General features: G+C 62.7%; 49 protein-coding genes (1 of these 49 running past the window's edge). 12 read left to right on the forward strand and 37 right to left on the reverse strand.

The window, feature by feature from the left end; translation table 11 throughout:
* Positions 1 to 178: 178 nt before the first annotated feature.
* The 19 genes from JBO08_RS22210 to gspG form a co-directional block, all read right to left on the reverse strand.
* The gene (locus tag JBO08_RS22210; protein ID WP_065889415.1) at positions 179 to 1,156 is read right to left on the reverse strand and encodes a LysR family transcriptional regulator; all 978 of its coding nucleotides are present in this window, start codon (positions 1,154 to 1,156) and stop codon (positions 179 to 181) included.
* 51 nt (positions 1,157 to 1,207) lie between these two features.
* Positions 1,208 to 2,149, reverse strand: a complete 942-nt coding sequence (locus JBO08_RS22215; RefSeq protein WP_065876186.1) for a peptidylprolyl isomerase — start codon at positions 2,147 to 2,149, stop codon at positions 1,208 to 1,210.
* A complete protein-coding gene (locus tag JBO08_RS22220) occupies positions 2,146 to 2,604 on the reverse strand; it encodes a YbjN domain-containing protein (RefSeq protein ID WP_065881380.1) in 459 nt (152 codons plus the stop codon). The genes JBO08_RS22215 and JBO08_RS22220 overlap by 4 nt, the downstream gene beginning before the upstream one ends.
* Positions 2,605 to 2,624: 20 nt before the next feature.
* Positions 2,625 to 3,251 (reverse strand): DNA repair protein, encoded by a 627-nt coding sequence (locus tag JBO08_RS22225; RefSeq protein WP_065910646.1) that lies wholly within the window; start codon positions 3,249 to 3,251, stop codon positions 2,625 to 2,627.
* 18 nt (positions 3,252 to 3,269) lie between these two features.
* The gene (locus JBO08_RS22230) at positions 3,270 to 4,970 is read right to left on the reverse strand and encodes a putative porin (RefSeq protein ID WP_065910647.1); all 1,701 of its coding nucleotides are present in this window, start codon (positions 4,968 to 4,970) and stop codon (positions 3,270 to 3,272) included.
* A 43-nt stretch (positions 4,971 to 5,013) separates the two neighbouring features.
* Entirely contained in the window at positions 5,014 to 5,721 is a 708-nt protein-coding gene (locus tag JBO08_RS22235; protein WP_065910648.1) for an energy transducer TonB, read from the reverse strand.
* Positions 5,722 to 5,724: 3 nt separating this feature from the next.
* Positions 5,725 to 6,150 (reverse strand): biopolymer transporter ExbD, encoded by a 426-nt coding sequence (locus JBO08_RS22240; RefSeq protein ID WP_010211136.1) that lies wholly within the window; start codon positions 6,148 to 6,150, stop codon positions 5,725 to 5,727.
* 11 nt (positions 6,151 to 6,161) lie between these two features.
* A complete protein-coding gene (locus JBO08_RS22245; protein ID WP_065946368.1) occupies positions 6,162 to 7,961 on the reverse strand; it encodes a DUF2341 domain-containing protein in 1,800 nt (599 codons plus the stop codon).
* Between the two features lie 24 nt (positions 7,962 to 7,985).
* A complete protein-coding gene (locus JBO08_RS22250) occupies positions 7,986 to 9,569 on the reverse strand; it encodes a ShlB/FhaC/HecB family hemolysin secretion/activation protein (protein ID WP_220075269.1) in 1,584 nt (527 codons plus the stop codon).
* Positions 9,570 to 9,628: 59 nt separating this feature from the next.
* Positions 9,629 to 10,222: a transposase gene (locus JBO08_RS22255; RefSeq protein ID WP_065876192.1), complete on the reverse strand. Its 594-nt coding sequence runs from the start codon at positions 10,220 to 10,222 to the stop codon at positions 9,629 to 9,631.
* A gap of 443 nt (positions 10,223 to 10,665) precedes the next feature.
* On the reverse strand, positions 10,666 to 22,716 hold the full coding sequence (locus JBO08_RS22260) for a filamentous haemagglutinin family protein (RefSeq protein ID WP_220075270.1): 12,051 nt from the start codon (positions 22,714 to 22,716) through the stop codon (positions 10,666 to 10,668).
* A 186-nt stretch (positions 22,717 to 22,902) separates the two neighbouring features.
* Positions 22,903 to 24,087 carry a substrate-binding domain-containing protein gene (locus JBO08_RS22265; protein WP_065876194.1) on the reverse strand — a complete coding sequence of 395 codons (1,185 nt, stop codon included), beginning with the start codon at positions 24,085 to 24,087 and terminating at the stop codon, positions 22,903 to 22,905.
* 379 nt (positions 24,088 to 24,466) lie between these two features.
* On the reverse strand, positions 24,467 to 25,678 hold the full coding sequence (gspF, locus tag JBO08_RS22270) for a type II secretion system inner membrane protein GspF (protein ID WP_012723647.1): 1,212 nt from the start codon (positions 25,676 to 25,678) through the stop codon (positions 24,467 to 24,469).
* Positions 25,678 to 27,096 (reverse strand): type II secretion system ATPase GspE, encoded by a 1,419-nt coding sequence (gene gspE / locus JBO08_RS22275; protein WP_065946287.1) that lies wholly within the window; start codon positions 27,094 to 27,096, stop codon positions 25,678 to 25,680. Before gspE ends, gspF begins: the two co-directional genes overlap by 1 nt.
* 727 nt (positions 27,097 to 27,823) lie before the next feature.
* Positions 27,824 to 30,124: a type II secretion system secretin GspD gene (gspD, locus tag JBO08_RS22280; protein WP_065946286.1), complete on the reverse strand. Its 2,301-nt coding sequence runs from the start codon at positions 30,122 to 30,124 to the stop codon at positions 27,824 to 27,826.
* Complete coding sequence (gene gspM, locus JBO08_RS22285; protein WP_049708802.1) at positions 30,121 to 30,633, reverse strand: type II secretion system protein GspM; 513 nt, start codon at positions 30,631 to 30,633, stop codon at positions 30,121 to 30,123. The genes gspD and gspM overlap by 4 nt, the downstream gene beginning before the upstream one ends.
* On the reverse strand, positions 30,626 to 31,684 hold the full coding sequence (gspL, locus tag JBO08_RS22290) for a type II secretion system protein GspL (RefSeq protein WP_065876198.1): 1,059 nt from the start codon (positions 31,682 to 31,684) through the stop codon (positions 30,626 to 30,628). Before gspL ends, gspM begins: the two co-directional genes overlap by 8 nt.
* Positions 31,681 to 32,550 carry a type II secretion system minor pseudopilin GspK gene (gene gspK, locus JBO08_RS22295; protein ID WP_186753029.1) on the reverse strand — a complete coding sequence of 290 codons (870 nt, stop codon included), beginning with the start codon at positions 32,548 to 32,550 and terminating at the stop codon, positions 31,681 to 31,683. The genes gspL and gspK overlap by 4 nt, the downstream gene beginning before the upstream one ends.
* A gap of 8 nt (positions 32,551 to 32,558) precedes the next feature.
* Positions 32,559 to 33,008, reverse strand: coding sequence for a type II secretion system major pseudopilin GspG (gspG, locus tag JBO08_RS22300; protein ID WP_049708805.1), 450 nt, complete (start codon positions 33,006 to 33,008; stop codon positions 32,559 to 32,561).
* A gap of 148 nt (positions 33,009 to 33,156) precedes the next feature.
* Here gspG and gspI point away from each other — a divergent pair, with 148 nt between their 5' ends.
* Complete coding sequence (gene gspI / locus JBO08_RS22305; RefSeq protein WP_065876199.1) at positions 33,157 to 33,522, forward strand: type II secretion system minor pseudopilin GspI; 366 nt, start codon at positions 33,157 to 33,159, stop codon at positions 33,520 to 33,522.
* Here gspI and JBO08_RS22310 read toward each other — a convergent pair.
* A complete protein-coding gene (locus JBO08_RS22310; RefSeq protein ID WP_065881392.1) occupies positions 33,509 to 33,940 on the reverse strand; it encodes a type II secretion system protein N in 432 nt (143 codons plus the stop codon). The genes gspI and JBO08_RS22310 overlap by 14 nt on opposite strands.
* Before the next feature lie 93 nt (positions 33,941 to 34,033).
* Here JBO08_RS22310 and gspH point away from each other — a divergent pair, with 93 nt between their 5' ends.
* Positions 34,034 to 34,486, forward strand: a complete 453-nt coding sequence (gene gspH / locus JBO08_RS22315; RefSeq protein ID WP_049708808.1) for a type II secretion system minor pseudopilin GspH — start codon at positions 34,034 to 34,036, stop codon at positions 34,484 to 34,486.
* Positions 34,483 to 35,103, forward strand: coding sequence for a type II secretion system protein GspJ (locus JBO08_RS22320; RefSeq protein ID WP_065876200.1), 621 nt, complete (start codon positions 34,483 to 34,485; stop codon positions 35,101 to 35,103). The genes gspH and JBO08_RS22320 overlap by 4 nt, the downstream gene beginning before the upstream one ends.
* On the opposite strand, the gene JBO08_RS22325 is transcribed toward JBO08_RS22320, so the two are convergent.
* From JBO08_RS22325 to JBO08_RS22335, 3 genes are read right to left on the reverse strand one after another with little or no spacing between them, the layout of a single operon-like run.
* A complete protein-coding gene (locus JBO08_RS22325) occupies positions 35,100 to 36,026 on the reverse strand; it encodes a FecR domain-containing protein (protein ID WP_065910653.1) in 927 nt (308 codons plus the stop codon). The two genes, JBO08_RS22320 and JBO08_RS22325, sit on opposite strands and share 4 nt — an antisense overlap.
* A 37-nt stretch (positions 36,027 to 36,063) precedes the next feature.
* On the reverse strand, positions 36,064 to 36,609 hold the full coding sequence (locus JBO08_RS22330; protein WP_065876202.1) for an RNA polymerase sigma factor: 546 nt from the start codon (positions 36,607 to 36,609) through the stop codon (positions 36,064 to 36,066).
* Positions 36,606 to 37,265, reverse strand: coding sequence for a TonB family protein (locus JBO08_RS22335; protein WP_220075002.1), 660 nt, complete (start codon positions 37,263 to 37,265; stop codon positions 36,606 to 36,608). The genes JBO08_RS22330 and JBO08_RS22335 overlap by 4 nt, the downstream gene beginning before the upstream one ends.
* A gap of 202 nt (positions 37,266 to 37,467) precedes the next feature.
* Here JBO08_RS22335 and JBO08_RS22340 point away from each other — a divergent pair, with 202 nt between their 5' ends.
* A complete protein-coding gene (locus JBO08_RS22340; RefSeq protein ID WP_220075001.1) occupies positions 37,468 to 37,767 on the forward strand; it encodes a hypothetical protein in 300 nt (99 codons plus the stop codon).
* A 159-nt stretch (positions 37,768 to 37,926) separates the two neighbouring features.
* On the opposite strand, the gene JBO08_RS22345 is transcribed toward JBO08_RS22340, so the two are convergent.
* Positions 37,927 to 38,994 carry an NAD(P)-dependent alcohol dehydrogenase gene (locus tag JBO08_RS22345; protein ID WP_065876204.1) on the reverse strand — a complete coding sequence of 356 codons (1,068 nt, stop codon included), beginning with the start codon at positions 38,992 to 38,994 and terminating at the stop codon, positions 37,927 to 37,929.
* A gap of 140 nt (positions 38,995 to 39,134) precedes the next feature.
* On the opposite strand from JBO08_RS22345, the gene JBO08_RS22350 reads away from it, so the two are divergent.
* From JBO08_RS22350 to JBO08_RS22360, 3 genes are all read left to right on the forward strand, one after another.
* A complete protein-coding gene (locus tag JBO08_RS22350; protein WP_220075000.1) occupies positions 39,135 to 40,031 on the forward strand; it encodes a VOC family protein in 897 nt (298 codons plus the stop codon).
* A complete protein-coding gene (locus JBO08_RS22355) occupies positions 40,028 to 41,419 on the forward strand; it encodes an alginate export family protein (RefSeq protein WP_220074999.1) in 1,392 nt (463 codons plus the stop codon). Before JBO08_RS22350 ends, JBO08_RS22355 begins: the two co-directional genes overlap by 4 nt.
* Positions 41,420 to 41,509: 90 nt before the next feature.
* Complete coding sequence (locus JBO08_RS22360) at positions 41,510 to 42,328, forward strand: alpha/beta fold hydrolase (protein WP_049708817.1); 819 nt, start codon at positions 41,510 to 41,512, stop codon at positions 42,326 to 42,328.
* Positions 42,329 to 42,383: 55 nt separating this feature from the next.
* On the opposite strand, the gene JBO08_RS22365 is transcribed toward JBO08_RS22360, so the two are convergent.
* Both JBO08_RS22365 and JBO08_RS22370 read right to left on the reverse strand, forming a co-directional pair.
* Positions 42,384 to 42,770, reverse strand: a complete 387-nt coding sequence (locus JBO08_RS22365; protein WP_065876207.1) for a DoxX family protein — start codon at positions 42,768 to 42,770, stop codon at positions 42,384 to 42,386.
* A 77-nt stretch (positions 42,771 to 42,847) separates the two neighbouring features.
* Entirely contained in the window at positions 42,848 to 43,723 is an 876-nt protein-coding gene (locus tag JBO08_RS22370; protein ID WP_065876208.1) for a LysR family transcriptional regulator, read from the reverse strand.
* 112 nt (positions 43,724 to 43,835) lie between these two features.
* Between JBO08_RS22370 and JBO08_RS22375 the strand changes: the two genes are divergently transcribed.
* Positions 43,836 to 45,068, forward strand: coding sequence for a YbfB/YjiJ family MFS transporter (locus tag JBO08_RS22375; RefSeq protein WP_065876209.1), 1,233 nt, complete (start codon positions 43,836 to 43,838; stop codon positions 45,066 to 45,068).
* Positions 45,065 to 46,063 carry an NAD(P)H-quinone oxidoreductase gene (locus JBO08_RS22380; RefSeq protein ID WP_065876210.1) on the forward strand — a complete coding sequence of 333 codons (999 nt, stop codon included), beginning with the start codon at positions 45,065 to 45,067 and terminating at the stop codon, positions 46,061 to 46,063. Before JBO08_RS22375 ends, JBO08_RS22380 begins: the two co-directional genes overlap by 4 nt.
* 133 nt (positions 46,064 to 46,196) lie before the next feature.
* Here the strand turns inward: JBO08_RS22380 and JBO08_RS22385 are convergent, their stop codons facing one another.
* The 3 genes from JBO08_RS22385 to JBO08_RS22395 form a co-directional block, all read right to left on the reverse strand.
* Positions 46,197 to 47,321, reverse strand: a complete 1,125-nt coding sequence (locus JBO08_RS22385; protein ID WP_186753034.1) for an alkene reductase — start codon at positions 47,319 to 47,321, stop codon at positions 46,197 to 46,199.
* A 79-nt stretch (positions 47,322 to 47,400) separates the two neighbouring features.
* Positions 47,401 to 48,078 (reverse strand): type 1 glutamine amidotransferase domain-containing protein, encoded by a 678-nt coding sequence (locus JBO08_RS22390; protein WP_065876212.1) that lies wholly within the window; start codon positions 48,076 to 48,078, stop codon positions 47,401 to 47,403.
* Complete coding sequence (locus JBO08_RS22395) at positions 48,075 to 48,704, reverse strand: TetR/AcrR family transcriptional regulator (protein ID WP_065881410.1); 630 nt, start codon at positions 48,702 to 48,704, stop codon at positions 48,075 to 48,077. The genes JBO08_RS22390 and JBO08_RS22395 overlap by 4 nt, the downstream gene beginning before the upstream one ends.
* A gap of 173 nt (positions 48,705 to 48,877) precedes the next feature.
* Here JBO08_RS22395 and JBO08_RS22400 point away from each other — a divergent pair, with 173 nt between their 5' ends.
* The gene (locus JBO08_RS22400; RefSeq protein WP_220074998.1) at positions 48,878 to 49,813 is read left to right on the forward strand and encodes a GlxA family transcriptional regulator; all 936 of its coding nucleotides are present in this window, start codon (positions 48,878 to 48,880) and stop codon (positions 49,811 to 49,813) included.
* Positions 49,814 to 49,818: 5 nt separating this feature from the next.
* Here the strand turns inward: JBO08_RS22400 and JBO08_RS22405 are convergent, their stop codons facing one another.
* Positions 49,819 to 50,085 (reverse strand): hypothetical protein, encoded by a 267-nt coding sequence (locus JBO08_RS22405; RefSeq protein ID WP_220074997.1) that lies wholly within the window; start codon positions 50,083 to 50,085, stop codon positions 49,819 to 49,821.
* A gap of 80 nt (positions 50,086 to 50,165) precedes the next feature.
* On the reverse strand, positions 50,166 to 50,672 hold the full coding sequence (locus JBO08_RS22410; protein WP_065881414.1) for a GNAT family N-acetyltransferase: 507 nt from the start codon (positions 50,670 to 50,672) through the stop codon (positions 50,166 to 50,168).
* A 180-nt stretch (positions 50,673 to 50,852) separates the two neighbouring features.
* On the opposite strand from JBO08_RS22410, the gene JBO08_RS22415 reads away from it, so the two are divergent.
* Positions 50,853 to 51,725, forward strand: a complete 873-nt coding sequence (locus JBO08_RS22415; protein WP_065881416.1) for an undecaprenyl-diphosphate phosphatase — start codon at positions 50,853 to 50,855, stop codon at positions 51,723 to 51,725.
* Positions 51,726 to 51,798: 73 nt separating this feature from the next.
* Here the strand turns inward: JBO08_RS22415 and JBO08_RS22420 are convergent, their stop codons facing one another.
* The 4 genes from JBO08_RS22420 to JBO08_RS22435 are packed head-to-tail and all read right to left on the reverse strand — an operon-like array spanning position 51,799 to position 55,261.
* A complete protein-coding gene (locus tag JBO08_RS22420; RefSeq protein WP_065881418.1) occupies positions 51,799 to 52,614 on the reverse strand; it encodes a sugar phosphate isomerase/epimerase in 816 nt (271 codons plus the stop codon).
* A 1-nt stretch (position 52,615) separates the two neighbouring features.
* Positions 52,616 to 53,815 carry an NAD(P)/FAD-dependent oxidoreductase gene (locus JBO08_RS22425; protein WP_220074996.1) on the reverse strand — a complete coding sequence of 400 codons (1,200 nt, stop codon included), beginning with the start codon at positions 53,813 to 53,815 and terminating at the stop codon, positions 52,616 to 52,618.
* A 2-nt stretch (positions 53,816 to 53,817) separates the two neighbouring features.
* Positions 53,818 to 54,138, reverse strand: coding sequence for a MocE family 2Fe-2S type ferredoxin (locus JBO08_RS22430; RefSeq protein WP_032888397.1), 321 nt, complete (start codon positions 54,136 to 54,138; stop codon positions 53,818 to 53,820).
* A 28-nt stretch (positions 54,139 to 54,166) separates the two neighbouring features.
* Entirely contained in the window at positions 54,167 to 55,261 is a 1,095-nt protein-coding gene (locus tag JBO08_RS22435; RefSeq protein ID WP_220074995.1) for a fatty acid desaturase family protein, read from the reverse strand.
* A gap of 162 nt (positions 55,262 to 55,423) precedes the next feature.
* On the opposite strand from JBO08_RS22435, the gene JBO08_RS22440 reads away from it, so the two are divergent.
* Positions 55,424 to 56,467: a LacI family DNA-binding transcriptional regulator gene (locus JBO08_RS22440; protein WP_220074994.1), complete on the forward strand. Its 1,044-nt coding sequence runs from the start codon at positions 55,424 to 55,426 to the stop codon at positions 56,465 to 56,467.
* On the opposite strand, the gene rtcA is transcribed toward JBO08_RS22440, so the two are convergent.
* Together rtcA and JBO08_RS22450 are read right to left on the reverse strand one after the other, a co-directional pair.
* The gene (gene rtcA / locus JBO08_RS22445; protein WP_220074993.1) at positions 56,464 to 57,489 is read right to left on the reverse strand and encodes an RNA 3'-terminal phosphate cyclase; all 1,026 of its coding nucleotides are present in this window, start codon (positions 57,487 to 57,489) and stop codon (positions 56,464 to 56,466) included. The two genes, JBO08_RS22440 and rtcA, sit on opposite strands and share 4 nt — an antisense overlap.
* Before the next feature lie 8 nt (positions 57,490 to 57,497).
* Positions 57,498 to 57,671, reverse strand: partial view of a nucleotidyltransferase domain-containing protein gene (locus tag JBO08_RS22450; RefSeq protein ID WP_065876223.1) — the 3' portion only. 615 nt of this gene lie beyond the right edge of the window; only the last 174 of its 789 coding nucleotides appear in the window; its start codon lies beyond the right edge, outside the window; its stop codon occupies positions 57,498 to 57,500.

Raw genomic sequence — 57,671 nt, forward strand, 5'->3', positions numbered from 1 at the left:
TGTAGTGAGCGGGCTTGCCCCGCGCTGGGTGGCGAAGCCGCCCCAAACCAGGCGACTTGGTTTTATCTGGCACTCGGCGGTGTCTTTATTGGGGCGGCTTCGCCACCCAGCGCGGGGCAAGCCCGCTCACTACAGGTTGCTTCTGTGCTCTCAAAAGATGTGTGGCGACATGACATCGTCAATCAAACCACTCACGGCGGCCTTCGAAGGTGCTGATGATCAACGCCACAATCATCCGCACCGCCTCCGCATCCCCCACTTGCGCATTCACTGCCAGCCACACGTGGCGCTGCATGCTCTCGGCCAACAACCCCGGCAACGCCACAAGCCCCCGGTCAAAACTGCTCATGTAGTGCGGCAGCAACCCAATACAGGCGCCACAACGAATCATCTCCAGCATCAGCGAATACGCATGCACCTGCACCACCGCCGCCAAACGCTGCTCCACCACCCGATTCCACGGCTGCAGCGCGCCAACCTGCGCATCCGGCTGCCACTGCACCAGCATGTAGTCATTCAGGTCTTCCACGCTGTCCGGCCGTGTCGTCAGCCGTGAATAACGCTTGGCGATATGCGGCAAATATTGCAGCCGCGCCAGGGCCCGTGGCGGCTCAGTGACAAAGCTCGGGCCCGGCACCGGGCCGTCGGCGTCCGACAACCACAGCACCACGTCTACCTCCACTGCTTGCAGCGACAACTGGCTGTCGATGGAGATGATCTCCAGGCGCACGCTGGCGTTGCGTCGCAGCAAGGCAATCAGGTCGCGCCCAAGGATGTCGTGCAGGATCGGCTCAGCCACCGCTAGCCGAATCAGCGGTTGCTCCGTGACCGGCAGGCGCCGCTCATGGGCCAGGGCAATCAACTGAGCCTGCAACTGCTGACCATCGCGGCTAAGTACCAAGCCATTGCCCTGATAGGTGAACAGCGAATGGCGCAGATGCTCTTCCAACTGCGCCAAGCGCTTGCGCAACAGCGTCGCCTTGATATTCAAACTGCGCGCCGCCTGCATGAAACAGCCGCAACGCGCACTCACCAGAAAGTAGCGCGCCACCTCCGGGTCAATCTCATTGGCCAGGACCAGCCAGGTACTACGCCCCTCGCCAGGTGCGCGATAAGCGGACGGCCCCTGAAGGCCAGACGGTTCTAGAAATGCCATGGGAGACTCCCTGTCTTGTCTGTCTGTGCATCCAATGCGGGTTGAAACGCGTTACTCCAGCACCTTGTTCAGCTCTGCGCCGTCGATACTCAGGGTCGCGGTGTTAAGCATGCCTTCGAGGTAAGCCTTGGCGATCTGCTCCTGGCGCTGGGTGCGCAGGGCCTGGGTCAGGCGTTCGCGCAGCTCGTCCAGGGTCGCCGTGCGCGCCGGTTGCTGGCCGGTGAGCTTGAGCACATGGAACCCTGCCGCACTCTGCACCACATCCGATACGGCACCGACCTTGAGGCGCGACACCGCAGTGCGCACTTCCGGCACCAGTTGCTGCAATGGCTGCATCCCCGAGTCCCCACCTCGCGCGGCAGAGTCGGTGTCCTGGGAAAATTGCGTGGCCAGGGCGGCGAAATCACCCGGTGCCGCCTGGGCGCGGCGGCTCAATTCCTGGGCCTGGCGGCGTACTGTGTCGAGGGTTTGCGGGTCATTCACCGCGAGGAAAATCTGACTCACCCGATACAACGGCGGCGTCATCCATTGCGACTTGCCGCTGTCGTAGGCCTGTTGCAATTCAGCCGCGCTGGGGTAGTCGGCCGGCACCTGGCTGACCGAGAGCATGTAGTCGCGAAACACGATTTGCTCAGTGGCAGCTCGCGTTTGCTGTTCCACTTCCGGGCGCTGGCGCCAGCCTTGCGCGTCGGCCTGTTCGAGCACCGCCTTTTGTGCCAGACGTGAACGGATCCAGGTCTCCAACGCACCTCGGTTGCCGCGTAATTGCTCGCGAGACTCGGCCGGCAGGCTGGCAAGCACGCTTTTCAGTTCCGTCAGGTCGATCTGCTGATTACCCAGGCGAGCCACCGCTGGACCGCTCGGCGCAAGGTTGAGCACCGGTGCCGGTTGCTGAGCCGCCACCGGGTCGCTGCCCGGTCGCACGCTCAAACCCACCGCCACCACCAGCAGGGCCAGCGCACCCGCGCCCACCATCAAGGTTGGCTTTTTCACAATACGGGCGCCTCGACGTCGGCCTGGGCCTGCAACTGCGCCGCCTGCTGGCTGTATTCACGCAGGTAGACGATAAACTCCTGCAACAGGCGATCCCACAGTTCCAGCTGGCTGCGCAGGTGCGTGGCGCCAACACCGGCCACCACCACGTCCATTTCCATCAGCAGGAATTCGCCCTGCACCGATAACCGCGCAAAGCGCCGCGAGGCGTTCCACACCTGGGCCAGGCCTTCAGGCAACTCGCCCTGGATACGCAGCGCGCAGCTGTAGGTGAAATCCACGTAGTTGCCCTGCTCCGCCGCCGGGTTGCCGAAGCGCACGGCAAAGCCGATGCCCTGGCTGGCGCTGAGCAATTGCACGATACCGTTCTGCTCGGTCTGATTGACCCGGTAGCCGGATTCCTGCAACAGCTCGGTGAGGCTCTGGGTGGTGACGCTGGTGATCAATTCGCTCATGGAGATCTCTTCCCTGTCTATCAATGATTGGCAGTTGCCTGAGGCGCGTCGAAACGGCTCTTGTACAAATCATCGCCAAAGCCCTGGGCCAGTTCCTCGAACTTGACCCGCGCGCTGCTGGCGAACGGCTGGCGAATACTCATCACCTCGGCCACGTCGATTTTTTCGTAGGCCGCGAGCAGTTGCTGGGCCACGCCGTACATCTGTTGATTCTTGACTGAACATTGCTGCACTTGTGTGTCACGTTCGCTCAGTTGTGCCTGCAAGCGAGCGCGCTCGGCTTCTTTACCCTTGGCGAGCACCAGCAGTTCGTCATAAGCCTTCTTGAACTTGCCGATCTGCTCATTGCTCGCCGCGACCTGGGCTTGCGCCTGACTGTGCAGGCTCTGTTGCTGGCCGGCCATTTGCTCGGCCACGCCACGGGTCTTCTCCAGCTCAGCGGTCAGTTGCTTGATTTGCGCCTGGGCCTGCTTGGCCTGGGTTTCAGCGGCGATACGCGCCGCACTGGCCTGAGCCTGTTCGCTTTGCAGCGCCTGCAATTGCTGGGTGGTGCTGCGCAATTGCGTACGCAAGCGCTCCTCCATGCCTTCAGCCGAGGCCGCCGTGGCAACGAATACCAAGAGCAGCCCGCAGATTCGCGTGTTCATGTGGCATCTCCCTGCGCATCAAAAGCGCGTGTTGAGTTCCAGTTGCATCACATCGACTTCGAACGGCTGGCCATACACTTCGGACGCGCTCAACCAACGCGCACTGGCGTAGATGTTCTTTTCGATGCCGTAGTTGGCGCCGATGAAGTACCCCTTGGCGTTGGTGCCGCCCAGGTGGAACGAGGAATCGTTGAAGCCGTCGGGCAAGGCGTCGGGCTGGATGTATTTGTAACCGGCCAGCACATTCCAATCGCCGCGCTTGCGCATCTCCAACGCGCTGCCGAGGGTGAACGAGACCATCAGCGCATTGCCGCCACTTTCAAACTGGCCTTTGCTGTTGATGTTGTTGACGATCTCGCCCTCGCTGCGCTTGAGCATCTCGCCCTTGTCGTAAGCCAGGTTGTGGATGAAGTTAGCTTGGCTGCGCAGCTTGAAATCGCTCGGCAGCTCGCTGTCCCAGACCAGGTTGAGGTCCAGCACATCGAACTTGGACGCCAGGCCTACGAACTGCGGGTCGGGTGTTCTGGCAGGATCAGCCGGGTTGGTGGTGTTGTTACGCAAGTTGAACACGGTGTTGCCTTTTTGCATGAAGGCCACGCGCGTGCCGTCGGTGTCGCAACCCGCCGCGCCCGCCCATGGCGCGCAAGGGCTGGAGCGCTCGCCTTCGATGTCCTGGAACTGGTAGTAGGCAGCCGCCAGCTTGAGACGGTTGCTGCGATTGATCTTCCAGTCAGCGCCAATCTGCCCACCGAACAGCCATTTGGTCTCGCTGTCTTCCTTGTCGATACCGTTGGCGCTGGCAGTGTCGGAGGTGTATTCGACCGGGAAGGCGCCGAGCGTGCCGAACAGGCCCCATTCACTATTGAGGGCGTGGTTGAAGACTGCGGCCACACCGTCGAAGTTGAGGTCGTTGGAATACATCATGTCGGTGGAGTAGAAAGGGTTGCCGATGCGGCCGGCGGTCAACTTCATGTAGTCGGTGGTTGCCCAGGTGAGGTAACCCTGGTCAAGCCAGACGTCTTTTTTGCCGAAACCGCCGCCCAGGGTTTGGGTGGTGGACACCGGGTTATTGTCAGAGCCGGTGGCGATGCGTATGCCGGCTGTCCAATCCGGAGAGATCACCGCCTTCATGCCCAGGCGTGCGCGCAGGCGGAACAGGTTCTCACGGTCCTCGCGGGTGTTGAGCAAGGGTGGGAACTTGGTATTGGAGTTTTTGTTGACGTCGTAGGGGCCGGTGTCATTGAGCTTCGCGAAGTCAGTGATGTTGTTGCTGTTGTTACCCGAAAAATAGCGCGACTCGTCGCGCAAACGGATATCGCCATCAAAGCTGATGCGCGAGATCCAGTCCGGGAACGTATTGGGCTGCGCCCAGTTTTCCTGCTTGGCGGTGGCCATGACCTCGGCCTTGACCTGATCGCGGATCTGATCCTTGACCGCCTGCGGCACATATTGCACACGCACGTCGCCGGGCGCGGCGACCGGGCCTGCGGCAACCACCGACGCGGCATTGGCCTGGCGTGCCTGCTGGGCTTCCTTTTCGGCCTGGGCGATCAGCCCATTGGCGGTTTCCTGCTTGAGCACGCCTTGCTGCACCAACAGGCGGATCAGGTTGATAGTGACGTTTTCCGAGGGCGCGACCGGGGCTGCAGTCGCCTGGCCGACCAGGGTCGCGATGACCATGCCGACCGCCAGGGTCAGTCGATTCACGGGGGAAATCATGTGTACGCAACTCCTGTAAAAAACCGTTGAAAAAAGCATTCAATTAATCCGGGCGCCGGCCCTTCAGGGACAGGCGCATGGGCAGCGTCAGCGAGGCCGGCGGCTTCTGTGTGGAACGCGGTGCACGTATCAGCGCGAGCATCTGGGCATCGGTCTCGGCATCCCCGCTGGACTTGGCCACCAGCGCTTTAGTGACCTGGCCATCGGTGCCCAACCACAGGTCTATCTGTATCGAGAAAGCCTTCTTGCGTAATTCCGGGTCTTCGCGCATCAGCCGTTGATAGGTGCCGGCCAGGTACTGCTTGTACGTGCCGGTACCCAACCCGCCGCCGCCACCGCTGCCGGCCATGCCGCCGCCCTTACCAGCGCCGATGTTGAAACCGTCATTGCCGGACTGAGCGTCGCCATCGATCTGCATCGGGTTGGCCAGGTCTTCGTTGGGCGAAGGCGGCGCTTCCTCGGCCGGCTTGACCTCTTCGGGTTCGGGGCTTGGCACCGGCTCCGGGACTTTTTCTTCGACCTGGGGCTCGGGCTCCTTGGGTTTCTCTGGAGGCGGTGGCGGTGGTGGCGGCAACGGGATAATCGTCGGCACCTTGGGCGCTTCGCGGCGCACGCCACTCATGTCATTGGCCCACTGCCACAAAAACCAGGCCGCCACGGCGCCCAGCAACAGGCCCGCGCCCCACTTCAACGGGCGCAATGGCGGCTTCTTTTTCACGGGCAGTGGCGCGATTGGGATCTGTGCGGTCATGGCTCAGCCCTGGCTCGGCTTGCCGGTGACCAGCCCGACCTGGGACAGCTCCAGCCGGCGCAGCAAGTCGAGCACTTCGATCACCTTCTGGTACTGCACCATCGCATCGCCGCGCACGATCACCGGGAAATCCGGGTTCAGCGCTTTCTCGATACGCAGGCGCTCTTCGAGTTCGCCAAGGGTCACCGGGTACGCGTCAAGGAACACCTGGCCGCCGTCGTTCACGGAGATCGCCTTGGTCTTGGCCTCCGACAACGACACCGAAGCGCTGGCCTTGGGCAGGTGAATCTGGATACCCGAGACCTGGGCAGTGGCGGTGAGGATAAACATCACCAGCACCACCATCAGCACGTCCACCAGGGGCGTGATGTTGATGCTGTCGACGGCGGCATCATCGTCATCGTCGTGGGAGGCATTTACAGAAGCCATGGCAACTCTCCTCAGGCCGGAACCGGTGCGTGATGCGGTGCGCGGTGCGCGGCTTCACTGTGCTGGCTCTCGCCGTGCATCTCCGCCAGGCGGGTGATGAACTCATCGACAAACACGCGCATGTCCGCACTCACTTCCTTGTTGCGCGTGATCAGGCGGTTGTAGCCAAACAGCGCCGGGATCGCGACAAACAGGCCCATGGCCGTGGCCAGCAAGGCCGCCGCCATACCCGGCGCGATGGCATTGATGTTCACGTCACCGGCCATGGCGGTACCGAGGAACACCACCATGATCCCCAGCACCGTCCCGAGCAGGCCGATGTACGGGCCGCCGGCGATGGCGTTGGACAGGGTCGAGAGCTTGGAGCTGAGGGCCTGGTTTTCGCGGGTGCGCACGCCGTCCATGGAACAGCGGATGGCTTCGATGGTGGCAGCCGAGACCGACGAGGTGTCGGCGCCCTGGGCGCGACGGGTGCGGATTTCCTTGACCGCCACCAGGTACAGGCGCCACAGCGAAGAATGGGTCAGGCGCTCAGCCAATTGCGTGTCGTCGGCGTACATTTCCAGGCGGGTGCCGATCTGCGCGAAATGCTCGCGGAAGACCTCGTTGGCACTGCTGAGGCGGCTGACCTGACGGTTCTTGCGCAGCATGATGACCCACGACTGGAACATCATCGCCACCAGCACCAGGATGATCACCCAGGCGTCGACCGGTACGGCATTAAGCAAGAAGCCCAGGCTGCCGAAGCCCATGCCGGACTGTTCTTCATCCACGCCATAGGCCACCAGCTTCGACTCGGCGCCCTGGGCGCTGGCGTCGGCCAGCAACAGCGCGGCCGGGCGCGCCACCTTGGACAGGCGCAGCTCATCGATGGCCCCGGCGAATGGCTGGTGCGTGCTGCCCGCTTCCGGCAGGTCGGCACCAATGGCCAACTGGGAATTGAACGCTGGCAAGGCGACGGCGAGGGTCGCGGTTTCGCGGCCATTCACATACAACGAGACCTTTTCACCCTCGGCGGTGAACGCCAGGTGCTGCCATTGGCCGGGGTTCAGCGGTTGGGTCGACACGGCGCGCTGGCCGTCGATTTCCACAAACGGCATACCTTGGTTCAAGCCCAGCAGCAGGTTGTGAGAGCCGTCGCGACGGGCCAGCACCACTTGCTCGCCACTGGCCTGGTCCAGGCGCAGCCAGGCACTGAAGGTGAATGCGCCACCGGCTGCGTGCTGCAACGATGGGCTGGCCGGCAACATCAAGGGCTGGCCGCCGAACTGCAAGGCGCGGCCGATCACGCCGTCAATGCTCGCGCCAGTGGCGTTCAGTGCAGTGTTGGCGTAGGCCGTGGTGTCCCGGGGCGGTGTCGCATTGGCCCCATCAAAGTGGTAAAGCGCGGTGTAGTTCGGATCAAACGTCAGTTGGCCGTTGGCGGTGGCCGGGGCTTTCTGATTGCCGTAGTACATCCACAGGTCCTGGCGCTGGCCGCCTTCGACCTTGGGCACATCGACCCAGATCAGCGCCATGCCCATCAACGGGTCGAAGCTTTCGATCTGATGGTTGAACACGGTCTTGTCATCGGCGCTGACAAAACGCAGGTCGGCACCGTCTTCCTTCACCCCGTCAAAGGTGAAATTGCCCGTGTGCAGGCGCACCAGCAGCGCGGTGCGGCCCAGGGCCTGGTTGATCGCGGCGCCTTGGGCGGTGGTGTCTACCGAGATCTGTTTGCGGTAGTGCCAATCGTCCTGCCACCAGGCATGGGCGGTGGCCGGGAGCGCGAAGCCCAGGCAGATCAACAGGCTCAGGAATAGGCGTTGCATGGGTGAAGTCTCCGAAAGAAAAAGTCAGAAAGTCGCCTGCACACTGAAGTGCAGTCGCGAGTCCTGTTTCTGGGTGTTCGGTCCATCGAGCAGCGGGTAGCCCCAATCCAGGCTGCCGGACAACCATTTGCTCAAACTGGCGCGGGTGCCCAGGCCGACACTGGCCAGGCTGTATTCGTCTTCTTGCTCGGGCAGCGGGTCGTGCAGGCGCATGCGCGCGCCTTCGGCGAACGCATAAAAGCGCCATTCCTGCACATAACTGCCGAGAAACTTGGCCATGGACGGCGTGCTCAGTTCCTGGGAGAGCAAGTAACCCTCATCCCCGGTGCGCTCCGCCGCCAGGTAACCGCGCACCGAGGTGGCGCCGCCGGCGGAATACTGCTCGTTGGAGACCAGCGGCCCCGAAGCCAGCTGGAAGCCACTTTTGGTGGCTGACTGCCAATCGTTGGCGAAGGTGTAGGTGTAATTCAGGTCGCCCTTGAGCACGGCAAAACTGGCGCTGGCCTTGTAGCGCTTGTAGTCGAACTCCTCGGCGTCGCTGCCATAACCGAAGAACGCACGGGTGCCGACGACCAGGTTCAAGCCAAGCCCCAGCTGGGATTGCTCGGTGTAGCGATAGCCGTTGTAGCCCAACGTGAATGGCGCGTACTTGAGCGGCACTTGGTCGCTGCTGGAGCCAAATTTCATTTCCTCGTCGAAGTCCTTGAAGTCGACCCCGAACGAGAACGAGTTGGCCCAGTTACCGGCAGCGGGCAGGTTGTAGATCGCCGACACCCCATAGGAATGCCCCTTGCCCAACACGTTGCTGCCGCCGATGGTGGCGATGTTGCTGTCGGACTGGTAACCGGAGAACTGCAAGGTCCAGCGCTCGTTCAACGGGGCGGTATAGGAACCGGACCAGACCTTGGCATTCTCAGTGTCCTGGGGGGCGGTGAAGTACGTCAGCGAAATGCTGTGGCCCAGTTGCCAGAGGTTGTCGTAACCCAGGGTTGCCACCGAGCGCAGCTTCTCGGTGTCGGCGCTGTAGTCGTTGTTCAGGCCGAGGCTGGCGTGCCAGGGGTTCTGGTCTTCCACCTGCAAATCCACATCCATGGTGCCGGGGCGCTGGCCTTCGCGTACCAGCGGCGTGACCTGACGCCCGGCACTGCGGTTGAGGCCGGCCAACTGGGTTTGCACCGTGGCAAAGTCCGGCACCGCGCCCTCTTCCAGCGCCGGCACCTGCTCGCGGATTTCCACCGGCGAATAGTGCTTGGCGCCGACCACACGCACGCGTCCTACCTTGGTTTCGCTGACTTGCAGGTAGACGATACCGTCGTCGACCTTCTGCTCCGGCAGCTCGACAAACACCGACTGGTAGCCCCGCGACTGGTAGATCTTCTGCAGCGCATCGCGGGCGCCTTCGATATCGCCCAAGGTCTTTTGCGGACCGAGAAACGGGTACACAGCCTCCTCGATCGTCGCCGCATCGAGCACCGTGTTGCCGCGCACGAAGTACTCGTTGACGTCGACCTTGCGCGCCGCTTGCTCTTCCTCGGCCAACGCGATTTGCGTCACGCTCCCCAGCGTCACGCAACACAGCGCCAGCGTTAATTTGAACAGATGCTCCACACCGCCCCCTGACATTCTGATTTTTTGCGCCGCCACCGATTGCCCGGCATGCGGCCTGCTCAATTGCTGGTGATCGAGGTGTTGCCGTGGCGTGCCAGCCAGGTGTGCAACAGGGCGAAGTTCAGCGAGAACTCCGGCATGTGCAGCAAGGCGCCACAAAACACGTCACCGATGATTTTCTGGATGAGTTGCACCGCACGCGGGTTATTCAGCAGCGTGGCGATGTCGCGGGTGAGGACATGAAGGCTCCAGACCTTTTGGTTCAGGTCCAGGCCGACGAACCAGCGGAACAGCAGGTTGTAGTTCAGCTGTTCATGCAGTTGCTGCTCGCTGGGTACCGAATACAGCAGTTGCAGCAAGAGGACTTGCAGCACAGTGTGCGGGGCGATCGACATCGCGGATTCGGCCACCAGCCACTCACGGTGCTGGTCGAGCACTTCGTCGATCTGCGGGCGCAGCAACACCAGGGAATGGCCCGCCGGGATGTAGCTGGACACTTCCTTCAACGCGCCCTGCCAGTCGTCCTGAGAGACGATCCACACCCACGGCGCACCGTAGCGGTACACCGAAACCGGCTTCTTGCGCGCGGCTTCAACGATCTTCGACAGGCGCTGGTCGAGCTCCTGCATGCCTACTTTCGAGTAACGTTCCATAGTTCCCACTTGCCCCACTCCTGGCGTCTTGCTGACGGCTGGGGAGGCAGCTTGTGGCGGCCTCCAGCGCGTTACATAGGAGAGACGGGGGTGGCCGGGAGCTACCGAACTTTTGTCATGAAAGCTTCATTTGGGATTGGGAGGGGGGCAATTTTTTTGATGGTTGGTCGGGGTGTATATCCGTTATTTAAGTAACGGCGGGTTATGGTTCCGCCCTTACGGCGGCTCACTTTGGAAGAGCCCCAAAGTGACCCGCCGTAAGGGCGAAACCAATATCAGCCGTTACCGCAGCAATGGATATGTACCCCAACCAAAAACCCTCTAGCGCCTAACACATAGCCTTCGCAGGCAACCCAGCGCCCACCGCAGACCGAGAAACGCCAAAAAAAAGGGGCGATCATTGATCGCCCCGAACGGTACATCGAGAGGTCCTTTCCAAAGCCTTATAAGCTGATCTGCTTGCGCTCCTCATCCGTCAACCGCGCCCGCGCCTGTTCGCTCAGCGGCCCCGCGCCCAGCACTTGCACCGGGCTGTTGGGGTTGTAGGCGGAATTTTTCTGCTGCGGTTCCGGTTCACGCGGCAACGGCTCGCTGCCCAGGCTCAACACTTCCACCGTCATGATCGAAGGCCGGCCCTGCTTGGCCGCCGCCTGCTGGCTGCGTGCTGCGTCTTCGGCCGCCTGGGATGCCGCTGCCCCCGCCGCGCTGGCCGAGCTCATGGCCCCCGTGTTGACCGTGGCCGACACCGGCACCCCGGACGACTTGCCCTGACTCTGGATATTCGCCGCGTTCACCACGTGCAACGCGGCGATGTTGACGTTGCCGGATACGCGAATCCCCGCCTCCCCTGCGTCGATGGTGCCCAACGGTGCGATCAGGTCGATGTCCCCCGCCGGCACTTCCGGAATCGGGTTCAAGGTCGCGATCCCCGCGCCCGTGCTCGGCACCGACGGCGACAGGCCGACGTTGCCCCAGTTGTCATAGACACGCTTGGGCGGCGTGTACACCACGGTGGTCTTGGAGCCGCGACCGGCGTTGATGTCGCCCTCGCTGGTCCAGCCCATGATCGAACCGCCAAAGGTGGTCATGATGCGGCTCTGGCCGAGCAGGATGCTGCCCATGGAGTACAGCTGGATATCACCGGCACCCTGGGTGATCACACCCGCCGTCGACGGTGGCGCCGCGCCTTCGATGCCGAAGGTCTGGCTGCCGCCTGGGGTGAACATCTGAATCGAGCCACCGAAGTTGGTGTGCACGCCAGCGCCGCCGAACATCGTGATGTCGCCTTTGTAGGTGATCGGGTTGCCGGCCACGTCCTTGTCCGGGAACAGTGCGGCGATGGCTGAGCGGCCACGCAGGTAACTGCCCTGGCGCACACTGCCGACCTGGTTGTACTCGCGGCCGGCGGCCTTGAGTTCAGCGAAGTACACGTCGCGGGCGAACACCCGTTGTTGTTCGGCGGGCAGCGCCGCGTAGTAGGTGCGGGCCTGGTCGGGGCTGCCGATAAAACCGAAGCGCTCGGCGAGCCAGCCGACCAGTTCGTTTTCGTAGGTCTTGGCGACCTTGCCGCCCTGGATCGATTCGCCCGGTTGCGCCAGGTTGACGGGGTTCAGGTAGGCCTCGACGAAGCGCAGGTAATCCGGGCCGTTGGGGCCTACACCGGCTTGCATCGTGATGCTTGCGCCGGGGCGGTTGTCGCCTGCGGCCACGGCGCCCAGGCTGGTGATGCCGACCTTGTCATCCATCAGGATATTGCGGCCGGCGGTCACTTCGAGGTTGCCGGGGCCGGCGACGTTGAAGCTGCTGTAGAGGATGTCGCGGCCGGCACTGACAATAGAGATATTGGTGGGGCTGTTGTGGACGAACAGATTGCCGGCGATGGTGTATTCCCCACTCCCACCGTCACCGCCGCTGGCACCACTCAAGGTTGTGCCGCTGCTGACGACATCTCGCCCAGCCAACATCCACACCGCGCCTGCGCCTTCATGATAGGTCTGCCCAAAGCGCGGGTCGGTAGCGGTGGTAATAGTGATCGAACGCCCGCTGTTGACGCCCAGCAGATCGCCGGTTACAGCATAGAAACGCGCGGGGTCCAAGGCATCGCCCCATGACGTGCTGGCGGTATTCGGACCGAAGGCAAACAGGGGAGAGACGCGGCCCAGATCGGCCCGAACGGAATCCGTGGAAGTATTACTGCCAACCAGTTGATAATTTCCGCTCGTGGGGTCTTTGACATACCCTTGGAACGCTGGGCGCAGGATCGTCGCCAGGGTATCCGGTGCTGCGCTGGAGCGGCTGATGGTCAAGTCACCGCCATAGATCGAGTCCGCCGCCAGCAATTGCAACTGACCGTTGGCCGACGGCGCCAGCACCAGCGCTTTGAGCGGCGGTGGCGGGCTGTTGTTAAGTGCCGAAGCACGCCCGTAATACAGACTGCCGTTGGCCGCGACCGCACGTAATGTCGCGGGATATACCGCCGCCATATCCGACTCTGTGGTGTCTGTCAGTGGCGTGAGGTTGCCGCCGGCGGAGAACAGATCGATCGCAGTGCGTTCGGTCCACAAACTGAACCAGCTCTGACCAAAACCAAGATCCGCGCCTTTCACATAGGCCGAGGCATTCATTTGCGGCGCGCGGCCCGGATCGGCCACATCTTGCAATACCAGGTCCCCACGGGTGGCCACACTGAAGGTTGCGTCCCCAGGTAACAGGCTCCAGCCCCCGGCCGCCGTCGCGGAAGTCGAGCGCATCGAATCGTAGGCGCGGACTTCGCCAGGGCTCTGATCCGTTGACCGGTTGCCATAACGCAAGGTCAAGCTACCCAGGGCGCCGCCCGTCAATTGAACATGCCCGCGAAGATCTACCACCGCACCATTAAGGTGACCCGACGTGATTTGACTGCCAGGGTTAACCGCCCCGCCGACCCGCACATTCATATCGCCGCCGCCCGTGAGTTGCAGGCTGCCATCGGCCCCAACCCGACCGGTGCTGCCCACTGCCAACACCAGGCCTTGGCTACGGGCGTTAACGCTCGCAGGTAAGGCCCCGTTCAATGTCAGTGGCCTCAGGATCCCGGCATCCCCGCCGACGTCAACATTCAGGTTACCCCCGCCCAGCGTGCCAAAGCCGGTAAAGCCAACCATCTGGTCAGGTGCATTTTTTATTAAATAGTTAGGGGTATAGGCGCCAAAGTTGATCCACCAACTGGTCGCCTGGGCCTGGCTACCAGACAGGCCATTGCCTTGACGCCACAACCAAGCGCCTACGTTGGCGGAGTCATTACCCACGTCACCCGCGACCGGCCGATCATCAATGTCCGGGGCTTCACTGGTGATGTTCCCAGTCAGGTTGCCACCCGCCTTAACCAGCAAATTACCGCCGCCTTCCGGGAACCATTCGCCAGACGCGCTCGCGGCGGAGCTGCCGGCGGTATAGACGCCATAGAGCGAATCCATGCTCAAGTCGCCCCCGGCCAGCAGCTCGAGGTCTGCCGCACCGGTGCGGATCACGCTGAAACGCGGACTGCCCGCCCTAATATCATTGGCGGAGATAATCTTGACCGAGGAGTGGCTGTCCGCCAAACGGAGATTACCCGCCTCTGGATGCGGCTGCAGCAAGCGACTGTCGGCCGCCTGTGTGTCGGCCCCGGCCACCAGACGCATCGACCAGGACTGCGAGCCCTCGGCCAGCATCGGCGCCACAGCCCAGAGCTTGCCCTCGCCCCCCGTACGCAGGTTCACCCACGGCACGCCACCCTGCAGCTTGACGTCGGTGCCCACCGGCAACAAGGCCCCGCGCAGCAGCAGCTTGGGACCATTGAGGGTCACTATCGCGGTGCTGCCCAGTTTCCCAGGTAACGGCACGCCCGCCGGCCAGGTCATGGCCTTCACACTGGTGAGGCTCACCAACACCGTACCGGCATCCAGGATGCTGTCTTTCGGTAAGCTCACGCGCGCAGTCAATATCGTGCCTGCCGGGTACAACACGGTACCCGAGGCATTACGCACCGCACCCGCCAGGACCGTACCGGCCGGCAATGCCAAGGTCGAATTGAGGGTCACCGCCACCGGCAATCGCGTACCGGCAGTCAGGCTGCGGGCCTTGATCGGCAGGTCGAAATTGAGAATCGTGCCGCCAGGGAACGTGGTGCCGTCCGCCAGGGTCACGCCGTCACCGGGCACCGTTATCGTGCCGCCGGTGTAGTCAATGCCAGCGCGCAGCACCCAGCCGGTATCATCCGGGGTCGCCGCCGGCTCTGCAAAACCATCGTTGATGCTGCCGTAGATATTCAGATCACCACCGGCACGCAGGGTCAGGCTGCCGGCCTCGGTCACCGCTTGGGTCGGCGATTTCAGGCTCGCGTAGCGATAGCCGGACAGGTCCAGGTCTCCCTGCACCACCAAGTCGCCATCCGGGGTTTTGCTGATGATTTCCACGCCAGGGCGCAGGTGAAAGGTATCACCGTAGGTCGCGTTGTTCAGGCCGGCCAGCTTGTTCTGCACCAGGTTGGTATTTTTCAAGGCCGCATTGATGAACGTCGTGCTCAGGTCGTGCTTCTCTTTCAGGTAATCCTGGGTGATTTCCTGATACGGCCTGCCGCTGGCCGTCGGGCTGGTCCCGATCGGCGCGTCGTCGTAGGTGATCATCCCGTTCAGGGCGATCGATCGCGCGCCGTCGATGGTCAGGTGCCCACTGGCGTCGATGGCAATGTCATCCGCGCCCAACCGCGGCGCATTCAGCTCCAACGTGCCACGGTTGCGCCCGTCATTGCCAGTCGCAGTATCGGTGCCATGACGCAGGTCGATACGCGCACCGCCAGCCAGGGTCAACTGGCCGGTGCCGGAGCCGAGCACTACCACGGCGCGGTTCGGCGAATCAATGATCTTGCCGTAGCTGTCCACGCGCAATTGCGTGCCATGGGCGTCGAGTACAGCGCTGCCGTCCAGGGTCAGGCCGTTCTTGCCGGCCAGGTTGATACTGCCGACGCGCTCGCCGCTGGCGTCCACCAGGCCGGTCACGCGCAAGCTGCCGTTGTCCACCGAAACATTCACGGTGTTGGCTTTGACACCATTGCCGATGACCAGGTCGCCCTGTTTCAGTTGGAAGCTGCGCGTGCCATACACCTGGCCCTGGTTGAGGCGCTGGTTGAGCGCGGCAAACTGGTCGCTCAAGGTGCCGTTGCCGCCCAAGTGCTGCGCCTGGACCTCCACCGCACCTGCCAGGTACGGCACCAGGGTGCCGCCGGCATCGTAGTAGCCGCTGCTGCCGGCGAGAATCTTGCCCGCCAGGTCGACGGTGCCGGCCGCGCCGCCCACCGCCACGGCGCGCAGCTTGCCCGCCTGGTTGTAGTTGGCCGACAGGTCGATGGTCGAGCCCGCCCCCTGCAGTACATTGCCTGCGCGGCTTTCCAGCAGCACTTCACCGCCCGCGCTGTATTTGGTCAGGTCATTGAACACGATGGCGCGACCGGACACATCAATCGATGCGTTGTCGGTCAGCACCACGTCACCACGGGCGCCCAGGGTCACCTTGCCGCTGGGCAGTACCACCGCGCTGGCCAGGCGAATGCTGTCGCCCTGCAGCGACAACTCGCCGCCCAGGCCATCCATCTTGCCCACCGGGCCGGCCGACGCACTGATATCAATCGCACCCCCGGCGGTGATTTTGTTCACTGAGCCCGCCGCGCCGGTCATCAACGGTGTCAGGATATTCAGGTTGCCGCCACTGTAGGCAAAACCCTTGACCGGGTCATAGGCGCCCTGGTTCTGGTACACCGAGAGGCTGCCCTTATGGTTGGCGGTGATGCGGTCGCTGGCCTTGAGGTTGACGTTGGCAAAGCCCAGGGCCAGGCGGTTCAAGGTCGCTGTGGTGCTGGCCTGGGCAAACTCGCCGTAGCCGAACTCAATGCGCTCGGCATTGATATCCAGGCGCCCGCCGCCGGTGCCCGCGCCACCCGCCACCACCGTGCCAGGCGCCGCCTCGGCGCCCTGCCAGATCAGGTTGGCGGTGTGGATAGTCGCCACATCATTCGCACCGCCGGAACCGTAGATGGCCGGGGTGGAGAGCATCAGGTTGTTCAACAGAGACTTGCCGGTCACCGCATCGTAGGTGTCCAGGGTCGCGGTGCCGTAGAAGTTGAAGCTGTCGCGTGCCGACAGTTGCAGGGTTTCCAGGGCCGGTGCGCCGAACTGGGTATCGCCGCGCAGCAGGCGGTCGAGCACTGCCTGGGTGAGGGTCAGGCCCGCCGGCAGGCGATTGGCCGCCGCCGCATCGGCCAGGGCTTGCGGGCTGCCGACGTTGATGCTGGCCAGCCCCAGGTTGAGGTGGCGGGTGCCGTAGCGCACCTGATCGCTCATCTGCAAGGTGTTGTCAGTCAAGGCGACGATGCTGCCTTCTGAATACAGAGCAGTTTGCCCACTGCATGGCGCACTGTTGCAGACCCCTATCTGGATACCTTTACCCGCCTGCGGTTGCGTCTGGGCGACCACATTGAGCAAGCCATTAGACACTGCCAATACGTTGGCCAAGTTGTAGACAAAGCCATCGCGCGCATCATAACTGGCCTTGCCGCGCCCGATGGTATTGATGGAGGCGCCCTGTTCAACCACGATGGAGCCGGTCGAGGCCACCAGGAATACTTCCGGCGCGGCCAGGGTCGCGCCATCGCGCAGGGTGAGGACCCCCGTATTACCGCCACTGAGGGTGACGTAGTTGCCACCCTGACCATAATTGACCACCATCGTCCCGCCAATCACCAGGCGTGCAGCGCCCAGTGCATTGAGGTTTTGTGCCCCTACGGTAATACCGGCAAACCCACTGGTGGCGCCCTTGCCCGCCGCAATAATTTCGATGTCTCGCCCGGCGCCTCCACCTGAACTGTTCAGCGAAACGGTGCCGGCGTAACCGCCGTCGGCTGCCTCAAAGCGACCGATACCCTGGAACGAAAAGGAGTCCTCCCCTGCGCCTGCTCGCAGTATCAATTGCAGGGTTTTAGCGTCCACCGGCAGCAATGCGCGTGGCACACCCAGCCTGGCGGCGTCGGCTACGGCGAACTGTGCATAGCCAGTTTCGTTGTACTGCGAATAGCGGCGCAGGGTATCGGCAGAGGTCAGAATCACCTGGCTTGCAATACTGTTGCCAATCTCGGTATTGGCGATGGACAGGCGCCCCGACGTGGACCACGAGCCATTGCGCATGGCCTGGGTCGTGCTGTCGCTGCCAAGGCCGGCCAGGCCATTGATTTCCACCCGGAAAGCGCCCGGCATCAAGGCATAGGTGGACGGCATCAAGGTATAGGTGCCCGCCGCAAGCCCCGGTACGCCGGCGCCAATCGTGATTTGCTGGCCAATCAACGGATCGACTGCACCCCCTTCCGGCGCCACGGGGGCATAACCCGGTTGCGCACCCGGCACGATCGCATAGATCGGGTTGGTGCCCAGCCCCGGCAGCACAAACCCGCCATTCGCCCCGAATTGTACCAACGGGTTGTAGCGCGCATCCGTAGAACCACCGCGCCCGGAAATAAACCCGGCGCCGAGCAGTTCGCCGCCGCCGGACAGTTCCACCGTAGCGTCAGGCAGCACCGCAACCGACTGCCCCCCTAACGTCAACCCGACACTCAGGCCGTTGTTGTCTCGTCCGCCCAGACCGATAAACGTCACGGTCTTACCGTTGTATTTGTAGACTTGACCATCAACCGTGCCGCCGTATGGCAGCACCAGGCCCTTGCCGCTCACCGAGGTCAGGCTGCCGGGCAGCAACTCGACCCTGTTGCCTCCCATAACGCCAACCTCAATCAGCCCCAGGGGCGCGCGTATCACGCCGCCCTGCTTGATGGTGGCGGCTCCCAGTTGAAAGCGGCCGAACGCCGAGTAGGGCATCTGGGCATTGCTGTTGCCGGTGCGGGCGATAGTCAGGGTGCGGTCTGGATCGTAGTTGAAGCTGGTGCCATCACGTTCGCTCAGAAAGCCAGCCAGTACCCGCGCCCCAACCTCGGTCCCCGGATACAACTGCACCGCACGCAGGGTCATGTCCCCCCGGGTCATCAGTTGCGTACTGATACCCGTGGCGATCGCATCCGCCCCCGCCCCGGCCAGAAAGCGCAGGTCGCCCTGGCTGGTCAGTTGCACATCATCGAACCCTCGGCGGTCGACATTTACCAGGCTGGTGTCGCTCAGCGGCAGGTTGCTGTTATTGCCGAACTGCACGCTGCCGCGCACATCAATCAGGTTAGCGTTGGCTGCAAACAGCGCCTGGCTGGCGCGTTGAGACGTGCCGTTGGTCAATACCGGATGCAGGTACTGGTCCTTGGCTTCCAACGGTTCAAGGATGCCCGCCAGCAGCAGGTACGGCGCCGACAGGTTGATACGTGAATTGTCCGCAGCCTGCTCTGTAAGCCCCATGGCGCCGCTGTACAGGCGCAGGCTTTGGCCCATTTTCAGCGATACGTCACCGTCGAAACCCAGCACGCCGTCGCTCAACAAAGCGAGGTTGTCGAACCCGCCAGCGCTGACCTGGTCCACCCCAAGGCGACCATGACCATATTCCAGGCTGGCGGCCGCCGCGTCGGCGGTGTCCGGCAATGTGCTGCCCTGGTGGGTTTGACTCAGTACCAGTTCGCGAAGGTTGAGTACGCGGTCAGTGACGGCATTCTTGGCGTAGTAAGGACTTTCCAGGGCCACGGACAAACTGCCGCCCGCCGCGCCGACGCCACCGGCCCTGGCGACGAAGCTACCATCCAGGTACAGACCGTTGTTGGACGCGAAGCTGATGCTGCCGCCATTGCTGGCCACCTGCACCCGGCCCTGGCCCGGAATATCCAGGCCCGCCTGGGCGCCGGAAGCATCCAGGCGGGCGCCGTCGCGTACGACCACAAACAGGTCGCTGGCCTTGGCAATGCCGGTGGCCAGGTCGATGTCGCCACCGATGCTGATCTTGCCGCCATTACGCACCTGGCCGTAGACATCGCCACGGCTGCTCACCGCCGTGACCGCACGCGCAGCAACATCGATCAGCGCGTTCTCGCCCACCCAGATCGAGCGGCCATGGCCAGCGGCGTTAGCCTGTTCTGAAACCGTCACTGTCAAACCACCCAGGCTGACACTCCCGCCCCAGGCATTGAGGGTGCCGTTCAGGGTCAACTGGCCAACGCTGCGCAGGTTGATGCCCTGGCCAGGGTCAACGTTGATCACCGCGCCCCGGCCTACGGTCAACGCCGTGGTGGCCAGTTCGGCGGCCGTGGACTCCTGGTGGCCGGCGGTCAAGGTCAGGCTGGCGCCACGGCGCTGGGTCAGCACGCCTTTGGTCGCGTCTTCCTGATACAACGCTGACGTCCAACGCTCCAGGGCCGTGGCCGGGTCGCTGCCACTGGGCGCAGCGAAGGTCTGGTCGCCCAAGCGATAGACCGGCGTGGTGACATTTACCTGGGTGCCGTCCGTGACCAGCAGCCCTTCGTTGCCGGTGATGTCATAGGCCGAGAAGCCCTTGTTGAAGAAATCTGCGGCCAACTGCACGGTGCCCGCGTCAGGCACGGTGGCGCTGTCGCCGATCTGCACCTTGCGTGCCTGCAACGCCAGGGTGCCGCCACCGCTGACGCCATAGCCGCGAATCTCGCCGTCCAGCGCCAGGCTACTGAGGGAAGCCAAGGTCACATCGCCACCCTTGCCGCCGGTGAGTTTGCCATCCAGGCCGAGAATACCGCCAGAGGAAGCATCCACCACACTGCCGGCCGCCAGGCTCACGTTGCCGGTGCTGCGCAGCGATACCTTGCCGCCGTTCACATAGGCCACGCCGCTGTTGTTCGTCGGTTCCAGCAACAGGTTATTCCAGCGCCCCGTGGTGTCCAGCTTGACCCCGGAGGCAACATTGACACCGCCATTCCCCGGCACAATCGCATCAAGGACTGTGCCTTTAAGCGGATCGACCTGGTAAAGAATGTTGCCTGCATTAATGCTTCCGCCGTGGGCGGTGAGGTTGGCATTAATATTCACACCCGGCCCGAACAGGGTGATATCGCCACCGTCCGCCACCTTGAGCGCGCCGTTGACGGTAATCTGCTGCGTGGCACCGACCTTGATCGCGCCCAGTTGGTAGCCATTGAGCTGATCACTGTCGAGCACCATCTTGCCTTGGCGATCCGCCGGCAAGGCGGTGGTGAGGTCCAGGCCATCGGCGATTTTCTGTGTATTGCTGTCGATCAGTACCTGATCGGTGGTGCCCGTCAGGGCATAGCGCAGGGTGCCGGTGGTCTTGTTGTAGACCGGCGTGTACCCGCCAATGATCAACTGCGCGCGCTGGGCCATCGCCTTCTGCGATTGCTGGTAACCGTCGAGGTTGATGTTCGGCGCTTGGGTCTGGCGATCGCCCTGGAACACGTCGCTGATCACCTGACCTTCGAGCACCGCGCTGGTGGTGCCGATCACCAGCTTGCCGGCATCACGGCCCACGGTATAGCCGCTCTCGTAACGGCGTTGCTTGGCGATCATCGGGTTGTAGTAATAATCGGTCTGGCCCCAGCGCTTGCTGGTGTCCTCATAACCTTTGTAGAACCCGGAATAGAGAATGTCGCCCGGCGCGTTGGAGACCTCATACAAACGCCCATCCGGGCCCTTGAGCCAGGTCTGCTGGATATACCCGGCCTGCACATCCACGGTGCCGCCCGACAGGTTGATCTGCGCGCCCTTTTGGGTCACCACATCCTTGCCGGTAAAGGTCACGGTGCCGCCCTGGGCCATCCATTCGCCTACCGAGTGGCCTTGGGTACCGAGGTAACCGCCCACCTCCAGCAAGCCGCCGGCGGTGTACCAGCGATCCGTCGCGTAACCGTTGGTACCGGCCGGCACAAACACCAGCTCACGCAGGTCGACCCACACATCATTGTTGATCAACTGGCCGCCGTCACGGTTGACCGGCGCATCGCGCTGCTCGTTGCCCTGTACGTTGATCTTGATGTTGTTGGATTCCATCGACACCTTGACGCCGACAGCCCCGGATACATCAATCATCGCCCCATCACGCACCAGGCTGCGGCCGGCCGCGCTGACCGCCACCTGCCCGCCAGTGGCCAGGGTGATCGAGCCTTTCTGGAAGTCCACGGTGCCGCCGCTGACGATCTCGATACGCGACTGGTCGGTGCGGTCAGCCACGGCACTGAGGTTGTTGAACTGGCCGGTGATCAGGTTGGCAGGGGTGCCGTCGAGGTTGACCAGCCCGTTGCCCTTTTGGCTGTTCAGCGCGGTACTGCCGCTGCTGTCCAGCAGGATCGCAGTGGTGCTGCCTTCGCCCAGGGTCACGCTGCCGGTGGCGTCGGTGGCGGAGTTGAGCAAGTGGATGGTGCCGCGGGTGTCCACCGAGGTACTGGCCAGCGCAACACCATTTTGCTGCACCTGATGCCCGGTCAGGGTGATGTCACCGGTAGAGGCCATGATCAGGCCGCTGTTGGTGACCTTGCCGGCGCTGCTGCCGGCGTTGAGGCTAGTTGCCACTTCGTTACCACGGGTGGTGGAACGATCGTTGCCGGTGGTGCCCACGCCCTTGCGGATGTAGAAGCTGTCGCCGGCTGCGAGGGTGGTCTGGCCCTTGGCGGTGATGATTGTACCGGCGTTCTCGACTTCCGAGCCGAGCAGCAAGGCATAGCCGCCGCCGTCGGTGGAGGTGGCGGGGTTGTGGGTCTGGATCAATGCACCGCGCTGCACCACGACCTTGCCCGCAGCGTCAGTGAAAGTCGGTTGGGAGCCGGTGGAGTCGACGTAGATACCGCGCTGCGTGAACTGCTCGTCGGTGATATTCCCTGCCGCTGCGACCAGGTTGCGCACATTGACCTGGCTGGTGCCACTGAAGACCACACCGTTGCGGTTCACGATCATCACCGTACCGGCGCCATTGATCTGGCCCTGGATCTCACTGGGCCGCGCGTTGGGGTCGTTGACGCGGTTGAGCACGGCCCAGCTGGACTGCTGCTGGAAATCCACCGTGGTGTTGCGCCCGACGTTGAAGGTCTCCCAGTTGAGGATCGCCTTGTCGGCGGTCTGTTCGATGGTCACCGTGGTCTTGCCGCCCGACTGGCTTTGCTTAGGCCCGTTGGCGTTGAGCCAACCCTGGGTGAGGCTGTTATCCACCTGCAGGCCGCCCTTGCCCAGTCCGTCGGGAATGTTCGAAACCTGGCCAAACGCCGCTTGCCGCCCCGCCGCCTGCGCCGCCTGCTGCGCTGCAATCGCCGCGACACTGGTGTTCAGCGTGCTGATGGAGCGCGCCAGTTGCTGATTGACCCGCGCCTGCTGATTCAGCGTCGGAATCCCCGGCACCTGCCCTGCACTGAGCCGTGCAGCAGTCGCCGCCTGGGTCGCGCCTTTGTCGGCAAACCAGCTGGAACTGAACGCTGTAGCCGCCTGCGCATTGCCTGCCACCATCAACAAGGCAATGGCGTGGGCCAGGGGCTTGAGGCGCAGCACGGTATCTTGGGCTTTCAGGTTAACCGGTGATTTGCAGCGGACCATCGGGAATCTTCCTTCTTTGTTATTACGCAGGGAGCAAGACAGGCTCACGTATGAGGGTTAGGCGGTTGGCGAGGGGCGCGACTGAACTTCTGTCATGGAAAGTTCACATGGGGCTGGTACGCAAAAAAAATCAGCAACGGCACAGGCCGTTGCTGATCAGGTGTTGCGGGTCGTTGAAAGCCTGGGTTACAGCGGACGACCTTTGCCGTTACAAATGTTGGTTTTGCCGATGCTCAGATCGCTGCCGGAAGTCACGAACGTTTCGGTGATGGCAGTTTTCCAGCTAGTTGGCAGTGGCACGAAACGGTTGGCCGAAATGGCGGCGTCGTTGTTGGCAGTTGCGCCGAAGTGCTTGGTGAAGAAACCACGTACTTGGTTGGTCTGGTCAGCGTTGATATAGCACTGGCTGAAGATCAGGTTGGTGAAGCCGAGGATTGGGTAGCCCGAGGTTGGGTAAGGTTGAACACCGGCTACACCATTCTTGCCGAATACAGGTACCCAGTTGTCCTGGTTGGCGCGGATGCTGGCAGGGGTGGCTGCAGGAACCGGTACCTGGCCGATAGCAGCGGAAACGTTGCCCGGAGCTGGCGACTTACCTTCAGCACCGGTCTCTTCATTCTTACCTACACGCGCAACCTTGGTAGCGTCGTCCAGACCTTCCAGGGTGGAAGCAGCGAAGTCAGGGCTCATGTAAGTGATGCGGCCGTCGCCAGCTGCCAGGGCAGTCATCACACCTTGGCTGCCAGTGGCCGGTACAGCACCTGCAGGCAGACCACCGGCGAAGCTGGAACCGAACGAAGTGGTGATAGCGAACTCGCCGTTTTCGGTGCACTTGGCGTTGAGGAAACGGGTGAACAGCTCGGTAGTGCCGCTGCTGTCAGTGCGGTAAACCACAGTGATCGGGCCGGTACGGTCGGCGCCAGAGATTTCGCTCCAATCGACGATACGGCCGGAGAACACGCCGCACAGCTCTTGAACGCTCAGGTCAACGTTTGCATCGCCAGCCTTGTTGAACGGAATGGCAACCGAAGTAGCGACTGAAGGCACCTGGATCAGCTTGCCCCAGGCAGGTTGTTTGGCGGAAGCGTAGGTCGACAGTTCAGACGAGCTCAGCTTCGAGTCGCTGCCAGCCCAGTGCACGTTCTTGGTGCCAGTGCCGAACTGGCTGTAGTCGTTGTTCAGGAACGCCAGTTTACCTTTGCCGCTGCCCACGCCGATGTAAGGGGCGAAACCGGTAGTGAGTACGCCGGCAGTCTGGTACAGCGGTTGTGGCAGGGTTGCACCGCCGCCGTTTACGTCAGCGAATGCAGCCTGTGCCGAGCACAGTGAAGCGAGGGTCATGGATACCGCGAGAACGTTGCGCTTAAACATGAAGAAGCTCCTTTCGTCGTGTTTGTACGTTGGGTAGATGGCTCTTGCATGACGCCATGGCTTCGGTCCCAAGCCATGTTGCGGGGGTGGCCAGGGGTGAAAACCATGGAGAGAAAGTCGCAGTTTCCGATGACGGTTATGGGAAAAAACCTCGGGAGGAACGCCTTGATTTTAAAAAGATTCTCGGGTGTTTTGGTCATGGTTTTGAGCGGTTTCGGGGCAGGTGACAGCGAGGTTTCAGTGCGGGGTTGCTGGAGGCGGTGTGGCGTGTGTCGAGGGGGGTGGGATGTGACGGAATGAGGAACCCGAGGTTGGGCGTGGCGGCCAGGATGTCGGCAAACCAACTGAATGGGCGCAGTTCAAATGTGGGTTTCGTCAGTCAGGTGACCAACTGGTTGATCTCGATGATCGGCAACAGCACCGCCATGACGATCACCAGTACCACGGCGCCCATCACCACGATCATCAGCGGTTCCAGCAACGCGGTCATGCCCATGGCGCGGCGTTCGATATCCCGCGACAGGGTCTGCGCCGCGCGCTCGAGCATCGGCGGCAGCGAGCCGGTTTTTTCGCCGCTGGCGATCAGGTGGATCAGCACCGGCGGGAACACCTTTTCCACCGCCAGCGCCGGGGCCAGGTTGACGCCTTCGCGCACTTTGGCGGTGGCGTCGTTGACGCACTGGCTCAGGCGGTCATTGGACAGGGTCTGCCGCGCCGCCTCCAAGGCCCTTAGCAACGGCACGCCGGCACCGCCAAGAATCGCCAGGGTCGAGGCAAACCGCGCGGTGTTCAGGCCCAGTACAAAGCGCCCGATCAGCGGCAGGCGCAAGACGCGGCTATGCCAATTCAAACGCGCCACCGGGTTGCGCAAATACAGGCGCCAACTCCAGAAACCGCCGACGATCCCGGCGAAACACAGCCAACCCCAGGCACGGATAAAGTCACTGGCGTTGAGCATCGCCAGGGTCAGCCCCGGCAAGTCCTGGCGCGCCTGGGAAAACGCACTGACCACCTGGGGCACCACGTAGCTCAGCAAAAAAATCACGATGCCTATGGACACCAACCCCACCACGCCAGGGTAGATGAACGCAGTGAGGATCTTGCCGCGCAGGTTGTTGCGCTCCTCGATGTAATCAGCCAGGCGCTCCATCACCTGGGCCAGGTCGCCGGACTCCTCCCCCGCCGCGATCAGCGCGCGGTAAATCGACGGAAAATCCCGTGGCCGCGCCGCCAACGCCTCCGCCAGGCGCATGCCGCCACGCACATCGGCGCGCACGCCGGCGAGGGTCTGGGCGATGTGTTTTTTCTCGGCCTGCTCCACCGTGGCGCTCAACGCCGCCTCCAACGGCAGGCTGGCGCCCAGCAGGCTAGCCAGTTGCCGCGTGGCCCAGGCCAAATCATTGTCTGAGAGTTTGGCAGTGAACAGGCTGCTGCCCGCCGCCGCGGGCTGGCCGCCTTCGATCTGCACCAGCAACGCGGTCAAACCCCGGCTGCGCAAACTGGCAAAGGCCGCGCTCTGGCTGTCGGCCTCCACATGCCCGGCCTCGACTTTGCCGCTGGCATCGGCAGCCTCGTAGCGATAGCGATTCATCAGGCGTCCCGTGTCACGCGCAGGATTTCTTCGGGCGCGGTGGCGCCGCTGCGCACCCAGCGTTCGCCGTCTTCACGCATGCTGAACATCCCGGCACGGCGCGCGGCCAGGCGCAGGTCCTGTTCGTTGGCGCCCTGGTGGATCAGGCTGCGCACGTCGTCATCGACGCAAAACAATTCATGGATACCGGTGCGGCCGCTGTAGCCGATCTGGTTGCACTGCGCGCAGCCCACCGGGCGCCACATGCCGGGCGCGGCAAAGTCTTCCTGCTTGCAATGCGGGCACAGGCGCCGCACCAGGCGCTGGGCCAACACGCCGAGCAACGACGACGCCAACAGGAACGGTTCAACCCCCATATCGATCAAACGATTGACCGCCGACACCGCGTCGTTGGTGTGCAAGGTGGCGAGCACCAAGTGGCCGGTAAGCGAAGCCTGCACGGCGATTTGTGCGGTTTCCAGGTCACGGATTTCGCCGATCATGATGATGTCCGGGTCCTGACGCAGAATCGCGCGCAAGGCCAGGCCAAAGGTCATGTCGATCTTGGCGTTGACCTGGATCTGGCTGATGCCCGGCAGGTCATATTCCACCGGATCCTCCACGGTGAGGATATTGCTGGTGCTCGCATCCAGCCGCGCCAGCGCGGCGTACAGGCTGGTGGTCTTGCCGCTGCCGGTGGGCCCGGTGACCAGCACAATGCCATGGGGCTGACGGATCAACGTGTCCAGGCGGGCGAGCAATTGTGGCTCCATGCCCAGGGTTTCCAACTGCAAACGCCCGGCCTGCTTGTCCAACAGCCGCATCACCACCCGCTCGCCATGCCCGGTGGGCACCGTGGACACCCGAATATCAATCGGCCGCCCCGCCACACGCAGCGCGATGCGGCCATCCTGGGGCAGGCGTTTCTCGGCGATATCGAGCTGGGCCATGATCTTGATGCGCGACACCAGCGCGCCATGCAACGCCTTGCGCGGCGACACTACGTCACGCAGGGTGCCATCGACGCGGTAGCGCACCACGGAATGGGTCTCATAAGGTTCGATATGAATATCACTGGCCTCGTCGCGCGCGGCCTGGGTGAGCAAGGCGTTGATCATGCGAATCACCGGCGCGCCGTCCTGGGTGTCGAGCAGGTCGGTGATTTCGGGCATGTCTTGCATCAGACGGTCGAGGTCGACCTCGTTTTCGGCGGCGCCCACTACAGCGGCGGCGCTGCCGGTGTCGGCGTAGGCGCTGGTGAGCAGGCCGTCGAGTTCGTCGTCGCGCACCTGTTCGAGGTGGGCCTGGCCGAACTGGCGGTGGACTTCGCTGATGGACCAGCCTGGGGTCGAGGGGCACACCGTCAGTAGCATGCCTTGCTCGCCGGGGCGCAGGAGGATGCGTTGGGATTTGGCCCAGGCGTAGGGCAGAAGGCTCATGGGGTTGGCCCTTTTTGAAGGTGTACATATCCGTTGCTGCGGTAACGGCTGATTATGGTTCCGCCCTTACGGCGGCTCACTTTGGAAAAGCCCCAAAGTAAGCAAAGGGCTCTTGCCCCAACACTCGGCACCTCGCCTAGGCTCGGTGTGCCCGTAATCCGACAGGGATTTGGGGGGCGCCTAAGATCAAAATCAAGATCAAAAGCGAAAGCACAGCGGCCTGACAGCCGGCTTGAGTGGTGTGGAGCAAAGGCAGTTTTTTGTGCACCGTAGGTTGCTTTTCTGTGGGAGCTGGCTTGTCGGATCGCCGCATTGCTGCGATGCGGACGCCCAGGTGAATCAGGCATATCCAGTTGATGCCTTCGCAGGCAAGCCAGCTCCCACAGGTGACCGAGATCGGCCTCAAAAACCCGGTCGGTTCTAAGGCCGCCGCGCTCTGCTTTTGCTCTTGATTTTGATCTTAGGCGCCCCGTAAAACCACGCTGGCCGAACGCAGGCTTTGGAGCGTGGGTAACCCGGCAGGACGCCGGGTTAGCCGCGCTGGGCCAAGGATGGCCCATCGCGGCGGCCCACGCTCCAAAGCCGGAGTGAGGGCACACCGAGCCTAGGCGAGGTGCCGAGTGGTGGGGCGAAGACCTTTTGGTTACTTTTGGGGCGTTTGCCAAAAGTGACCCGCTGTAAGAGCGGAACCCTAAACGGCCGTGACCGCAGCAACGGATATGTACACTCACTTAGGCACCGCCCGAATCACCGCCCGAGGCCCCTGCTGCCCAGGAATCGCCTTCTCCACCGAAGGCAACTGCGGCGCCTGCACATCCGGCATCGCCCAACTATGCTCCGGCTGCAACCCCCCCTGCGCCCGGCGCATAAACTCATACCGGTTCAACGTAATACTGCGCCCCGCCCCACTGTCCCGAATAATGTAAGGCCGCAAAAACACCATCAGGTTGGTCTTGTTCACACTGCGTTTCTCATTGCGAAACAACGCCCCCAACCCCGGAATATCCGACAACCACGGCACCGCGTCGTTACTCTGGCTATACCCATCCTGCAGCAACCCGCCGAGCACCATGATCTGCCCGTCATCCAACAAAATGCTGGTATCGATCGCACGCTTATTGGTCACCGTACCCGCCGTCCCCGAAGCCCGCTCATCCACGGTGCTGACTTCCTGGTAAATATCCAGCTTCACCGTGCCGCCCTCGGAAATCTGCGGCCGTACATTCAACTTGAGCCCCACCTCTTCACGCTGCACGGTTTGGAACGGGTTGTTGCTGGTGCCCCCACCCCCGGTCACATAACTGCCGGTGACAAACGGAATGGTCTGGCCCACAAAAATGCTCGCGGCTTCGTTATCCAGGGTCAGCAGGTTCGGCGTGGACAGCACATTGGTGCCGCCCTTGCTCTTCAATGCGCGGGCCAACACCTTGAGGTCGAGCACCTTGCCAATGCCGGGAATATCCACGGTGCCGTTGACCAACCCGATATTCAGGCCTTTGGGCAGCACATCAATACTGGTCGGGCTGGTGGGCGTGCCAATCACGCCGCTGCCGCCGAGATTCACGCCACCAAAAGCGCCCTTGCCCGCCAGGTTACCGGCCTGCCATTGCACGCCAAACTCAGTGGCGTCGTCCTCGTTCACTTCCACGATCAGGCTTTCGATCACCACCTGGGCGCGGCGCTGGTCGAGCATGTCGATCACTTCGCGCAGGTTGCGGTACAGCGGGTCCGGCGCGGAGATCAGCAAGGTGTTGGTGGTGGCGTCCGCCTGGATGGTCACGCCGCCGGCGCTGAACGCGCTGTCTGCATCGCCGGAGATGCCGCCATTAGCGGTGCTGCTGGTCGAACCGGCCGTTTGGCCGTAGCCCGACTGCACACCACTGCCAGTGGGTGTGCCGCTGCTGTTTTGCGCGTTACTCGCACCTTCGGTGTTCTTGCCATTGCCGCCCATGGCGCTGAGCTTGCCACGGGCATCGTCACTGACGCCGGAGTCGCTTTCACCGGTGAGCAACCCGCGCAGCGACTGCGCCAGCTTGCCCGCCTGGGCGTTGCGCAGGTACACCACGTGCATGTTGCTGGGGTTACTTTGTGCATTGTCGAGTTTGTAGATCAGGTTGCGCGCCAGCTCGGTACGCTCCGGGCTGCCGGAGCGGATGATGATCGAGTTGGAGCGCGGGTCACCGATCACGTTGATCTTCTGGGTCTGGTCGGCGCCCTGGGTTTCCAGCAGCTCGGCGACCATGGCGGCGATGTCCACGGCAATGCCGTTCTGTACCTTCACCACGTCGGTGTCGATGGCGCTGGGGGTGTCGATGCCGTTGATGATCTGCGCGACACGCGCGAGGTTTTCCGCGTAGTCGGTGATGACGATGCTGTTGTTGCCCGGGTAAGCATTGATCGGGTTGTTCGGCGACACGATGGGGCGCAGCACAGGGATCAGGTTCACCGCGTTTTCATATTGCAGACGGAAGGTGCGGGTTTGCATGCCGCTGCTGCCGGCCGTGTAGATCGGCCCGCCGAGTAACTTGGCATCGGCCTCGGGCACCACTTGGGCGACGCCGCCCACATCGACCACGCTGAAGCCCTGCATGCGCAGCGCCGCCAATAGCATGTCGTAGGCCTGATGCGCCGGCACCTGGCCTTCGCTGACCAGGGTGAGGTTGCCCTTTACACGTGGGTCGACCAGGAACTGCTGGCCGGTGGCGCGGGACAGCGCGCGCACTACCGCCTGGATATCGGCGTCGACAAAATTGAGCTGCACCGGCTGGTCGCCCAGTGGGTTGCGGGCCTTGACCACCGCCGGGGCGTGGCTGCGGGCGCTGTTGGTAACCCGGTGCTGGACGGGCGGTTGGGATGCGGGTTCACGCTGGCGATCCAACACCGTCTCACCGCTGCGGCGGGTGTCGGCCAAGGGTTGGCCAAGTTCACTGTCCACCAGCAATGGCGTGGTTGACTGACTGCTGCACGCACTCAGGGCCAGCACCAGCAGCGGCGCGACCATGCGAAAAGGGGGGACTGACCACTTCATGAAGCTTCCTTAGCGCCAAGCGCCTGATCCATGCGAACGGTCCCGGACACAGTGCCGGCCGAGTTATCGACGGTGTCGAGGGTGCGCTGCAAACGCGCCTCGGACACCTCCAGAGAAAACGCGCGGGCATTGCCCAGCAGCCACCCCACCACCGCATCGGCCGGGGCGTTGTCGAAGGTCAGGCGCCAGCCGCCGGGTTCCAGCGCCTGCAACTGGTAATGGCCTTGCAGGCCGGCGCCATCGAGGGCTTGGCGCAACGCAGTTTCATCGCCCTGGCGAGGCGCAGCGACATCCTGCAACAACACCTGCAAAGCGGCGGCCTGGGCACGTAACTTGGGGGTTTCGGCCTGCCAGTAGTCGATCTTCTTCAACGCGGGCTGCACCAGCACCAGCCAGGTCAGCAGGCTCGCCAGGACCAGGCCGGCGCCGCCGAGCATGCGTTTTTCGCGCAGGGCCAGGCCGCGCCAGAACACCTGGGCCTGGCTGCGCAGTCGCTGCACTTTATTCATCGCTGGCCCCTGGCTTTTCCGCTGCCGGCGCCGGGCCAATGGTCCAGGCATGGTCATCGCGGGTGGCCGTAAAGCCGGCCTGGGCCAACGCGGCCTGCCATTCACCCTCAGCCGTCGGGTTACGACTGTCGGCGAGTAATTCCACGTGCAAGCGGCCTTGTTCAAAGGTCAGGTTGTCGACGCTGCCGACCATGAACGGCAGGCTGCTGCCCGCCAGTTGCAGGAGGCTGGTGAAGCGTTGCCCTGGGTCTGCGGCCGCGCCGGTCTGTCGCGCAGCCAATTGCTGACGGGCCTGTTGCAAGGGGTTGAGCACCACCGGCAATTCGGGAAACGCCTGGCGCACCTGCTGGCTCATCAAGGCCTTGAGTCGCTGACCTTCATCCACTTGGCGCGCGGCGTACAGGTTGAGCCCAACGGTCCAGATGGCCGTCGCCAGCGCCACACACGCCAGCGCCCTGCCCCATCCGGCAGTCGAGGGTTGGCGCAGGCGACCGTGCAACCCCCATGTGGGCACTGGCCCACTCCAACGTTGCTGCGCATCCACCCGCTGCACGCCCAGCGCCTGCAAGCCCAACGGGTGCACCGCGCCTTGTTGCAGGCTGTCACGCGTCAACAGATAACCTTCGTCCAGCGCCGCAGTGCCCACCGGCAAGGCATAGGGCGCCGGGTACACGCCGCGCAGCTTGAGTGGCACCTGCGCCAACCGCTCCAAAGCAGCCTTGGGCACCCAAGCCACCTGCACGCGCCCATCGCTTTCACGCGGGCCGTGGGCCACCTGCATCTGTTCCACCGGGCCCAGGATCAACGCCTGCGCGGCGCAGGCTACGGCGGCCGCCGTTTTCGCGGCCGGCAACGGTGGCAGCTCCAGGCTGGTGAGCAAGCTGTCGCGCGGGTGCAGGAAACACTCCACGGCCTGGCGGGCCTTGCCCAACTGCGCCAGGCTTGCGTAGCCCTCTTCAATGACCACGCCACGGTCCAGCCAGGCAAATTTTACCTGGCTCTCAAGGGTCAGCTGATCCAGCGGCGGCAAGCCAATGCGCAAGCGTTTCATACACCCACCCGCGACCAGATCACCCGTGGCTCGCGGTCTTCGGGGCGATGCAACAACGCATCAATCGTCACCCGCCGCTGCTCACGGCGAGCCTGCCCCTGCAAGCGGAACCACTCACTGGTAATGCCCACTTGCACCGAGTCCACCTCGATGTGGGGCAGCCGCAAGCGGTTGACGAAATCCCCGCGGTTGATAAACCAGTGCCCACCGTCACGCTCGGCCACCAGCCCATGGGCCTGGGACACGCTGAGCTGTGGCACCACCGCGCTGAGCACTTCGGCGCTGGCGGTATTGCCGTTGACCCAGGTAGGGCCCGGCAACACGCTGATATACGCCTGCATGCGCTGCAACACGATAGGGTCGAGACCTTCGATCCCGCTCAAGTCATCCAGGCTGCGCAGCATCGGGTATTTGGCGGGGGGGACATAAGAGGCGATCACTCGCTGGCTGATACGCCGACTCACCGCCGGGTCGACGCCGATCAGGCGACACAGCCGCTCGAAGCTCTGCAACTGCTCGGTGTCCACCTGCTGGCGATTGACCAGGTTACGCAGGTTGAACTTGCCCTGCTCGTCCACAATCCGCCCCTCAAACACGCCACCTTGGGCACGGGCCCAGGGTTGATCGAGGCGGGTGAGCACGTCTTTTTGGCGCGCGTCCCAGAGCATCTGCCGGCTGCGCTCAAGGCCACCTTGCAACAGCCATTGGCCCTGGATGCGCAACTGCTCGGCTTCCAGGCTGCGGGTGAACACGGTCTGGCGCGTGAGCATGGCGCCGGCCAGTACCGCCACCACCGCGGCGATCAGCAACGCGCTGATAATCGCCATGCCGCGCTGCTTCGCCGCTGGGGGCGAATACCGTTTCATGGCGCGCCTTACAACTGCCAGGAGCCGATATCGGCATTCACGCCGTCACCATCCGGCTGGCCGTCGGCGCCAAGGGAGAACACGTCGACCTCGCCATTGGCGCCCGGGTTGAGGTAGTGATAAGGGTGGCCCCAAGGGTCATTGGGCAGGCGTTCCAGGTAGGCGCGCCAGTTGTTGTTCTTCGCATCCGCCGGGCGTTCCACCAGTACTTTCAAACCCTGGTTCATGCTCGGATAAGTGCCGTGGTCCAGGCGATAGAGTTTCAACGCCTGCATCAACCCGCCGATGTCCTGCTTCGCTGCGGTGGCCCGTGCCTGGTCCGGCCGATCGAGGACCTTGGGCACCACCATCGCGGCCAGGATCCCGAGGATGACCACCACCACCATGATCTCGATCAACGTGAAGCCACGCTGCCCGCGAGGGCCTGGCAATGGGGACGTTAGGCGCGCGATATCCATCTCGACATTCCTTGGCTTGAGTGCAATTCGTGGCGCAGTGTTGCAAGAACACATGTCAGTCGTATTGAAAATCCTCGGGAGGTTCGGTCGCCAATCGGTCAACTGCCGGCGCTAGTCTGCGGGCCTGTTTCCCGGCTTTGAGAGCGCCATGTACGGCCGACGCAAGGAGCAAGGTTTTACCCTGATCGAGGTGCTGGTGGCGCTGGCAATCATCGCCGTGGCCATGGCCGCCGCCGTGCGCGTGGCCGGGCTGATGACCCAGAGCAACGGCTTGTTGCGCGACAAGTCGATCGCGTTGCTGGCGGCGCAAAGTCGCCTGGCGGAGTTGCGCCTGGAGGGGCACCTGCGCAGCGGCAAGAAAAACTTCGAGTGCGACCAGGGCCGCTTGAAACTGCGTTGCGAGCAGACCATCAACGCCGATGGGCGCCTGTTTCAGGTCAACCTGCAGGTGCTCGACGCCAGCCGCGAAGCGCCGCCACTGGCCCGCCTGGACACCCAGGTCATGGCCGAGTGAGCATGGGCAACGCGGGCCCCTGCGGCAGCTTGTCGAGGTTGACGCGCAGTTTCTCGCCACCGCGTTCTATCTCCACACCATCGCCTTCGATGGCCGTCAGCCGCACGCCGGGGCTGAGGCGCTCACCCAGCAGAAAACTGCGCGGCGGGCCGTCATTCAGACTGAGGATGGCCACCGCACCACGAGCACCTGCCAGCACGCCGGTGACCTTCACCTGCAGCGCCGTCGGCGCATTGGAAAACCATTGCAGCGCCGGGTTATCGCTGAGCGCCGCCAATGCCTGGGGCGTGGCTTGGGGCGTATGGGATTCGGCACTGGTGAGCAGCAGCGGCGTCCAGACCGCCAGGCCAGCCAGTGCGGCCAACACACCCAGCGCCTGCACGCCATGGGCCAGGGTGAAACGATGGGCAAATGCCATGGGGTGGACCTCCTGTTTGTCCGTCGCACCAGCCTACAGGTCAATTCGCACGCTTTTATTTCACACACTCCCCAGTTTTCCAGGAAGCGCGCGATGAAACAGCAAGGCTTCACCCTGATCGAACTGATGGTCGTGCTGGTGATCATCGGCATCGCCAGCGCCGCCATCAGCCTCACGATCAAACCCGACCCACTGCACCTGCTGCGCAAAGACGCCGAGCGCCTGAGCCAACTGCTGCAAGTCGCCCAGGCCGAAGCCCACGCCGACGGCCGCCCCATCACCTGGCGGGCCGATGCCAAGGGCTTTCGCTTCAATCGTCAAAGGGATGATGGGACAGGTATCGAGACGTTTAAAAACGACGACCAACTGCGCCCACGGCTATGGGAAAGCACGCCAATGCAAATCAACATCGAACCCCGGCAAACCCTGGTGCTGAATGCCGAATGGATCAACCCACCGCTGCGGGTGGTGCTGTCCGATGGGCAACACAGCCTCAGCCTGCAACGCGACGCCGCCGGCTTGATGCGCGTGGTGAACCAGCCATGAACAACGCCCAGCAAGGCTTCACCCTGATCGAAGTGATGGTGGCGATCATGCTGATGGCGTTGGTCAGCGTGATCGCCTGGCGCGGCCTCGACAGCGTGACCCGCGCTGATCAGCATTTGCAGGCGAGCACCGAGCAAACAGAGGTGCTGCTGAGAGCGTTGAATCAGATGCAGCGGGATATCAGCTTGCGGGCCAGTGTTGAACTCGCCGTCCCCAGCGCGCCGGAAGATGGGGCGGCTAAAACAGAGGGGCTGGCTGCGGTGACGGTGCGCAGTTCCGACAGCAAGGGCTTTCGCCTGGACGTGATCCGCAGCGCCCCGGTGGCAGGTGACGGGCTGCAACGGGTTCGCTGGTGGCTCAAAGGCGACTCGTTGTATCGGGCAGCGGCGCCCGCGCGGGACCGCTATCCGCTGCCGGCAGCGAAGGATGGCGTGGTGGTGTTGACCGGCGTGAGCGATTTGCAGGTGCGGGTGTGGGAGGCGGATAAGGGATGGCGGCAGTTGAGTGGTAATCGCCGCGAGGACCCGCTGGGGCTGGAAATCAGCCTGGTGCGGCAGACGCCGCTAGGCGTGGAAAAATATCGCCAGGTGGTGGGGCCGTTGAGGTCGTTGAACTAACTCAACAACACCACTCCACCCGGCAATTCCGTACATTTGGCCCCATACGCATCGCGAATCAACAACGCCACCCCTGCCAACTGCTGCAAGCTGAACCGCGCCTGCACCCGGCGTTGGCCGAGTTCTCTGTTCAGCAACACCAGCATCCCCGGTCGATAGCGGTTGATCTCATCCACCACCGTCGCCAGCGTGGCGTTGTTGAACACCAGGACCTGTTCACGCCAGGCAACCACCGCCTGGGTGTCTACCGTGGTCACTTCGCTGACCCCGACGTTGCCATAGGTCAGTTGCCGGCCACCGTCCAGGCGCACGCTGCGCCCGGCGATGTCCACCATGAGCGAGCCCTCGATACAGGTCACGCACACGTTGTGGTCGGTGTTGCGCACATTGAAGCGGGCCTGCGCCGCACTGACCCAGCCTTCGCCGGCCTGGACCTTGAGCGGCTGCGCAATGTGGGCGAGCACCTCGACTTCACCCTCAAGCAATTCAATGCCCTGCCCCACTCGGCTGATGCGCGTCTGGGTATTGAGTTCCAGGCTTATTCCTTCGCTCAACATCACCTGGCGCTGCTCGCCGACTTCGGTGCGGTAGTCCGCCGTGAGTCCGGCGAAACCGCCCGGTACGCCGGCACGGACCATCACCACGGCCGCCGAGGCAGCAATCGCACCGCCCAGGAAGGCACGACGGCCAAAGCTGCGCGGTTGCGACACCTGTTCAAGGGCCGGGGCCAAGTCGCGCCATAACGCCTTGGCCTGTTCGAACGCTTGGGCATGTTCCGTGCTCTGCGCGCACCAGGCCTGCAGGGCCTTGGCGTCGGCCACGGTGGCGCGGCCCGAGGTCAGCAGGAGCAGCCAGTCGCGGGCTTCATCGTGCAGGGGGCTGGCGGCGGATTGCCGGGCGGTGGAGAGGCTAAAAATATTCAAGCGCGCACGTACTCACGGATTTATCAGGGACTCGACACTAAGACGGTTTTCCGGCCCCGGGACCGAACCGCTGAATCACTTTTCTTTCCAGGCGCTTGGCACAGTGGCCCAGGGCTGCCTTGATTTCCTTCTCGACCATGCGCGTGGAGATGCCGAAACGCTGGGAAATTTCCAGGTGCGGGGCTTCTTCCAGTCGCGCTGCGATGAGGATCTTGCGGCGGCGTGCCGGCAGTTCGTAGAGGGCCTTGACCAAGGATTGGATTTCTTTCTGGCCACCCACCACCCGCGACGGGTCCTGGGCTTCGTCGGCGCTTTGCAACAGTTCCTCCACTTCGCTGCCGGTGAGCAGACGCGCGTCGGCCTGGCGGCGGTCGGCGGCGATGTTCAAGGCCATGCGGTACAGATAAGCGTTGGGTTGTTGCAGGTTCGGCGGCACGTCCATGCGGTCGACCCGCAGGTAGGTTTCGTGCAGCACGTCGTTGGCCAGGTCCTCCGAGCCCAGGCGCTTGCGCAAACGCACCTTGAAGTCTTCGTAGGAGGCCAGGAACAAGCTGACCATCGGACTGTGCCCGGTATTTTTCATCCGCCCCAGGTTCCTTTCGCTACTGTGCATTCCATGCGCGTTCCTGTTGTGTCGGGCATCAAAAGTAAAGTCACCGGTTGGCGCAGTGAGCTCGGCGCCGGGCGTTCGACCCGGGCCGCACTCAGGCTGCGCACCAGTGCTTCATCGCGTTGTTCATCGCCGGTGGAACTGACCAGCCGACTGTGTTCAATCACCCCGTCCGGGTTGACCCATACCTGCACCAGCGCGCGAAAACTACCGGGCCGGGTCAGCGGCGAACGGCACAGGCTGGTTTCGATGGCGTGTTGCAACGCCGTCGCGTAGCTGTTGTTGATCCGCGCGACGCTGCGTGCAGCCGCACCCTGGGTGGGCGGCGGCTGGCTGACCTGCGGTGTCTGCAAGGTAAACGCATCGTTGCGTGCATAACGTGCCATCAGGCCACTCCCTGTCAGCAACATCGCCAGTGCCTCTTGCGCCGTAAAGCGCCCGCGCACCCCAATCGAGCGCCGGCCCCGCGTCAACTCGCGGTCCACCAGCACCGCCATCCCGGTGGCGCGGCTGTAGGCTTGCAGTGCGTGCTCCAGGTCCTGCGCCGGCAGGTCCAACGACACCAGGGGTGACGCTGCCAGTGCCGTACGACCACCGACCACCAGCAACAGCAAGACCAGGGCGCACATGACGCGCCTCCAGACTCCCTGTTCACCCCCTGCTCTGCATCGCTGCACGGCCGACGCGCCCTAGAAAACCGTCATCCTGAGGCCAGTTTATGAACCTGATGTTACGGTGATAGCAAAAAAAACATCACAGTGACGTAAGGCCTGCTGCACTAGACTTGCTAGCCATAACGGCCCACCTCCCGGGCCTGCCAGGAGGCCCTGAATGAACGTGTTACAGTCCCTTGTCAGCCTGTTGCTGTGCGTCGCCCTGCCCTTGAGTGCCCATGCCGACAATTGCGCAGAGGTCACGGTGGATGGGTATAAGGCGCCCGACTACGGTTGTTTGAGCCAGCAGATGGGCAATGACACGAATGCGGCACAGGCGGCGAAGAAGAACCAGGAGGCACAGAACATTTCCGTCGAAAAGCGGCAGCCCAATAAAGTGGGTCTAGCCACTCCGGCGGCGACCAGTGTGCGTATGGGCAACACGTTTGGTACGTCGGTGAAGCCGCAGCGGCCTTGAGCCGTTAGAAATTGTCTGAGTACACATGTGACAAATGTGGGAGCGGGCTTGCTCGCGAATGTGGTGGATCAGTCAAATCATCAGTGACTGACACTCTGCATTCGCGAGCAAGTCGAAGCGTCGAACCGCCGCTCCCACAGTTTGGACTTGCCGCGTATCTCAAGCCGCGTGGCTTTCCTTTTTCAAGCTGTCCATATCAATCACAAACCGGTACTTCACATCGCCCTTGAGCATCCGCTCATACGCCTCGTTGATGCCTTGGATATCGATCATTTCCACGTCCGAGACAATCCCGTGCTTGGCGCAGAAGTCCAGCATGTCCTGGGTCTCCTGGATACCACCGATCAACGAACCGGCCAGGCTGCGGCGCTTGAAGATCAGGTTGAACACGGTGGGCGACGGGTGCGGGCTGTCGGGTGCACCGACCAGGGTCATGGTGCCGTCGCGCTTGAGCAGGTTGAGGAAGGCGTCTAGGTCGTGCGGTGCGGCGACGGTGTTGAGGATGAAATCCAGGCTGTTGGCGACCTTGGCCATTTCGTCCGGGTTTTTCGATACCACCACTTGGTCTGCGCCCAGGCGCAGGCCGTCTTCGCGTTTGTTGGGTGAGGTGGTGAACAGCGTGACGTGCGCGCCCATGGCGTGGGCGATCTTCACCGCCATATGGCCCAGGCCACCGAGACCGACTACACCGACCTTCTTGCCGGGGCCAACCTTCCAGTGGTGCAGCGGCGAATAGGTGGTGATGCCCGCGCACAGCAGCGGCGCGACGGCGGCCAGGTTGGAAGCGTCGTGGGAGATGCGCAGCACGAACTTCTCCTTGACCACGATGCTGTCGGAGTAGCCGCCAAAGGTGTTTTCGCCGCCGAATACTGGGCCGTTGTAGGTGCCGGTAAAGCCGCTCTCGCAGTACTGTTCCTCGCCCTCGGCACAGGACGCACAGTGCTGGCAGCTGTCGACCATGCAGCCGACACCCGCCAAATCACCGACGTTGAACTGGCTGACATTGGCGCCTACTGCCGTGACGCGGCCGACGATTTCATGGCCGGGTACGGAGGGGTACAGGGTGTTGTTCCATTCGTTGCGCGCGGTGTGCAGGTCGGAGTGGCAGACCCCGCAATAGAGAATGTCGATCTGTACATCATCCGCCCCCGGCGAGCGGCGCTCGAAGGTAAAGGGCTTGAGGGAATCCTTGGCGTTCTGGGCGGCGTAGCTGTAAGTCTTGGCCATTTCGTTCACCTGTGTGATCGGATGCTGGAAGTCAGATGACCCGCATAGACGCTGAATCGTTCAACCGAGCACGTCCATACAATCCGCGTTACTGCGCGGCCCCTAAGCTCCTGACTTTCTCAAGACGCTGGAGAGTGGGCATGTGTAAAAAAGTGAGGACGGTATCGCTGGCTGTCACGTTGCTGGCCGGGGCCATGATGGGCAGTGCCTTTGCGGCAACACCCGCGGTAGCGGTGGCCCCGCAATATGACACCAGCCACGTCTATGTGGCGCCGGCCGATGTCGACCGTTTTGCCCAGAGTTTCCTGGCCACCTTCGGCGGCAAAAGCACGGCCCAGGTGGTGGTGAACGTGCTGCCGGTGCCGAGCAGCACCACCTCGCAATTGCTGCAGACCCCGGCGGGCACGGTGTCGTTGTTTGGCTTCACCACGCCGATCCCGCACCCGTTCGGCCAGGAGCGCAACGGTTACCTGGTCAAGGACATGGACGCAGCGCTCAAGGCCGCCCGGGAAAACGGTGCGGCGGTGATCGTCAGCGACTTCCCCGACCCGATCGGGCGTGACGCCGTGGTGCAGTGGCCAGGCGGCGTGAATATGCAGCTCTATTGGCACACCAAGACCCCGGATTACGCCGCGTTCCAGACCGTGCCGGAAAACCGCGTGTACCTCAGCGCCGACCGTGCCAACAGCTTTATCAAGTCGTTCCTGGGCTTCTCCCACGGCAAAGTCCTGGCCGATGACAGGCACGCACCGGGCGTGGATATCGGTCAAGCCAGCGGCACTTATCGCCGCGTCGACATCGAGTCGCCGTTCGGCCGCATGGCGGTGCTGGTCACCAACGGTCAACTGCCCTACCCGTTCGGCCATGAAACCACCGGCTATCAGGTGGCTGACCTGGCGGCGACCCTGGGCAAGGCCACTGGCTCCGGCGCCACAGTGCTGGTGCCTGCCTTTGACAGCAAAGGCCGTCGCAGCGCTTTGGTCGAGTTCCCGGGCGGCTATGTCGCGGAGATTCACCAACTCAACGCGGCAAAATGAAGCGTCGCACAGGCTGGGGCCTGGCCGTGCTGTGGCCGCTGCTCGCCGGCGGCGTCCACGCCGACGAGCAAGCGACACGCCCGACCATCAAGGCCAACCGCTGGCAGGAAGACTGGTCGGTACTGCAAAACCCGGCGCTGCGCACGCAGCCGTTGGACAATTTGAAGTACATCCCATTGTCAACTGCCAACCCGTTCACCTACTTGTCCCTGGGCGCCACGTTGCGCGAGCGCTTCGAGATGAACGATGCCAGTGGTTTTGGCGTGCGCGATGTGAAGCGTGATCGCTACCTGATCCAACGCTTCCAGGTGCATGCCGACCTGCACCTGAACGAACACTGGCGGGTGTTCACCCAGCTTGAAGACGTGCGCGCGTATGACAAGACGACGATCGGCGGCGCCGACCAGAACCGCGTCGACCTGCGCCTGGCCTTTGCCGAATACGTCAATGCCTTCAGCAGCGGCACGCTGAAAGCACGTGTCGGGCGCCAGGATTTCGCTTTCGACTTGCAGCGCTTCATCTCATCGCGGGATGGCCCGAACGTGCGGCAATCCTTCGATGCGCTGTGGGCGGACTGGGAGACGTCGAACTGGCGCTTTATCGGAATTGCCAGCCAGCCGGTGCAGTATCAGGACGGGCGCCACTTCGACGACAAATCCAATAGTGACGCACGCTTCCACATGGTGCGGGTCGAGCGGCTGGTGGGCGGTAAAAACGAACTGTCGGCCTACTACGGCGTGTATGAACGCAGCGCGGCGCACTACCTTGACGCGGACGGCGACGAAACCCGCCACCTGTTCGACGCCCGCCTGGGCGGCGCGGCCATGGGCTTTGACTGGGACATCGAAGCGATGCTGCAAAGTGGCTCGGTGAGCAACAAGGATATCCGCGCCTGGGCCGGTGGCAGTCGCACGGGCTACACCTTTGACAGCCTGGCCTGGAAGCCGCGCCTCGGCCTGCAATTGGACATTGCCTCGGGCGACCGCAAGACCGGGGATGGCACTGTCGGCACATTCAACCCGCTGTTTCCCAACGGCTACTACTTTTCCCTCGCAGGCTACACGGGCTACAGCAACCTGATCCACTTCAAGCCGTCGATCACCGTCAAGCCGATCGACAAGCTCAGCGTGCAAACCGCCATCGGCCTGCTCTGGCGGCAAACCACCAGCGATGCGGTGTACACCCAGCCCAACCTGCCGGTGGCCGGCACCGCTGGCAGCGGTGATCGCTGGACCGGCGCCTACGCACAACTGCGCACTGACTATGTGTTCAACGCCAACCTCACCGGCGCCGTCGAAGCCGTGCACTACGACGTCGGCCAGACCCTGCGCGATGCGGGCGGTGATGACAGCAATTACCTGGGGGTCGAGCTCAAGTTCAGTTGGTAACACCAAGCAAGCACACCCGTACAAGCCCTCGAAACGCTTAAGGGCAATAGTGATCCTGAGTTTTCCAGCCTATTCACCAAGGAGTTTTCCATGAGCACATTCGTTGCCAAAGACGGTACCCAGATCTACTTCAAGGATTGGGGCAGCGGTAAGCCCGTGCTGTTCAGCCACGGCTGGCCGCTGGATGCCGACATGTGGGAATACCAGATGGAATACCTGAGCAGCCGTGGTTTTCGCACCATCGCGTTTGACCGCCGTGGCTTCGGGCGCTCGGACCAGCCGTGGACGGGTAACGACTACAACACCTTCGCCGACGATATCGCGCAGTTGATCGAACACCTGGACCTCAAGGACGTGACCCTGGTGGGCTTCTCCATGGGCGGCGGCGACGTGGCGCGCTACATCGCCCGCCACGGCAGCGCCCGCGTCGCCGGCCTGGTACTGCTGGGTGCGGTGACGCCGCTGTTCGGCCAGAAACCGGATTACCCGCAGGGCGTGCCGACTGAAGTGTTCGATGGCATCAAGGCCGGGCTGTTGAAGGATCGCGCGCAATTCATCAGCGATTTCAACACGCCGTTCTTTGGTATCAACAAGGGCCAGACAGTCTCCGAAGGCGTGCTGACGCAGACCCTGCAGGTGGCAATGCTGGCGTCACTGAAATCGACCGTGGATTGCGTCACCGCCTTCTCCGAAACCGACTTCCGCCCGGACATGGCCAAGATTGACGTGCCGACCCTGGTCATCCACGGTGACGGCGACCAGATCGTACCGTTCGAAACCACCGGCAAAGCCGCCGCGGCTTCGATCAAAGGCGCCGAGCTGAAGGTCTACAAGGACGCACCACACGGTTTCGCCGTGACCCATGCCCAGGCCTTGAATGAAGACCTGCTGGCGTTCCTGAACCGCTGAAACACCTGAACCACCCTCTCCTTATTTCGGCCGGGCTTGCCCGGCCTTTTTTTGCTCAGGAGAAACGTTGGCTCACGACCAGACGCCCCGGCCCGGCGACCAACACGCTGCTGAAAATGATCAACAGCAGCCAGCCGAATTGCCCTTCCAGCAACGTCCACTCCGGGTGCACCACCAGCATGGCGATCAACAGCACCGCCAGGATCGGCAGGCATGCCAGGCGCACCAGCACCCCGGCAATGATCAGCAGCGGGCACAGCACCTCGGCAAATATCGCCAGCAGCAGCGTGATGTGAGCGCCCAAGTGAAACGGGTCCTCGATCAGCTGCAGCTGTGCGCTGTAGTTCAACAGTTTCGGCAAACCGTGCACCCACAGCAGGAACAGCGCCCCGCTGCCCCGTAGAAACAACAACCCCAGGTCCTGTTGTTTTGGTTCGTTCATACGTGCTCTCTGTTGGTCGAGACAAACGTCGATTGTGTCAACGGCGTCATCCGCCTGCTTGCAAGCCTGTGCTGACCTCACTCCCCCGTACCGGCAAATGCTGCGACGATTTCATCAATCACCACCCGCACTCGCGCGGTGTGGCGCAGATCGGCGTGGGTCACCAGCCACACGTCGTACGGCAACGGCCGCGTGCGCTCGGGCCACAGACGTACCAGCCCGTCACGTTCGCCGGTGTACACCGGGATTTCGCCGATGCCGATGCCCGCAGCAATAGAGCGGCGCACCAACAGGCTTGAACTCAGGGCCGCAACAATGCGCCCGCGCCCCAGCGGTTCGGAGACCAGGGTCAGGTCTTTCTGGCTTTGCAGGTAGGGCTGATAAACGACCAAGTCATGGCCTTCGAACAGGCTGCCCGGCTCGGGAACGCCGTGGCGGTCGATGTAGGCCTGCGAGGCAAACAGCCCCAGCGGCCAACGCGCGATGCGCCGGGCGATCAGGTCAGGATTGTCGGGGCGGGTGTTGCGCACAGCGATATCGGCTTCGCGCTTGGCCAGGCTGAGGATCTGGGTGGAGGCGTCCAGCTGCACGCGCACGTCGGGGTGTTTGTCGTGCAGGCAGGCGATGGCCGGAATCAGGAAGTCGATGGCCAGGGAGTCCGTGGTGCTGACCCGCACAGTGCCGGTCAGGCGGTCGTCCAGGCCTTGGATCTGGCGTTCCAGGTCGAGGGCCGAACGCTCCATTTTCTCCACTGAACGCAAGGCGGCCTCGCCCACGGCCGTCAGCGCATAGCCCTCGGACGTGCGCAGGAACAAGGTGGCGCTCAGGGACTTTTCCAGGGCGTTGACTCGTCGACCCACCGTGGCCTGATCCACGCCCAACACCCGTGCGGCGCCGCGCAGCGTTGATTCGCGGCAGACCGCCAGAAAGACCCGTGCATCATCCCAATTCATGCCTGCCCCTTATGATGCATATATGCATCGCTGCGCCGTGTATTCGCAGCATTATTGCATCAACAAACCTGGCTATGCTGGGCGCCAGAGAAAAATACCCAGGACCGCCATCATGCTCGACACTCACGCCCCACCCCGCAGCTCAGTCTGGCTCCCCATCTTCGCCGGCCTCTGCGCCAGCCTGGTCAGCATCGGCTTGGCGCGGTTTGCCTATACGCCTTTGATTCCAAGCCTGATCCAGGCCCAATGGTTTTCCGCCAATGACGTGGTCTACCTCGGCGCCGCCAACCTGGTGGGTTACCTGATTGGCGCGCTGATCGGCCGCCCCCTCGCCCAGCGCACCTCCAACAAGACCGCCCTGCGCATCATGATGGTGGCGGTGACCCTGGCGTTTTTCGCCTGTGGCTTTGCGCTGTCGGTGGTGTGGTTTTTCGCCTGGCGCTTGTTGTCGGGGATTGCCGGTGGCGCAATCATGGTGCTGGTAGCGGCAACCGTATTGCCCCATGTACCGGCGGCACGCCGTGGCTTGGCCAGCGGTGCGATCTTCCTGGGGATCGGCCTGGGCATTGCTGGCTCCGGCACTATCGTGCCGCCGCTGTTGAGCCTGGGTTTGCAGCAGACCTGGTTTGGCCTCGGCCTGTTGGCGCTGGTGTTGACGGTTGCGAGCTGGTTCGCCTGGCCCAGCGGTACGCTGCATGAGGCACCGGCACGAGCAGACACTTGCGCACCGACACCTTCTGGCGTGTACCTGTTGTTCGCCCAGTACGCTTTTATGGCGGCGGGCTTGGTGCCGGCGATGGTGTTCCTGGTGGATTACGTGGCCCGTGGCTTGGGTGACGGCGCCCATATCGGCGCGATGATCTGGGTAATGTACGGCCTGGGCGCGATTGTGGGGCCGGTGACTTACGGGTTCCTCGCCGATAAACTCGGGGCCCGCTTGAGTATTCGCGTGGTGCTGGTGGTGCAGGCGATTGCGGTCGGCCTGTTACCGTTTGCCGGTTCGTTTACCGCCCTGGCGGTGCTGGCAGTGATCCTCGGTTCATTCCCGCCGGGCATCGTGCCGCTGGCACTGGCGCGGGTGCATGAGTTGCTGCCCAACCATCACCAGCAACAAGTGGCATGGAGCCGCGCCACAGTGTCCTTCGCGACGTTCCAGGCGCTGTCCGGGTTTGCTTATTCGGCACTGTTCAACAGCAGTGGCGGGCAACACGCGCTGTTGTTCATGATCGCCGCCGGCGCCATCGTCGTTGCCCTGGCACTGGAACTGGGCATGTTCCTGCTGAACCGTCGGCCGCTCGACACGGTCCCAACCCATACGCTCATCGCTGCAGGTAATCTGAAATGACGCTTCCTCAAGAAATGACCCTGATCGAAATCACCACCCCTGGCGGGCCTGAAGTGCTGCAACCGCGCCGCGCCGAGGTGCCTGTCGCAGGCCCCGGCGAGATCCTGATCCGCGTGCATGCCGCCGGGGTCAACCGGCCTGACGCCCTGCAACGTGCCGGCAAGTACCCGATGAAACCCGGCTTCAGCCCGATCCCCGGGTTGGAAGTAGCCGGTGAAGTGGTGGCGCTGGGTGAAGGCGTGAACGCATACCAGGTGGGCGACAAGGTCTGCGCCTTGACCAATGGCGGTGGTTACGCACAGTTTTGCAGCGTGCCGGCCAGCCAGGCCCTGCCGATCCCTGAGGGCATGGACTGGATTCAAGCCGCCGCCGTGCCGGAAACGTTCTTCACCGTGTGGGCCAACCTGTTCGGCCTTGGCGATGCACACACCGGTCAGCGCGTGTTGATTCACGGCGGTACCAGCGGCATCGGCACCACCGCCTTGATGCTGTGCCGCGAGTTTGGCATCCAGGCGTTTGCCACCGCTGGCAGCGCCGACAAATGTGCCGCAATTGCCAAGCTGGGCGCTGAACCTATCAATTATCGCGAGCAGGATTTTGCCGAAGTCATTGCGCAGCAGACCGACAACCAGGGCGTCGATGTGATCCTCGACATCATGGGAGCCTCCTACCTCAACAACAACCTCAAGGCCTTGGCCATGGACGGTCACTTGGTGATGCTGGGCTTCCTCGGCGGCGCCAAGGCCAATGATGTCGATCTGCTGAGCATTCTCGGCAAACGCGCGGTGATTACCGGCTCACTCCTGCGAGCACGCAGCAAAGACGAAAAAGCCGCCATTGCCGAACAACTGCGCGAATACATTTGGCCGGTACTGGCCGCCGGGCGGTGCTTGCCGATCATCGACAAGGTGTACGCCTACACCGACGCCGCCCAGGCGCATGCGCGGATGGAGGGTGGGGACCATATTGGGAAGATTGTGTTGCGGGTGGAGTGACGCTGATCCAGGCCTTGTGAAGATCCAGTGTGGGAGCTGGCTTGCCTGCGATGCAGACACCTCGGTCATTCAGTTGAACCGAGGTGACGCTATCGCAGGCAAGCCAGCGCCCACATGGATCAGCGTCGCAGGGCTATTTGGCGTACACCGGGTAATCGATGTACCCCGCTTCCGTCCCGCCATACAACCCCTCGGCCTTCAACGGGTTCAACGGCCATCCGTTGAAAATCCGCTGCGGCAGGTCCGGGTTGGCAATGAATGGCCGCCCGAACGCAATCAAGTCCGCCAACCCCGCTTCTACCAGACCAGCGCCGCGTTCAGCGGTATAGCGACCGGCGTAGATGATGCGGCCACTGAAGGTTTCGCGCACCGCGCGGCGGAACGATTCCGGCAAGACTGGGGCGTTGTCCCAGTCGGCTTCAGCGATGGACACATAGGCGATGCCTGACTCTTCCAACACTTTGATCGCTTCGATATAGGTGCGATGCGGGTCGTCTTCTACCAGGCCGATGTACACGCGATCCTGATCAGTGCCACTGAACAAGGGCGAGAATCGCACACCCAGGCGCTCCGGCCCGACCACGGCGCTCACGGCCTCAACGATTTCACGCAGAAAGCGCAGGCGATTGTGCAGTGACCCGCCGTACTCATCGTCACGCTGATTGGCATGGGCCGAGATGAACTGGTTGACCAAGTACCCATTCGCCGAATGGATTTCCACCCCGTCAAACCCGGCATCCAGTGCATTGCGTGCGGCCTGGGCGTAGTGCCCGACCAACTCTTCGATCTCAAGAGCGCTCAATGCACGCGGTACCGGCGGCTGCTTGAGCTCGCCCACGCCAGGACCGGTTTCGATAAAGGCCTTGGCCTGCTGCGCCTGGATCGCCGACGGCGCGACGGGTGCGGCGCCGTCTGGCTGCAACGCGTTATGCGAGACCCGGCCAACGTGCCACAACTGGGCAAAGATCACCCCGCCTTCGGCGTGCACCGCGTCGGTGACTTTGCGCCAGCCGTCGATCTGCGCCGGGGTGTAAATGCCCGGCGTCCACGCATAACCCTGGCCACGCGGCTCGATCTGCGTGCCTTCGCTGACCATGAAACCAGCCGTGGCACGCTGGCGGTAATACTCGGCCATCAGGTCGGTCGCGATATCGCCAGGCTGAGCGCTGCGCTGGCGCGTCAACGGCGGCAGGACGATACGGTTGTTTAACGTGTGGTGACCCAGTTTTACCGGCGTACTCAGAACATTGTCAGTCATGTAAAGTTTTCCAAATTGCGGACGTGCTAAAGCATTGGCGACTTATAAAAGTCGCCAATGAATACAGCGTTTTTTTAGATTAAGCGGTGAGTGTCAGCAGGGCTTTGGCCACATCGCTGGAACTGCCAGGGTTTTGCCCAGTGACCAACAGGCCATCTGTGATGACAAAGGATTGCCAATCGGCGCCCTTCTCGTAATGGCCGCCGAGTTTCTTGAACTCATCTTCAATCAGGAACGGCACCACGTCGGTCAACTCCACCGCCGCTTCTTCCGAGTTGGAGAACCCGGTGACGCGACGGCCCTTGATCAACGGGTCGCCATTGACCGCCTTGACGTGACGCAGTGCGCCCGGTGCGTGGCAGACAAAACCGATCGGTTTGCCAGCGCGTTCGAAGGACTCGATCAGGGCAATCGAGACCGGTGACTCCGCCAGGTCCCACAGCGGGCCGTGGCCGCCTGGGTAAAACACGGTGTCGAAGGCGTCGGCGTTGACGGTTTCCAGTTTCAGTGTGGTGGCCAGGGCCTGCTGTGCAGCCGGGTCGGCGGCGAAGCGATGGGTCTGTTCGGTCTGGAAGTCCGGCTGGTCGCTCACCGGATCCAGCGGCGGTTGACCGCCCGCCGGGGAGGCCAGCACCACCTCGGCGCCGGCGTCCTTGAACGCGTAATACGGTGCGGCAAATTCTTCGAGCCAGAAGCCGGTCTTGCGCCCGGTATCGCCAAGCTGGTCGTGAGAGGTCAGTACCATTAATACTTTCATTTTCCAGTGCCTCGATAGGTGTGAGCGTCAGTGTGTCCAGGGCTGCCCAACAGGTGTTGGGTCAGCCACAGCGCCTCGTCGAACGGCGCGCAAGTACGTGTGATCTTGCTCATGACGCTGGTCCCCAACCACAACGCATACAAGCGCTGGGCCAGGCTTTCAGGGTGTTGCGCAACCTTCAGCGAGCCGTCTTCGATGCCGCGTTGCAAGGCAATTGCGAGCAACGCGATAGTGCGTGCGGTGCCGCGCTGCAGGGCCAGGCGCATCGGCTCTGAAAGGTCTGACACCTCTGCACCCAGTTTGACGGCAAGGCATTTGCCCGCGTCGGTGCAACTGGTCTGGTTGTCGATCCAGCGGTGCCAATAGCGCATCAACTTGGCGTGCTGGGATAAGTCCGGCTGATTGAACAGCTGTTCCATACCGCTCAAGTAGTTGTCGAAATAGGTGTCGAGCAATACCACCCCGAACGCATCTTTAGAGTTGAAGTAGTGATAGAACGAGCCTTTAGGCACATCGGCGGCTTGAAGTATTTCGTTCAACCCCACGGCAGAAAATCCCTTGGCGCCCACAATTGGCTGCGCACTTTCCAGAATCGTCTGCCTTGCACTTTTAGTTTCGCGGCTCATTTTTCATCCCGTCCGATTAGACCAGTCGTCTAGTTCGTTGAGTGAATGTTAGGGGCCGGGTAAAACGCGCACAATGTCAGATCCGCAAGGATTCCGGACATGCGGCAAAGTCGGTTGCCGTTTTTCCGGCAGCCACCGACAATCCCCCCCTCCCACGCTTCTGGAGACATGCGATGCACAGCGTTGCGCTGATGGTTTACCCGAACTTCCAATCCTTGAGCCTCAGCCTGGGCTCGGTGTTCGAGTGTGCAAACCTGCTGCGCGGCGAGCCGGCCTATGAGTTTCACCTGGTGTCGGAAAGTGGCGGCGCGGTGATGACCTCCCAGGGATTCTCGGTGAACACCATGCCGATACGGCCGCAGGGCTACGACACGCTTATCGTCAGCGGCTACCTGGAGTTTCGCCTGCCGGAAGCGAACCTGCTGGAACTGGTCAAGGCCGCCTCAGCCCAATCGCGACGCGTCGCCTCGTTGTGCATGGGCATCTTCGTGCTGGCAGAAGCCGGCTTGCTGGAGGGCAAGCGCACCACCACCCATTGGATTCACGCGCCGGCCTTTCGCAAGCGCTACCCGGATATCCACCTGGAAGAAGACAAGTTGTTCGTCGTCGACGGCCAGGTATGGACCGGCGCCGGCATGAGCGCCGGGGTGGACTTGGCGTTGGCAATGGTGGAGAACGACCTGGGCAGCGACCTCGCGCGGCGCATTGCACGCAAGCTGGTGATCGCCCAACGTCGGGGCAGTGAACAATCGCAGTTGTCGGCGCTGTTGGAACTGGACCCCAAGTCAGACCGCGTACAACTGGCCCTGGCCTATGCCCGTGAGAACCTGACCCATGATCTCTCAGTGGAAGCCCTGGCCGATGTTGCCCGGCTGAGCCCACGCCAGTTCAGCCGGGTGTTTCGCGAAGAAACCGGGCAAACGCCGGCCAAGGCCATCGAGTCCCTGCGGGTAGAGGCCGCACGGGCGATGATGGAAACCAGTCGTCATCCCGTGGAAGTGGTGGCCCGTGAGACCGGGTTTGGTGACCGCGAACGCATGCGCCAGGCGTTTCTCAGGGCGTTCGGGCAGCCGCCGCAGGCGATGCAGCAGACGTTGTTCAGGAGCTAGAGCGTTTAGCGGCAGTGGTAAGGGCTTTCGCTGCTGAGTTCTTCCCCGGTGTTCAGGTCGCGGATGGTCACCGTGCCCTTGGGGTAGTTCAGGCAGAACGCGTTACGCACGGAGTAGATGCCGCTGCCACGGGTGGTGAAAACCATTTTGACCGGGACGCCGTTGGCGTCCACTGCGGTGACCTTGTAATCGCCCGACATCGTCAGGCAACCGCCCAAGGCCAGCAGCACCGCAGCGCCAACGAGGTGTTTGAACAGAGAAGACGTGTTCATTTCGCATCCTTGTGAAATTCAGGGCCCCAGCGGCCGACAAGCCTCTGAGGCGCCCCCCTGCGTTAAGTTCAACCTCGCGCTTAGTGCAACACCGCGCGTGTCACCAGGTAACTCACCAACTGCGGATCATCCGCCAACTCAATCGCCTGTACCGGGCGCGGCAGGTTGTCCAGCACCGTGCGCCAGAACGCCTGGGACACTTCATCCTGGTCGTAAAAGCGCACCAGCCAATCCGCCTCGCCGCTGCACAGCACCTGGCTGGCGATGGCGCGGCCGATGCCTTTGCGCCGATAGCGCTTGAGGATGAACAGGTCAGCCAGTTCCAGGGCGTCGATACCCGGCAGTTCGCTGCCTTCGATCAGCAGGAAGCCGGCTATGTAGCCATCGACCAGCAGCAGGTTGGCGCTCCATTGCGGGTCTTGCCAATAGCGGGCCAGGTGTTCGTCGTGAATGTAGAAACGGCCGTCCGCCTCGACATCTTCCTGTTCCCAGTCCGAGGACTCATAGGCGTAATACTGGTAGAGATTGCGGATCAGCTCGGCTTCTTCAGGGCCGGTCTGGATCAATTCGACGGTGGTTTCAGGCATGGGACCCTCAGTGAAAAAACGCAGGGCGCCATTGTTCACAAAACCTGGGCACAGGTCCAATAGTGTGGCCAACCTTTCTACTTGCTGAACCGAATGCAAAAAGCTCTTACCCCTTCCGAAACCTTGAAACATTTCGAATAAACTCCGCGAAATTGCCGCTCTTTTTCAAGGACACGTATTTTGACAAACGTCTGTACCGCCGGCCTGGATGTAGGTTTTGCCTCCCTGGACTACCTGCAGATCTTCATCCTGGGCGTGATCCAGGGCATTACCGAACTGCTGCCGGTGTCGTCCACCGCCCATATGCGCGTAGTACCCGCCCTGCTCGGCTGGCAAGACCCCGGCTCGGCGTTTTCCGCAGCCATGCAGTTGGCGGCACTGGCTGCGGTGGTCAGTTATTTCTGGCGCGATGTACGCCAAGTGACCACCGGCAGCATCAGCGCGGTGCGCCGGGGTGACTACAACGACCGGTGGTTCAAGCTGGCGGTGGCGATTGTGCTGGCGACCCTTCCTATCGGCATCGCCGGCCTGGCGCTGTCTTCGACCTTGAATGCCTGCAACTCGCCGTTGCGTGGGCTGATGGTGATCGGGATTTCCTGTGTGGTCATGGCGATTCTGATGGCGGTGGCGGAAGTCCGTGCACGCCACACCCGGGAGGTGAGTGAAATGCGCCTGCGGGATGCGTTGATCGTGGGAGTGGCGCAGATTGGCGCGTTGATTCCAGGGGTGTCGCGCTCCGGCTCCACGCTGACGGCGGCACTGTTTCTCAACTTCAAACGTGAGGAAGCGGCGCGCTTTTCTTTCCTGTTGGGCCTGCCCGCCATCGCCCTCGCCGGTTTGAAAGAACTGTGGGTGCTGCTGCACGCCGATATGCCGGCCCATGCCTGGCCGCATTTGATCTTTGGTTTGGTGGTGGCGAGCGTCTCGGCGTTTTTTGCGATCTGGGGCCTGATGAAGTTTTTGGAGCGATTCTCCACCTGGCCGTTCGTGATTTATCGCGCGCTGCTGGGGGTGTTCCTGATTGTGGCGGTGAGTACTGGGTTGTTGAGTTGAACTGACGCTATTTTAAAACCAACACAAATCTAATCTGGGAGCTGCTTTGTCTTGAACACCGGGTCCAAGGTCATCACTGACAGCTCTGCCACACCTGCCGAATCAGCGCCTGCAGCTTCAGCGCTTCCGCCCAGCGATCACTGATCTCACGCCCATCCGCGCCGGTGATCGCATAGGGCGGCGGGCCCAATTCGCAGGTGAAGCTCAGGCTTTGCGGCGTATCGGGCCGGGCCAGCCAGTCTTCGATCCCGTAGCGCCACCACTGGGTAAAACGCTGTACCCAGCCTTGATGCTGGGGAAAGTCCAGCGACACCTGCACCTGTTCACTGCTGGCCACGCGACCATGGAAGCCCCAGCTGTGGCGCAATATCGTGCGGATCTGTTCATCATCTTCATCGGCCCCTGGCTCCGGCAACTCACGCCCGACGACGTAGTGGGACAGGTCGGCCAGCAGCTTCAAATCGGGCATCTGTGCCAGCAGGTCGAGGGTGAACAACAGATCATTGGTGAGCCGATAACGATGGGTTTCCAGCAGCACAGGAAAGTCCACCTGCTCGGCCAAGCGCTGCCAGCCTTCGACCAACCGCGCGGCCTCGGCTTGGGTGCGCGGGCGCACGTCGGCTTGCAGGGTGAGGTGGTGGCAGCCGTAGCGGCTGATTACGTCCAGTGCCGCCGCCAGATCATCCACCGATTGCGGAAACAGCTGGCCTTCGATCTGCAAGCCCCTGGCCGTGGCGGCGGCGTGCAGGCGTGAGACGTCGGCGGGCTTGAAGTAATGGTCGGTGATGCCGTCGAAACCGGCGGCTTTGATGCGCTCGAGCTGGGCTTCGAGGGGGCCGGGCTCGGTTTGCATGGCCCACAGGGATTGGAACACCAGGAATTGGCGCATATCAGCCTCGCAGGATGTGTTTGAGGGACAGTTCGGGGTCGGCCAGGCTGGTCGTATTGAGCGCAACGCGTGCTGTGATCAGGCGTTCGCACAGCTTGATGTCCTTGGCCACGCTGTTGCCCGGCGCCCAACCGCACGCACCGTGCAGATGATGCTCGGCATCCAGGTAGAACAGCAGCAAGCCGCCGCCCGGCAATGGCCGACTGACCGTAAGTGGCGTGATCACACCCACGGTCTGCACACCCCAATCGTACTGATCGGACCAGAAACCGGGGAGCGCCTCGAACGGCACTTCGCGGCCCAGCAGGTTCAGCGCCGCATGCCGCCCCTGGGCGTCGGCGTTGCGCCAGGTTTCTTGACGCTGATAAAGGCCGTCGCGCTCAAACTCACATACGTCGCCGGCTGCATAAATGTTCGGCGCGCTGGTGCGCAGGTACGCATCGACACGAATGCCCTGCCCTACTTCCAACCCTGCCAATGCGGCCAGTTCGATGTTGGGCTGCATGCCGATGCCGACCACCACCCAGTCGCAGGGCAACCGCTGCCCGTCCACCAACAGCACGGCGTCGGCCTGGATGGATTCCAGCGCCACGTTCAAACGCACATCCACCCCTTGGCGACGATGCAAATCCAGCAACGCTTGGGAGATAACCGCCGGCAACACCCGGCCCGCCAGGCGCGGTCCGGCTTCCAGCACCGTCACCTCACAACCCAGGCCGCGTGCTGTCGCCGCCACTTCCAGCCCGATAAACCCGCCACCCACCACCACCAGCCGCGTGCCGGGGTTCAGGACACTGCGCAAGGCCAGCGCCTCATCGTGGGTGCGCAGGTAAAGCACATTGGCCTGCGCCTGAGGCAATCGTCGTGCCCTGCCGCCAGTGGCCAACAGCAGACCGGCATACGGCAGCCACTGGCCGTCGGCGAGTTGCAGGCGATGGTGTTGCGGCTCCAAGCGAGTCACCGGATTACAGGCGATATGCTCAATGTCCAGTTCGGCCAGCCGCGCGCTGTCGCACAGGCTGCACCCGGCCAAATCCGCTGTGCCCTGCAACAGGCCTTTGGACAGCGGCGGCCGCTCGTAGGGCAGGTGCGGCTCATCGCCGATCAGTATCAGTCGCCCGGTATAACCTTCTTCGCGCAAGGTCAGCGCCGCACGGCCACCGGCATGGCCGGCGCCGACGATAATCAGAGCCTCGTGCATCATCAAGCCGTGACGGCGAGCAATACCCGCCCCGCTTCGACCCGCACCGGGTAGGTCTTGAGGTTGACGCACACCGGCGCGCCCATGGCCTTGCCGGTGCGGTAATCGAAGCGCCCGTTGTGCTTGGGGCACTCGATGATGTGGTCCATCACCAGGCCGTCGGCCAGGTGAATTTTTTCGTGGGTGCACAGACCCGCGGTGGCGAAAAATTCATTGTCGGCCGAGCGGTACACCGCGTAGGTGTGCGGCCCGTGGTCGAAGCGCAGCACGTCTTCTTCGTCTATTTCGCCCACGGCGCAGACGTCGATCCATTGATCGTTCATGGCGTTTTCTCTTGTTCTTGGAGGGAGTTCAGCCGGCAGTGGCTTCTGCATGCACCGGGGCATTGGCCGCCGGTTCGGTTCGCGGGTGTATCGGGCGCTGGATGAAATAGTTTGGATCACTGCGCTGCTTCCAGATGGTCGGCAGGATTTCCTTGTACGCCTCGAAAATATTCGCGTACGGCGGCGGGCAGTCGCCGCGTATTTCTTCGTGCAATTGCGCCAGGGCGTGATACGGCACCATCGGGTACATGTGGTGTTCGAGGTGGTAGTTCATGTCCATGTAGATAAAGCGCAGCACACGGTTCATATAAATGGTGCGGCAGTTGCTGCGGTGGTCGAGCACGTCCTCGGCCAGGCCCACGTGTTGAGTGAGGCCGAAAACATAGCCCAGCCAGGCGCCGTAGATACTCGGCAGGCCAATCAGCATCAGCGGCAGCCAGCTGTGCAGGTACAAGGCGGTGCCGATCACCACGGCGTAGATGCCGACCCAGATTCGCGCCGCGCGGAACACCTTGGGCCATTCGGATTCGGGGATAAAGTCTGCCTCCTGGGCACTCATCCGGCCAATGGCATGGCGCGCCACGCCGCTGAATGTCTTCCAGGCCAGGGGCAAATTGAACAGGCTCAAGAACATCATCGAGAAGCGCGGTGGGCGCGGCTCGACAATCTCCGGGTCGCGGCCGACCACGATGGTGTCGGTGTGGTGACGGGCATGACTCCAGCGCCACACATGGGGCTCGAAAATGCACATGAAGCTCGCTACCTGATACAGCACGTCGTTCATCCAGCGTGTCTTGAACGCCGTGCCGTGGCCGGTTTCGTGCCAGCGCGGGTTGGACGCGGTGCCGTACAGCACGCCATAGGCCAGGAAGAACGGCACACAGGCCCAGGTGCCCCAGAACCAGTAGCCGCCAAAACCAGTGGCGAACAGCGCGGTCACCCAAATGGCAGTGTCGAGCAAGGCCGGGCCGTCGCGGCGCTGCATCAGTTCTTTCATGCGTTTTCGGGAAATCGGCGACTGATACCAACTGGCCGAGACCAGGCCTTTATCAAAGGCGCGGGCGGCTTCGGGGCCGGTGAGGCTGTAGTCGCGGCGGTCGGGATGAGCGGTGTGTTCAGGCATTGTTATTGTTCTCCGCAAGCGGGTGGTTTCAGGTGCTGTGTGAAACCCACGATAGAGAACGCCTAAATCACCCTCAAGGCCTTGAATCCATTCCCTATCAAGCTATCATCCAGGCCCAGCGGAGCTTGATAGTTTTCTATCAAGACGCTCAAGGGGCCTGTCATGAACAACAATAAACGCCCAACCATTGCCACTGTTGCTGCCCAGGCCGGGCTGAGTGTGGCCACCGTCGACCGGGTATTGAATGCCCGTGCGCCGGTCAATCCAGACACCGCCGAACAGGTGTTCCAGGCCGCCGAAGCCGTGGGCTATTTTGCCGCGCGGCTGATTGGCCAGCGCATTCGCGAACGCCGGCCGACTTATCGCCTTGGCATCCTGTTGCTGGGCACCGCCCAAGCGTTCTACGCCAACCTGGCCTGTGCCATCAGCGATGCAGCCGAACAGCACGCCGGCGCCAACCTCACGTGCCAGTTCGAATACATCATCGATCGCACCCCCAGCGCCATCGTCGCGCAAATCGAACAGTTGGCCGTGCAGTGCGACGGCCTCGCGGTGGTCAGTTTTGCCCACCCACTGATCAACGCCTGCCTGGCGCAGATCCGCGCAGCCGGCGTGCCGGTGGTCGCCCTGCTTTCGGATATCCACGAACACGCCGATGAGCCCTATGTGGGCCAGGACAACCACGTGGTCGGCCGCACCATGGGCTGGTTGCTCGCCCGCACCTGCGGCGCACGCAAAGGCAGCGTGGGGATCTTGCTCGGCGGCCATCGTTTTCTCGGCCACCAGGCGCGGGTCGAAGGCCTGCACAGCTACCTGGCCGAGCACGCGCCGGGGCTCAAGCCGTTGGAGCCGCTGATCAACCTGGATAACTGCGACATCACCGAAGAAGCCACCCTCGACCTGATCAGCCGTCACAGTGACCTGCGCGGGCTGTGCGTGGTGGGCGGCGGCGGTGATGGCATCATCAGCGCCCTGGCCCAACTGCCCAAACGGCCGACGTTGTGTTGCATTTTGCAGGAATCGACCGAGCTGTCGCGCCAAGCGCTGAGCCAGGGTTTGATTGATGTGGTGATGGACTCGCAGCCGGGGCGGACGGCCGTGGCATTGGTGGCGTTGATGGTGGAATTGCAGAGCGCCGAGGGGTTCGATCCGGTGCGGCATCGGGTGCATATACCGCCGCAGATTGTGACGTCGGAGAATCTCTAGCGCGCTCGGCACTCGACCTTCAAGCCGCCCGCCTCCAGAATGTGAGTCTCGATCACCACGGGCAGGAAGCGCTGGATCACCAGCATGTTGCTGTGCAAATGCTCGCTCATGTGCGACGTGGTGAAATGGCCACCACCCGCCAGTGCCATTGGCAACAGCAACTGATCGGCCAGGTGTTCGCCTACTGCCGTGTCGGTGCCTCGCCACTCACTGGCCTGGTCGATAGCCTGGTCGGCCACCGTTTCGGCGCGCACCTTGGCCATGCCAAAGGCACTGAATAGTTCGGTGACATGCTCGTGGACGAACTCCAGCATCAGCACGTTGCCTGGGCCCTGTTCCGGGTCAATCTCGACCGGGAACAGTTGCGTGTCCGCAAACGATAGACGCTGGCGCACGCGCTTGAACTGGCGCTCGCTCACTTGGGCGGGCAACCCTGCGTTAAGGGTTACCGCGCGGGCTGCGAGCAGTTTTCCGCGCTGCATCAACTGCAGCGGCATCAGCTCGCTGGGTTGGATAAACGCCTCTAACTCACCACCGCCAGCCGGTACAAACCCGTAGCGGTTCAGGCTCAATTCGATGCGCGCGCCCATACGCTGCAACAATGGAAGCCAGGCGCGCTGCAGAAAGTCCACCGGCGGTGCCAGCGGGTTATGGGTGCCGCCGCAGATCGTCACGCGGCTGGCCGTGGGGGCACGCAGCAATGCCGGCAACAAGGTCTGCAGCACCAGGGTGCAACTGCCGGCCGTGCCAATGGAAAACCGGTATTCGCCCCCTTGAATCGGCCCGGGTTCGAACACCAGTGTTTGCGAGCCCAGTTCAGCACCTTGCACCTTGGCACCACAGACCTGCGCCGCCGCCAGCACGGCGGTCAGGTGTTGACGCATCAAGCCTGGCCGACTGCGCTTGGCGCGGATGTTTTTGATGCGCAGGGTCAACCCGGTCACCATCGACAGGCTGAGTCCGCTGCGCAGTACCTGGCCACCGCCGATGGCGCCGTCGAGTTCAATGAGGTCCTGTTTCATATCTATCCTTAAGCAAAGCGTTTGACCGTGTCCCGCAGGTAGTGGTCCAGTTGTTGGGAGTCTTCATGGGTGCGTGGCAATACCGGCACTTCGCGTTCCAGTTCACGCTGTATGTAGGCGTGCAATGCCGGGCGCCGTGGCCCGTAGGCCGCTTCCCCGGCATTGCGTTTCAACACCAGCAG

Source organism: Pseudomonas sp. LAP_36 (assembly GCF_019456785.1).
In the GTDB taxonomy this organism is placed as follows: domain Bacteria; phylum Pseudomonadota; class Gammaproteobacteria; order Pseudomonadales; family Pseudomonadaceae; genus Aquipseudomonas; species Aquipseudomonas tritici.

Bases quoted from the DNA above. Each gene is read 5' to 3' on its own strand.
- JBO08_RS22210 (WP_065889415.1), bottom strand. From the start codon at position 1,156: ATGGCATTTCTAGAACCGTCTGGCCTTCAGGGGCCGTCCGCTTATCGC.
- JBO08_RS22220 (WP_065881380.1), bottom strand. From the start codon at position 2,604: ATGAGCGAATTGATCACCAGCGTCACCACCCAGAGCCTCACCGAGCTG.
- JBO08_RS22225 (WP_065910646.1), bottom strand. From the start codon at position 3,251: ATGAACACGCGAATCTGCGGGCTGCTCTTGGTATTCGTTGCCACGGCG.
- JBO08_RS22230 (WP_065910647.1), bottom strand. From the start codon at position 4,970: ATGATTTCCCCCGTGAATCGACTGACCCTGGCGGTCGGCATGGTCATC.
- JBO08_RS22235 (WP_065910648.1), bottom strand. From the start codon at position 5,721: ATGACCGCACAGATCCCAATCGCGCCACTGCCCGTGAAAAAGAAGCCG.
- JBO08_RS22240 (WP_010211136.1), bottom strand. From the start codon at position 6,150: ATGGCTTCTGTAAATGCCTCCCACGACGATGACGATGATGCCGCCGTC.
- JBO08_RS22245 (WP_065946368.1), bottom strand. From the start codon at position 7,961: ATGCAACGCCTATTCCTGAGCCTGTTGATCTGCCTGGGCTTCGCGCTC.
- JBO08_RS22255 (WP_065876192.1), bottom strand. From the start codon at position 10,222: ATGGAACGTTACTCGAAAGTAGGCATGCAGGAGCTCGACCAGCGCCTG.
- JBO08_RS22260 (WP_220075270.1), bottom strand. From the start codon at position 22,716: ATGGTCCGCTGCAAATCACCGGTTAACCTGAAAGCCCAAGATACCGTG.
- JBO08_RS22265 (WP_065876194.1), bottom strand. From the start codon at position 24,087: ATGTTTAAGCGCAACGTTCTCGCGGTATCCATGACCCTCGCTTCACTG.
- gspF (WP_012723647.1), bottom strand. From the start codon at position 25,678: ATGAATCGCTATCGCTACGAGGCTGCCGATGCCAGCGGCAAAGTCGAG.
- gspE (WP_065946287.1), bottom strand. From the start codon at position 27,096: ATGAGCCTTCTGCCCTACGCCTGGGCCAAATCCCAACGCATCCTCCTG.
- gspD (WP_065946286.1), bottom strand. From the start codon at position 30,124: ATGAAGTGGTCAGTCCCCCCTTTTCGCATGGTCGCGCCGCTGCTGGTG.
- gspM (WP_049708802.1), bottom strand. From the start codon at position 30,633: ATGAATAAAGTGCAGCGACTGCGCAGCCAGGCCCAGGTGTTCTGGCGC.
- gspL (WP_065876198.1), bottom strand. From the start codon at position 31,684: ATGAAACGCTTGCGCATTGGCTTGCCGCCGCTGGATCAGCTGACCCTT.
- gspK (WP_186753029.1), bottom strand. From the start codon at position 32,550: ATGAAACGGTATTCGCCCCCAGCGGCGAAGCAGCGCGGCATGGCGATT.
- gspG (WP_049708805.1), bottom strand. From the start codon at position 33,008: ATGGATATCGCGCGCCTAACGTCCCCATTGCCAGGCCCTCGCGGGCAG.
- gspI (WP_065876199.1), top strand. From the start codon at position 33,157: ATGTACGGCCGACGCAAGGAGCAAGGTTTTACCCTGATCGAGGTGCTG.
- JBO08_RS22310 (WP_065881392.1), bottom strand. From the start codon at position 33,940: ATGGCATTTGCCCATCGTTTCACCCTGGCCCATGGCGTGCAGGCGCTG.
- gspH (WP_049708808.1), top strand. From the start codon at position 34,034: ATGAAACAGCAAGGCTTCACCCTGATCGAACTGATGGTCGTGCTGGTG.
- JBO08_RS22320 (WP_065876200.1), top strand. From the start codon at position 34,483: ATGAACAACGCCCAGCAAGGCTTCACCCTGATCGAAGTGATGGTGGCG.
- JBO08_RS22330 (WP_065876202.1), bottom strand. From the start codon at position 36,609: ATGAAAAATACCGGGCACAGTCCGATGGTCAGCTTGTTCCTGGCCTCC.
- JBO08_RS22335 (WP_220075002.1), bottom strand. From the start codon at position 37,265: ATGTGCGCCCTGGTCTTGCTGTTGCTGGTGGTCGGTGGTCGTACGGCA.
- JBO08_RS22340 (WP_220075001.1), top strand. From the start codon at position 37,468: ATGAACGTGTTACAGTCCCTTGTCAGCCTGTTGCTGTGCGTCGCCCTG.
- JBO08_RS22345 (WP_065876204.1), bottom strand. From the start codon at position 38,994: ATGGCCAAGACTTACAGCTACGCCGCCCAGAACGCCAAGGATTCCCTC.
- JBO08_RS22350 (WP_220075000.1), top strand. From the start codon at position 39,135: ATGTGTAAAAAAGTGAGGACGGTATCGCTGGCTGTCACGTTGCTGGCC.
- JBO08_RS22355 (WP_220074999.1), top strand. From the start codon at position 40,028: ATGAAGCGTCGCACAGGCTGGGGCCTGGCCGTGCTGTGGCCGCTGCTC.
- JBO08_RS22360 (WP_049708817.1), top strand. From the start codon at position 41,510: ATGAGCACATTCGTTGCCAAAGACGGTACCCAGATCTACTTCAAGGAT.
- JBO08_RS22365 (WP_065876207.1), bottom strand. From the start codon at position 42,770: ATGAACGAACCAAAACAACAGGACCTGGGGTTGTTGTTTCTACGGGGC.
- JBO08_RS22370 (WP_065876208.1), bottom strand. From the start codon at position 43,723: ATGAATTGGGATGATGCACGGGTCTTTCTGGCGGTCTGCCGCGAATCA.
- JBO08_RS22375 (WP_065876209.1), top strand. From the start codon at position 43,836: ATGCTCGACACTCACGCCCCACCCCGCAGCTCAGTCTGGCTCCCCATC.
- JBO08_RS22380 (WP_065876210.1), top strand. From the start codon at position 45,065: ATGACGCTTCCTCAAGAAATGACCCTGATCGAAATCACCACCCCTGGC.
- JBO08_RS22385 (WP_186753034.1), bottom strand. From the start codon at position 47,321: ATGACTGACAATGTTCTGAGTACGCCGGTAAAACTGGGTCACCACACG.
- JBO08_RS22390 (WP_065876212.1), bottom strand. From the start codon at position 48,078: ATGAAAGTATTAATGGTACTGACCTCTCACGACCAGCTTGGCGATACC.
- JBO08_RS22395 (WP_065881410.1), bottom strand. From the start codon at position 48,704: ATGAGCCGCGAAACTAAAAGTGCAAGGCAGACGATTCTGGAAAGTGCG.
- JBO08_RS22400 (WP_220074998.1), top strand. From the start codon at position 48,878: ATGCACAGCGTTGCGCTGATGGTTTACCCGAACTTCCAATCCTTGAGC.
- JBO08_RS22405 (WP_220074997.1), bottom strand. From the start codon at position 50,085: ATGAACACGTCTTCTCTGTTCAAACACCTCGTTGGCGCTGCGGTGCTG.
- JBO08_RS22410 (WP_065881414.1), bottom strand. From the start codon at position 50,672: ATGCCTGAAACCACCGTCGAATTGATCCAGACCGGCCCTGAAGAAGCC.
- JBO08_RS22420 (WP_065881418.1), bottom strand. From the start codon at position 52,614: ATGCGCCAATTCCTGGTGTTCCAATCCCTGTGGGCCATGCAAACCGAG.
- JBO08_RS22425 (WP_220074996.1), bottom strand. From the start codon at position 53,815: ATGCACGAGGCTCTGATTATCGTCGGCGCCGGCCATGCCGGTGGCCGT.
- JBO08_RS22430 (WP_032888397.1), bottom strand. From the start codon at position 54,138: ATGAACGATCAATGGATCGACGTCTGCGCCGTGGGCGAAATAGACGAA.
- JBO08_RS22435 (WP_220074995.1), bottom strand. From the start codon at position 55,261: ATGCCTGAACACACCGCTCATCCCGACCGCCGCGACTACAGCCTCACC.
- JBO08_RS22440 (WP_220074994.1), top strand. From the start codon at position 55,424: ATGAACAACAATAAACGCCCAACCATTGCCACTGTTGCTGCCCAGGCC.
- rtcA (WP_220074993.1), bottom strand. From the start codon at position 57,489: ATGAAACAGGACCTCATTGAACTCGACGGCGCCATCGGCGGTGGCCAG.